The organism is Streptomyces sp. VTCC 41912, from assembly GCF_045799175.1.
Classification (GTDB): domain Bacteria; phylum Actinomycetota; class Actinomycetes; order Streptomycetales; family Streptomycetaceae; genus Streptomyces; species Streptomyces albulus_C.
The window spans coordinates 54493-111375 of sequence record NZ_JBJMAB010000008.1 but is presented as its reverse complement, the minus strand read 5'-3'; the positions used below and the strand labels follow the sequence as shown (position 1 = coordinate 111375).

Here is a 56883-nt window from a genome sequence, read left to right as displayed (position 1 = left end):
CTAAAAGCACCCGATGAAATCGCCGTGAATCAGCGAAGGAGCCCGCCCGGCCGCGGGGCCTGTCACTTCCGATACTGCTGCGCCACTGCCGTGAAGGCCGCCTTGGGTTCCCATTCCATGTCGGGGTAGGTCTGCCCGCGGCGCCCTTCGAGGAGTTTGACGATGCCCAGGCCGGCCCGGTCCAGGTCGTCCCGGGGGTCGCCATCCGGACGGTGCGGGTAGCCGGGCAAGGCGAACAAGAACACGAACGCGCTGTCCACGCCCTCGGTCTCGAAAACCTCCAACAGTTCGCTCAGATATGCAGCCTGGCCGGCCTCGTCACGCTCGTATATGCCGTTCAGCCGTACTGGGGCCTTGGTCTGCGGGTCGTACTCGACCACTTCCAGCACCCGCCCACCGCGGTCTCCCGCGCCGCGGTAGGCCGCGGTGCCGAACCCGGTGAGGGCGAGCGGCTTCGGACCTTGGGCCAGGGTGCGCACCGCGTCCCGGAACCGGTCGGCGACCTCGGCGGAGCGGATCAGCTCGAACGTCATCATGTCGAAGGGAGTCCAGTCGACCTGCTCGAACTGGATGGATGCGTAGGTGAGTTTGCCCTGGAAGCGCTCGCGGACCGTGGCCGCGGCGTCGCGGAGGAACGCGTTGATGCGCACGCCGAGCTCGCCCATCGCTTCGGCCCTCCGCTCGGGTTGGCTCATCAGTCGCGCGACCCGCTCCTCGGGGCTCTCTCCGGGCAGGAACCCGCGGTTCATCACGCTCAGCTCGACCCCTGCGACGAACACGACGGTGGCGCCCTGCTGCCGGAGCCGTTCCGCTCGCTCGGCGCAGTCGCGGAAGAGCGTGAGGATCTGCTCCGGATCCAGCTCCAGCGGATAGGGCGAGAACCAGATCTCCAGGCCGAGTTCGGCGGCGGCACCGGCGGCCAGCTCCAGTCGGTCCGGGTCACCGCCGATGATCTGGACCGCGTTGCAGTGCAGGTCGTCGCGGATGATGGCGAGCTCGCGCCGGACCACCGCGGGGTCGAAGTGCTCGCGGGATGTCTGGCCGTGCACGACGAATCCGGTGTCGTAGGTCATTCCTCTTGCGCGCATGGTGACGTCCTCTCCGTCGGTCTCGGTCGGGTCGACACTGACAGAAAAAGTGCGTGCACGCAAACTTTCTTACGCGCAACTTTGCGTGCGCGCAGCCCTGTGTGGAACGCTGATGCCGTGACGACACCACCACCCGGGCTGCGGGAGCGGAAGAAGCAGGCCACACGCGAGGCGCTACGCGAGGCGGCCCTGCGCCTGGCCGTGGAGCGCGGACCGGACCAGGTACGGGTCGAGGACATCGCCGAGGCGGCCGGAGTCTCGCCGCGCACCTACAACAACTACTTCGCCAGCCGCGAGCAGGCGATCGTCGCCGCTGTCACCGCGGACCGGGAGGCGCGGATCGCGGCAGCGGTCGCAGCCCGGCCCGCAGGAGTGCGCCTGGTCGACGCCGTCACCGAAGCAGTGGTCGAGCAGTACACGAACACCGGCGAGCGCGAACGCGAGGCGCTGCTGCTGATCACCACCCGGACCTCGCTGCGCGACGCATTCCTCGACGCCACCGCCGACATCGAGCCCCCTCTCGCGGCGGTGATCGCCGAACGCCTGGGTGACACCGGAGCGCACACGGCCCGCGTTCTCGCGGCAAGCGTGGCCGCGGCCGTTCGCATCGCGTTGGAAGACTGGCTCCGGCCGACGGGGAACGCAGAGGCCGCCGGGAGTTTCGGCGCCGGAGGACTGGTCGTGCCCTCCGGCTCGCTACCCGACCAGCTCCGCGCTGCACTGGCCCCGCTCGCGCCCGCGCTCGACGCCGCAGAGCGACACACCCAACCGTGAAGTCGACCCGGCTGGGGCATCCGCCGACCGAACAACAGCTCCGCAACACGCCGATGAAGCCGACCGTCATCATCATCGCCAGCCGGGTCCCACAGCGCTGTGCGGCGGTTTCGCCAAGAGGTGGCTATCCGAAGGGATTACCGCGGTATGCCGACCCGACGGGTGCGGATCGCCTTTCCGTGCTCGGCCTCGGGAAGCGTCGCACGCACTGCGTAGGTCAGGTCGAAGCGGCCGTCATCGGCATGCTCGCCCTCTCTGCCGAAGCAGTCGCGAAACTCCTTGCTGACGGTCCTGTCGTCCACCTTCAAGCCGTAGTCCCCTGCTAGCGAGTCCACCAAGTTGCGGACCATATGCTCGACCTGGTCCTTGGTCTTGACCGGCAGCGGATCGTTCTTCCCACCGTCGTTCATGCATCCTCCTGATGCGAGCAGAGCTATCAGTGCACAGCCGAGCGTCCCTGTGCGACGGGTCCGCCTGGGGTTCCGCAGAATCATGAGTGGACATCGCCTTCCGAAGGATCACGGCCAGCGATGATGCGCCCCTGATTGCGCAGGCTCTCGCTGTACTCGTGACCGTCGGCGGCGCGCCGGAGCCTGGACGCCGCGCTCTCGACCGCCACGATGGGGTTGACGACTGGCCTCAGCGCAGCGGGCTCGGCTGGAAATCTGGAAAGCGCCAACGGTTGACATCGACTCCGCCTCCGCCACCCGAGCGGTCGCGTTCCACGTGGCTGGCCTCAGGCCGCTGGACCATCACGCCACTTGGTTCCCACGACCGGGCCCCGAACACGGATTGCTCCCGGCCATGAACATGAACCGGCGGCCTGGCCAGACCCGGACAACGCGCGGCGTCAGGTGCCATCTGTCATGTCCGCTCCGTCCGACACTCGTTGTGGACACAGTGGATCGGGAACCCGCCCTGGCTGGTGTCGGACGAGCTGTGGGCCGGGCCGTCAGTCGTTCCTGACGGCAGAGGCGAGCCAACCCCCGCAGCAACACACAGATCCGCGATCCCTTCGCGAGGTCGCAAACCCCTTGTGGGTCCGGCAAGTTGGCAGAGAAAAGCTGAGGCGTTTGGCGGTGGCGCGATCCCAAGGAGACTTCGATCGTCTTCGTGGCGGCCGACACAGCGGTGTCGATGACCCCGGCCAGGCACCTTCCCCCCTCGGAGTGGCTACGGACTCCCGGGCAACTTCCAAGCGACCAGCCTGGCTCCCTTGCCTCCCCTCCCCTCCCCTCCCCTCCCTTGCTCTGCTCAGCTCGAACGCCGGTCTGGGCACGGCGGGGCCCTCAACTGGGGAGTCGAGGGCCGTCGATAACCACACAGTTGGACCAGTCGTCAGGGTTTGCGGCTCATACGAGGGAAAGTTCCAGCGAGTGGCACCTGGGCGGTCTCGGTGTCTCCTACGCTGCCCGATCGTTGGTGATTTCCAATCGAAAGGGCGGTAATGCGCGACGTGATTGAGGTCGGCGGGACGTCTGAGCGGCCTCCCGGGGTCGCGGTGGACCAGGCACCTTCGGGGGCCCGGTTCGTCGGTAGCGCTCCGACGTCCGTCGCCGTGTTCCTCGCCGAAACCTCGGGCGGCGGCGGGCGGCCCCCCACGCAGCTCGCCTCGTGGAAGGGGTTCGAGGCCGCGGCGAGGCTTGCGGACGGTGCCTCGGACGCGGAACAGACAACACGGCGGATCCTGGTGTCGAAGACCCTCTGGGCCGCGGTCCACGGTTGGTTCGCCAACGGGGGTGGCGAGTGCTACCTGGCGCCTGTCGTCGGCCCCGGCGGTCTCGCCGACACGCTCAAGCAGTTGGAGTCCCTCGACGAGGTCGCCATCGTGCTCGCTCCGGACCTGTGGAGCGGGACGACGGACCAGGGGGCCAGTCAGGAGGCGGCCGGCCTGATCGCGGACCACTGCCGGAAGATGGCCGACCGGGTCGCGGTCCTGCACCTTCCCAACGAGGCCCCGCCGGGTAACGTCGCAGCCACCCTGGGAGTCGAAAGCACCGAGGCACGTCGATACGCGACCGCCTACTACCCCTGGATCAACGTCCAGGACCCCGGCGACCCGAACGCCGCCCCGCTGACGGTGCCTGCGACCGGACACGCGGCGGGTGTGTGGGCGCGCGTGGACCAGGATCGAGGCGTCCACAAGGCCCCGGCCAACGAGGGCCTCCGAGGCGTGCTCGGCCTGACGCATGAACTCAGCGACACCGAGCACAGGGCCCTCAACGACCAGGGCGTGAACGCGATCCGGAACTTTCCCGGCTCGGGCCCGCTCATCTGGGGTGCCCGCACCCTCGCTGCCGCGGACGAGACCGCGGTCGAGAACAGCTACCTCAATGTGCGGCGGTCGGTGAACTCCCTCAGGCGGTCCATTCGCCGCAGCACGACCTGGGCGGCCTTCGAGCCCAACGACGAACGCCTTCAGACGTCGGTGAGGGCCATGGTCACCAGTTTCCTCACCGGGCTGTGGCGGCGAGGGGTTCTGGTCGGGCGGTCTGTCGAGGAGGCGTTCTACGTGGTCTGCGACGAGACCAACAACCCACCGGAGAGAGGCTCCCAGGGCAAGCTGCTCGTGCAGATCGGCGTCGCCCTCGTCCGCCCAGCGGAGTTCATCACCTTCCAGGTCGACCAGATCACCGAACGGAGCTCCTGAGACGCCCCACGGGCCAGATTCCCGGGACGCACGCCAAGTCCCGTGCGGTTCGCGGCCATGGTGCAGCAGGTCGGCTCGCAGACCCTGCGCGGCCCGCCCCTCGATGTCGGTGACCCGTGCGGGGTGTCCTGGGCGTCGCCGCCAGGTGGTCGCTGTGCCGTCCGAGTACCGCCAGGCCATCCGGTTCGGCGGGTTTCGATGCCGGTCGCTCCAGGCAGGACGGAATGGGTAGGAAACCGGATGCTGTGGCCGTCATAGGCCGGCACAGGGCCGGTCGTATGTCACAGGCCGTCCGCTTGAGCTGCGGGGCCGGGGCTGCTTGGGCCGGTCTTCTTCCAGGAACGAGGTAGAGAAATGCCGTACGTCGCCCAGGATCGACCGCGCATCGGCTGGATCGGCACCGGCCGCATGGGATTCCAACTCGCCGCCCGGCTGCTGGACGCGGGGCACGACGTAGCCGTCTACAACAGGACCCGCGCCAAGGCCGAGCCCCTGGTGGAACGGGGAGCCACGGTCGTCGACCAGCCGGTCGGTTTGGCGGACCGGGACGTCGTCTTCAGCATGGTCTCCGCCTCGCCCGACCTGGAGGCCGTCATCACGGGGCCGGGCGGTGTGCTGACCTCGCCCGATGTCGCACCAGGGGTGCTGGTGGACAGTTCCACGGTGTCCACGCAGACGTCCGCGCTGATGCGGAAAGAAGCCGCCAGGCGCAGGGCCGACTTCCTGGCCGCCCCGGTGAGTGGGAACCCGAAGGTGATCGCCGCGGGCAAGCTGACCGTTGCGGTCTCCGGCTCGCGCGAGGCGTTCGACCAGGTCGAGCCGTTGCTCGCCCTGCTGGGGCGCGGAGTGGCCTATGTCGGCGAGGGCGAAGTCGCCCGGCTCGTCAAGATCGCGCACAACGTCTTCCTCGGCGTCGTCACCCAGTCGCTCGCCGAGATCACCGTTCTCGCGGAGAAGGGCGGTGTCAGCCGTTCCGCCTTCCTGGAATTCCTCAACGAATCCGTGCTGGGTTCGCTCTACACCCGCTACAAGTCGCCCGCGTTGGTCAACCTGGACTTCACGCCGACGTTCACCATGCCGCTGTTGCGCAAGGACTTCGACCTGGGGCTTTCTGCCGCCCGCGAGCTGGAGGTCCCGATGCCGCTCGCCGCCGCCACCGCTCAGCTGATCGCGGGTGCCATCGGCGCGGGGCACGTCGAGGAGGACTTCGCCGCCCTGATCCTCGAACAGGCCAGGAACTCCGGCATCACCTTGGAGGCCCAGGGCATCCCCGTGGACGACGGCCTGTCACCGCACGCCTGACCGGCCCTGACCCGGCCGGATCGGAGGGGACGACGAGCGGCTTCGACGAGAACGCGCGGACCGGACGGCGACACGCTCGTACAACGGCGACGTTCCCGCTGCCTCGACCTCACCGAAGCGTCGGTACGTCTGAGCGGGTCTGCGGGCTCTGCCCACGGGTGCAGCGATTCGTGCGCTCGGCTTTGGCATCCCCACGATCCTCCTGAGGTCGTGAACCGCCGAGGCGGCTCCTCCTGCGGCCGGGCCGCCGGCGGCCGTGGCCGCGACCCGCCTGGACTCGCGCCCGCAACCGTCAACCGCATAGGCAGAGGTCGGTGGTTCGGATGGGGCGACAACCTGCCGTAGAGGACCTTGCCCGGTTGTTTCGGACGCGGCACGGTTTCGGGGAGGGCCAGTCAGGTGGAGCTGCCGCGGTCGGACCCGGGTGAGGCGGCGTCAACGTTGCGGATCAGGAGCGCGGCTTGGACGCGATTGTCGAGTTGAAGCTTGGCGAGCACGCGGCTGACGTGCATTTTGACCGTGGCTTCACTGGTGGACAGGGCGCGGGCGATGTCCGCGTTGGACATGCCCTGTCCCACGAGGTGCAGGACCTGCCGTTCGCGTGCGGTGAGTGAGTCCAGTCGTGCCCGTTCGTGGGCGGTCAGAGTCTGGTGCTGTCGAAGGAGCGTGTCGATGACGTGCCGGGTAACGGCGGGCGAGAGCGTGCTGTGGCCTTCGGCGACGTCGTGTACTGCGCGGATGATCTCCAGTGGCGGGGTGTCCTTGAGGAGGAAGCCGGCCGCTCCGGCGCGTAGTGCCTCGGTCACGTATTCGTCGAGTTGGAAGGTCGTGAGGATCACGACGGCCGGCGGCCGGGCCATGGCGCGTAGGGCACGGGTGGCGGTGATGCCGTCCACGTTCGGCATCCGAATGTCCACGAGGGCGATGTCGCAGGTGTGGGCGTGGGCCTGTTCGGTCGCCGCCTGGCCATCGGCGGCCTCGGCGACGACTTGGATGTCGGGGTCGCCCTCCAAGATGGTCCGCAGTCCATGGCGTACGAGCGGCTCGTCATCGACGATCATCACTTTGATCACGAGACGGCTCCTGAGGGTGGGCGTTGCGTCCTGGGTCAGGTGGGCAGGCGCGGTGGGGGATGGTGGCGTGGACGCGGAACGCGCCGTCGGCCTGTGTGGTGGTCTCGAAGGTGCCGCCCAGTACGCGGAGCCGCTCTGCCAGTCCCACCAGGCCGAATCCGGCTGAGGGCAGCCCGTCGCCGGGGCTCGCGGTGGGCGGACCGTTGGCGATCACGATCTGCACGGCGTCGTGGTGGTCGCGCACGTCGGCTGTCACGGTGGCGCCGGGCGCGTGTTTGAGCGCGTTGGTGAGTGCCTCCTGGACCACGCGGTAGATGGCCACCTGGGTGGCCGAGGGCAGTGTGTCCACTGCGCCGTGCAGCCGCAGGGTGATGTCCATACCGAGATGACGGCAGTCGGCGACGAGCGCGTCGAGGTCGGCGGCGGTCGGGGTCGGTTGCAGGGGAGCTGTTGCCGCGCTCTCGTTGCCGGTGAGGACGCCGAGGATGTCACGTAGTTCGGTCAGCGCCTGGGTGCCCGCGCGGCGGATGCGTTCCGCCTCCTGGCGAACCCAGTCGGCGCCGCCGTCGGCACGCATCTGCAGGGCTCCGGCGATCAGGACGACGTGGCTGACGCGGTGGGCGACCACGTCATGCAGTTCTCTTGCGATGCGGGTGCGCTCCTCCCCCCGCGCACGCTCCTCAAGGAGGGCTTCGTGGCGCTCGTGGGTCACTGCCTGCTGTCGCATGGTGGCGATGAGTTGATGCCGGGTGGCCACGTACAGGCCCATCAGCAGGGGCGTCGCCACGAAGGGCACCCCGTGGATGAGGTCCAGGCCGGTGCCACCCAGCTCGGAGGCGGCCGTCTGCGCGGCCAGGGCGACCAGTCCCAGCGTCAGGAGACGCAGCCACGACCGGTACATGCCACCGACGGTGTAGAGCATGACCACGACCGCGCCGGGGGCGTAACAGAGCACGTGCGAGGCGAGGGCCACGCCCGTCACCGACCGCGGGAAGCGGTGCCGCCACAGTACGAGCGCCCCTGTCGATCCCGCCGCGACAGCCGCCCAGTGGGGCTTGCCAGTCAACAGTCCGCTCGCCGGGAGTACCAGGGAATCCCCGATGCCGTACGCCACTGCGGCCAATGCCACGGCAGAGTCCACGGCGGACGGGCGCCACCGACGTCGCCGCGTTGCACCACTCGGAAATCGGAACGAAGCCACGAGAGTAAAGAAAAACCACCAAAACGTACCCATACATGGTAGCTCCGCGGTGTTTCAGCGTTTCTTCTCCCGACTGGGAGCCCCATCGGGCCTTCGCTGCGCTCATGGGCATGGCGGACAGCAGACTTTCGTCGGTCAGGGGCCCTGACGAAAGGCTGTCGCATTACCCCCTCCGTACGTGGTGCTGTTGCTTAACAGGTCCATAAGGTCCGCCCCGGCGGCGCAGCAGCGGAAGATCGCTCGACCCGGCGCGGTGCCGTCATCGACGGCGCGGGCGCGACGTGTCACCTGACGTTCGACCGGCCACCTCGGTGGACCTGGAGAAGGAGACCGGGGCCCTTGAAGGACCCGGCAGGAAGGGCTGTGATTGCCATGCTGCCCGTCATCGTCGCGACGCAGCACGACCGCACCGTCACCTGGTCGCGACACTCCCTCGGAGTCCGGCCCGCACGGTCCGCCCGCCATCTCGTCCGGCAGTGGCTGACCCGTCACGCGTGCGCTGAACACGTCATCCAGGCAGCCGAACTCGTCGTCGCCGAGTTGGTCGCCAACGCCGTCCAGCACGGCGGCTGCCCCACCGCACTGAGTCTGGACATCGACCACCCCACCCCCCGTACCGAAGGAGTGCTGCTCATTTGCGTGCATGACCGAGGCCCGGAGGAGCCTCAATGCACCGTGGTGAAAACCCAGTCGGCACCCGGGCTCCACGAGTACGGTCGTGGACTGGCGATCGTCGCCGCGTTGAGCCGAGCCTGGGGAGTGGTCCGACACCAAGACCGGCACAAGCACGTGTGGTGCGAACTGCCCGTCCCGCAGGGCCATGTCAGCGCCCCCGCCTGATCTGCCCCTGCCGCACAGGACGACGCCCCATCCCCCGGAATGCGCAGTCGACACATACCCGGAGTCGGTGTATCGGACCGTCATCGTGCCGGCGAAAGCGACTTTTACGTCCGTGTGAACGGGCAACTGCTTATCTGTGCACGAAACGGTGGTGATCGCCGAGGGAATCACCGCCGGCCGAGCCCCGCCCTTCGCCATCAAGGATGTGCCCGGCACACGGCACACGAGTCATGCAGCGAGCTCTCCGCGACCGCACCGCACTTGCTTGAGAGTGCGCCGCATCGTGCCGGCGCGGTGCTGTACCGGCGGCCCTGAGCGGCCCGTTGAAGACGAGGAGACGGCCTGGATGCCAGATCAGCAGTGGTCAGCCGGACACACGCCCAAGCTCCCCCACCACCACGTTGACGTCTTACGCGCTCCGGGCACACCCGCCGCGTCCGCCCCCCACGCAGCGCGCAGCCCCTCCCCTCGGATCCGTCGCGCCGCCGTGGCGTCCAAGACTCCCAGTCAGCGAGGTTGTTGATGTCCTTTCTCGATTCGCTCACCTCGGGCGTCGACAGCGCCGTCAACGGCGTTGTCGAGCCCCTGTCCACCGGCCTGTCCGAGATCGTCTTCGCGGAAGTCAACCTCTTCGGGGTTTCCTTTCCCTGGATCGTCGCCTGGCTCGTCGTCGCGGGCGCGGTCTTCACCGTCTGGTTCAAGGGCGTGCAGATACGGCGGGCCCGCCTGGCCGTCGACCTGGTACGCGGCAAGCACAGCAGGAACGACGCCCCGGGTGAGGTCACCCACTTCCAGGCACTGACCGCCGCCGTCTCCGGCACGGTCGGACTGGGCAACATCGCCGGCGTCGCCGTCGCGGTGACCATCGGTGGCCCCGGCGCAACCTTCTGGATGATCCTGTGCGGCCTACTGGGGATGGCCACGAAGTTCGTGGAGTGCACACTCGGCGTCAAGTACCGCGAGTGCCACGCGGACGGCACCGTCTCCGGCGGCCCGATGCACTACCTGCGCAAGGGCCTTGCCGAGCGTGGCATGGCGGGCCTGGGCAAGGTGTTGGCCGTTCTGGCCTCCGTGGCCCTGCTCTTCTTCGGCTTGTTCGGCGGCAACCTTTTCCAGGCCAACCAGAGCTTCGCTCAGCTGAGGTCGGTGACTGGTGGCGATGACGGCCTGTTGGGCTCCTCGACGGGTGCTCTGGCGTTCGGCCTGGTCTTGGCGGGGCTGACCGGGCTCGTGCTGTTCGGTGGCATCCGCTCGATCGCGAAGGTCACCAGCCGCCTCGTGCCCGTCATGGCCGGGATCTACCTCGCGGCCTGCACCGTCGTCATCCTGGTCAACGTCCAGGCCCTGCCCAGTGCCGTGGGCACCATCATCCACGGGGCGTTCGCCGCCGAAGGCGTGGCCGGCGGCGTCATCGGCGCGCTGATCATCGGGTTCCAACGGGCCGCATTCTCCAACGAGGCAGGTCTCGGTTCCGCGCCCATCGCCCACTCGGCCGTCAAAACCCGCCACCCCGTCACCGAAGGTCTGGTCGCCCTCCTGGAGCCGTTCATCGACACCGTCGTGGTGTGCACCATGACCGCGTTGACCATCGTCATCGCCTCCACCCCCAGTTGGAACCAAGCCCGCGCGACGGCAGCCGAGACCGGAACGGCTCCCGAAGGCGTGACCATCACCTCGGACGCCTTCGCCACCGTACTGCCGTGGTTTCCGTACCTCTTGGCCGTCGCGGTACTCCTGTTCGCCTTCTCCACGATCATCACGTGGGGCTATTACGGCCTCAAGGCGTGGACGTTCCTCGTCGGCCGCAGCCGCACCACCGAGACCCTCTACAAACTGCTGTTCATCGTGTTCGTCGCCGTCGGTCCCGTGCTCTCCCTCAGTGCCTTGATCAGCATGGCCGACGCGGTGCTCTTCCTCTTGGCGGTCATCAACATCACCGGCCTCTACCTGCTGGCCCCCGTCGTGAAGAAGGAACTCAACTCCTTCCTCGTCCTGATCCGCACCGGCACAGCGCACCGCCCCGCGGAGCCCTCCCCGGCCTCCGACATCTGACCCGGGAAGGTAGCGAGGTCCCACGCGACCACGCGATTCCGCCCCCGCACGAGCCACCCGGAGCGGGGCACCGCGGGCGCAAGGAAAACCATGAGAATTCTGTTCGCTCACAACGACAGCGTCTCGGCTCAAGCCGTCGCCAGCGAACTGCGTCGAAGTGCCATGGCCGTCGACTTCGCTCACCGCAGCGACGAGGCCGAACGGCTGAGCATCTGCAACGACTACGACGTCGTCATCATCGATCAGGACCTGCCGACGATCGGGGGCTACGAGTTGTGTCGCAGCGTCGCCGGACGACAAGTACCGCCGCAGATAATGCTGTTGACTGCCAACCAGGTGGAGGACAGGGTCCAAGGACTGCGCGCAGGCGCCGACGACTGCCTGTCCAAGCCGTTCGCCTCCATCGAACTCGTCGCCCGCATACGAGCGCTCAGCCGACGCCGCCGAACCGCGGCCCCCCTGATCCTGCGCCACGAAGGAATCACCCTGGACCAGGCACGCCGTGAGGTTCGCATCCACGAGCGACTGGTCACCCTGACTCCCAAGGAGTTCGCCGTGCTCCGACTCCTCATGGAAGCCAAGGGCCGGCCCATACCCCACGAGGACCTGCTGGCCGATATCTGGGACACCCACATGAACTCACGCACCAACACCGTCCGCACCACCGTCAGCAGGCTGCGCCACAAGCTCGGCTGCCCCGAAGTCATCTGCGTGGACAACGGCAAGGGATACCGCCTGGGCCAAGGCATGGCTCCAACCTCCGACACACCCCGCGTCCAGGACCGACATAGCCGCGGTGAGCCCGTGCCGCCCCGTGCCGCACCAGAGGCGCCCGCCCCGGCCGAGCGACCACGGCCTCAGCCGTGAGAACCGGACACGAGGAAAGGCCCTCGCACGTACTCCTCGTCGAGCGAGAAACGGCATTCAACAGTCCACCAGGCATCACGCCTGGGCTGACACACCCCGCCGCTTCCCACCGGACAGCGTTGACCACCCCGATCTTGAGGATGTCTGGACGGACGTCAACCGCGATTCTTCACAGTGGCCAACGCTCCGGCCCCTGCCTCCGCCAACCTCAGCGGCCGGCGCTCCCCAGGGCAGTTCCAGCGCACACACGGCGGTGGCCTCGAAGGTCCGGTGGAAAGCCCCGTCAGGGAAGGCGACCCCGCCCTGGCTGGGTCGCCCTGATGACGCTGCTGGCAGGTACCGTCGCCATCGTCGCGATCCTCGGGGCGACCGGCCGGATCCCGTACTGGGACGCGTTGCCGGACATCCGAAGCCCCGCCGTCAAGGCAGGCAGTCCGGGCGCACCTACCGCGGGCACGCTCACGCTGTTCCTCGTCGCCAGCCTGCTTGTGCTCCTCAGCGTCACCGGCCTGCTCGTCAACTCCAGCGGGCAGGCACGCGTTCTCACCAGGTGGGGCCGCTATCGGGGCACCGTGCGGCGTACCGGGCTGCTCTGGGTCAACCCGCTGCTGCGCTGGCCCAGGTCGGCAAACCACATGTCTGGGGAGGCAACGGGCCGAACAGCTTCGACTGCTCCGGGCTGGTGCAGCAGGCGTACCGGCGGGCCGGCATCCAGTTGCCGCGCGTGGCCGCCGACCAGTACGCCGCCACAACCCGGATCACCTCGGGTCAACTGCGCCGCGATGACCTGATCTTGTGGTCCAACAGCGGTCGGGCGTCAGGCATCAACCACGTCGCGATCTATCTGGGTGGCGGCACGTACGTCGAGACCCCGAAGCCGGGCGCGCACGTCCGGACGGCCCCGCTGCGCAGCGGCTACCGCCCCACGCACTTCGGCCGCCCGTAGTCACTGCTGAGGCTCGTTGCGCCGTCGACGGCCTGCCCGGTGGTGCTGTCCCGTGGTGCTGTCCCGTGGCAGTGGAGGAGGCGGGGCTGACTCGGCAGGGGCGTCCGCAGCGGCAGACGCTGCGGTTGCCGGCAGCCGCACGGTTCGAAGAGGGCGTTCCGCCACCTCTCGCCCGGGCGGAAGACTTCTCGGCATTCGACCAATCCGCGCGCCCGACGGTTCCGAATCCCGGGCATGAGTACGCGACGGAAGGTCCTCTCGCACGCGGCCCTTGGCGCCTTGAGCGGCCTGGTGGCCGGGTACGCGGCGCTTGCCGTCGCGGAGTTGGCCTCGGTCGCGGTACGTCCCGGAGCCGGCCCGGTCACCGCGGTGGGCGGTGCGGCCGTCGACCGGACACCCGCGGGCGTCAAGGACTGGGCGATCCGGAACTTCGGCACCAACGACAAACTCATCCTGCAACTCGGCATCGTGAGCGTGCTCGCGCTCTTCGCGATGGCGTTGGGGATGCTGGCGCCGCGGTCGCGGAAAGCGGCCTCGGCCGGCGTTCTCGTCTTCGGCGTCGTGGGCGCCCTGGCCGCAACGGGACGCCCCGATTCGACTGGAGTGACCGATGCGGTCCCCTCCGTCGTCGGAGCACTTGTGGCGGCGGTGGTGCTGTATCTGCTGGCGGGGCGGCTGACCGTGTCAGGCCGACCACGGTCCTCCCCGCCGTCGGCCTCCGGTGTGGATCGCAGGGGCTTCGTCGTCGGCGCGTTCGGGGTGGCTGCTGCGTCCACCGGCATGGGCTTCCTCGGGCTGCGGCTGAATGCGGTCGGCGCCAGTCAGGCGGCGGCGTCCCGGGCCACGGTCAAACTCCCGGCGCCCGCCTCTCCGGCCCCCGAACTGCCGCGTGGGGTGGACCTCAAGCTGCCGGGGCTGAGCCCTTTCACCACCGCCAACCGCGACTTCTACCGCGTGGACACCGCGCTGACCGTTCCCCGCGTGGATGTCCGCAGTTGGAAGCTGCGCCTGCACGGCATGGGCGTCAGCCGGCCGCTGACCCTCAGCTTCCAGGATCTCCTGGCCAGGCCGCTGCTCGAACGCGACATCACCCTGACGTGCGTGTCCAACGAGGTCGGCGGCCCCTATGTCGGGACCGCCCGTTGGCTCGGCGTCCGGCTCGCCGACCTGCTGCACGAGGCCGGTGTGCGCCCGCCGTCCCGGGGCGGCCCGGCCGACCAGCTCGTCGCGCGCTCCGTCGACGGCATGACGATCGGCACCCCGGTCGAGACGGTCCTGGACGGACGGGACGCCCTGCTGGCGGTGGGGATGAACGGCGAGCCGCTGCCCTTCGAGCACGGCTTCCCCGTCCGGATGCTCGTCCCCGGCCTGTTCGGCTACGTCTCGGCCTGCAAGTGGATCCAGGACATCGAGCTCACGACGTTCGGCGCGTACGACGCGTACTGGGTCAAGCGTGACTGGGCGGCCGAGGCGCCGATCAAGACCGAGTCCCGCATCGACACCCCCAAACCGTTCGCGCCCCTCAAGGCCGGATCGGTGGCCGTGGCGGGCGTGGCCTGGGCCCCACACAAAGGCATCGACCGCGTCGAGATCCGCGTCGACGGCGGTGACTGGCGCCAGGCCGAACTGGCCGCCGAGGGCCCGGTGGACACCTGGCGGCAGTGGTGGTGGCAGTGGGACGCGAAGCCCGGCACCCACACCCTCGAAGTACGCGCCACCGACCGCACCGGCTACACCCAGACCGACGCACGGGCCCGCCCCACCCCGGACGGCGCCTCCGGCTGGCACTCGGTGGTGGTCACCGTGACCTGACCACCGCCCACACCCAACAGACCGACCTCACAACGACATTGGGAGAACCCTGTGAACACCCTGCGTATCCGCCGTACCGTCCTCGCCGTGACCGCCGCCGCCGTGCTGCCGGTCGCACTGGCCGCCTGCTCCGGCGACAACGGCGCCGGGAGCAAGGACAAGGCGTCCGACACGTCCTCTGCCGCGGCCAAGCCGACCAAGGGCAGCGACACCGGCGGCGACATGAACACCATGGCCAAGCCCTTCGGCCCGGCCTGCTCGGCCGTCCCGAAGGACGGCAAGGGCAGCTTCGACGGCATGGCCAAGGACCCGGTCGCCACCGCCGCCTCCCACAACCCGGCCCTGTCCACCCTGGTCACCGCCGTCACGAAGGCCGGCCTGGTCGACACCCTCAACAGCGCCAAGAACATCACCGTCTTCGCACCGACCAACGACGCCTTCAACAAGATCCCCAAGGCCCAGCTGGACAAGGTCCTGGCTGACAAGGCGATGCTGACCAAGGTCCTCACCGGCCACGTCGTCGGCGAGAAGCTCGCCCCGGCCAAGCTCGCTGACGGCTCGTACGAGACGCTGGCGAAGAACAAGCTCACCACGTCCGGCTCCGGCGCGAACTACACGGTCGACGGCTCCGCCAAGGTCGTCTGCGGCAACGTGCAGACCGCCAACGCCACCGTCTACATCATCGACACCGTCCTGCTGCCCAAGAGCTGACCGGAGCCTGAGCACGGGTGCCCTGGTGCATGCCGGGGCGCCCGGGGGACGGCGGCCGCAGCAGGGGTGGGAGACAGCAACGTGCGGTTCACGGGGGTCGATGACGCCCCGCGGGTGCCGACCAGGCCGACGCCGTCGGTGACGTAGAGGAGCTGGCCGTTGGCGTGGGAGTGCCAGTGGGTGCGGGCGCCGGGGGTGCGCACCAGGCCGACAGCCAGGCGTGCGGGCTCCGCGGGGGCTTCGACGAGGTTGAGGTAGACATCGCCGGTGAAGCGCTCGGCCGGGGCCTTCGTGGTGGGGGGTGGGTGACGTGTTCCATGACTTTTCCTCGGTGGTTGTGGACGCGGGGCTCAGGCGTCGTCGTGGTTCAGGCCGGAACCCAGCGCTCGGGAGGCGTCGACCTGTGCCAGGAGTGTCTTGGCCTTGGTCTCGACGGCCTGGAGGCAGTCGTCGCCGGCGACGAACCGCAGCGGGGGCGCTTGCAGGTCGGCGACCTTGAGCAGGGCGTCGGCGAGCTTGGCGGGGTCGCCGCTCTGCCCACCGTTCATGGATTCCCAGACCTTCTCGGTCGCGGCGGTGCGCTCGGCGTAGTCGTCGATGGAGCCCTCGGCGTAGGTGGTGGAGGCGTCCACGAGGAGTTCGGTGCGGAACAAGCCCGGCTCGACGATGGTGGTGTGGATGTTGAAGGGTGCGACGTCGTGGTGCAGGGATCCCATGAAGCCCTCGACTCCGAACTTGGCGGCCGAGCAGGCGACGCAGAAGTCGACGCCGACCGCTCCGGCGAGGGAGGAGAGGGTGAGGACGTGCCCGGAGCGCTGGGCCCGCATGACGGGCAGCACGGCGCGGGTGACGAGCGCGACGGCGGCCTCCGAGTGAGCGCTCATGGGGCCACCGTGGAGCGGGATGCGCCCGACGATCCAGCGTCCTTCCTGAACAGGTTCCGTGGCGAGGCGCGTCAAGACTTCGCCAAGCAGTTGCGTGATCTCGCAACTATGCCGTTATGCTTCTGGAGGTTTGAAGAAGGCACCTCGTTCGGTGAGGCGTCTGCACGGACACAGGCCACTGACCCGACGACGTCGAGAGACGCCCAGGTTCAGGACAGGTCTCCCCGGCCTAAGGGGTGACCCCAAGTGGCTTCCCCCACAAGCGGAATACGCCGTGCAGTGCCAAAGCTCTGACGAGTTGGGGTGAACCGGTCATCGGGACCGGTCTGCTCCTTGCCGCGTCGTCCAGCGCCCACGTGCGCTCCGGCCGGGAGGAGGCGAGAGACATGGACTGCAGTTGCAGTAGTCCGGGCCACAGTAGGCCCGTCATCCGGATTCGCATGTCCTTCTCGACCTCCGGTACGCGGTAACCACCTCTCCCACGCGCACGCGCCGCCACGCCCCAGACACCCGTACGGCCTTCGCCGTCCCGGGTGTCCGGGCTGCGCGCTCGCAACGGGACGGCTCCCGCGCGCCCTCAACACCGCTCCCCAACGGGGGAATTGGGAGGCTCGCCATGACCAGCCTGATCAGCGACAAGACCATTCCCGCACCGCGCAGCGCAGTCCTCGACGACGCGCACGTGGGCGACATCCGCGGTGCGCTCGGCACCATCAAGCACGACGACACCGGCGAACGCCGGGGCCTGTCCGCCAAACTCAAGACGTTGCTGGCGATAGTCGGCCCCGGCCTGATCGTGATGGTCGGCGACAACGACGCCGGCGCCTTCGCCACGTACGGCCAGGCCGGACAGAACTACGGCACGCAGTTGCTGTGGACCCTGCTCCTGCTCGTCCCCGTCCTGTACGTCAACCAGGAGATGGTGCTGCGTCTCGGCGCGGTGACCGGAGTGGGGCACGCGCGCCTGATCCTGGAGCGGTTCGGGAAGTTCTGGGGCGCGTTCAGTGTCATCGACCTGTTCCTGCTCAACGCCCTGACGCTGGTCACCGAGTTCATCGGCATCACCATGGCCGCCGACTACCTGGGGCTGCCGAAGACGGCCTCGGTGATCCTGGCCGCGGCCGTCATCATCGCTTCCGCCTTCACCGGGTCCTTCCGCCGCTTCGAGCGGATCGCCGTCGCCCTGTGCGCCGCCTCGCTCCTCCTGGTCCCGCTCTACTTCCTGCTCCACCCCAAGACGTCGCAGATGGCCCACGACTTCGTGACCCCGGTCATCCCCGGCGGCAGCGGCGAGTTGGCCACCGTCATGTTGCTGATCATCGGGATCGTGGGCACCACCGTGGCGCCCTGGCAGCTGTTCTTCCAGCAGTCCTACGTGATCGACAAGCGCATCACCCCGCGCTTCATGAAGTACGAGAAGGTCGACCTGTGGATCGGCATCGCCGTCGTCGTCATCGGCGCCGCCGCCCTGATGGGCCTGGTCGCCGCCGCGTTCGCCGGGACGAAGGGCTTCGGCAACTTCACCGACACCGCGGGCCTGATCAACGGCATCGCGGCCAAGGCCGGCAAGGTCGCCGGTGTCCTCTTCGCGATCGCCCTGCTGGACGCCTCGATCATCGGCGCGTTCGCGGTGTCGCTGTCCACCGCGTACGCGATCGGTGACGTGTTCGGGATGAAGCACTCCCTGCACCGGGGCATCAAGGGCGCCAAGGGCTTCTACGCCGTCTACGCCGGCCTCGTCGCCGCCGCGGCCACCATCGTGCTCATCCCCGGCTCCCCGCTCGGTCTGCTCACCCAGGGCGTGCAGACCCTCGCCGGGGTCCTGCTGCCCTCCGCCTCCGTCTTCCTGCTGCTGCTCTGCAACGACAAGCAGGTCCTCGGACCGTGGGTGAACGGGCCCAAGACCAACGCCTTCACCGCGGCGGTCGTCGGCGTCCTGGTGTCACTGTCGATCATCCTCACCGCCTCGGTGCTCTTCCCCGACATCAGCGCGGCCGCCATCCTCGACATCATGGCCGGCTGCGGTGTCGCCGGAGTGCTGGCCGCCGGCTACGCCTTCACCCGCCGGCGCACCGCCACCAAGGAAGACCCCATCGACCGCACCGGCCGCGACTCGTGGCGGATGCCGCCGCTGGAGACGCTGACCCGCCCCGTCATGTCCACCGGCCGCAAGATCGGTATGGGAGCCCTGCGCACCTACCTGCTGGTCGCGGCGGTCCTGGTCGTCATCAAGATCGTCCAGGTTGCCCTCGGCAACTGACCCCCGCACGTCGACAACCGACCACTCCCGTGCCGGGGTGGCGGCGGGACCTCCCCGCCCGCCGCCACCCCACCGACCCCTCACGGAGAGGGGAGGGCACCCATGCGCCTTCTTCCGCACCTCACCAAGCTCACCGCACCGGCCCGGCGGCGCCACCACGCCACCGACGAACGTCCTGACCCGAGCCCCACCGGCCACATCTGCCCGCGGGTGCAGTTGGCCCTGAAGGACGGCACCGAGCGGGAGTACCTGCTCGACGGCCCCAGTACCTGCCCCCTTCCCCGCGACCCGCACGCCAGGTACGAACCGCGCGTGCACCTGGCCTACCTCCTCGCCCAGCAGGGCCACGACGCTCACTGGCTCGCCCGCTTCGCCGACCTGCCGCTGCCCGCGGCCGACCGCCTCACCGAGGCCGCCTCCTCCGCCACCCGAGCCGGACACGCTCCGTAGCTCCCGCGGGCGCCGAAGCCCGCACACCACCGCATCGTTCACTCGCCCCCGGCCATGCCTGTCCTACGCCGACAGCGCGCCGCCCCACGGAGGTGACTCCCGCATGTCCGTCTTCACCGCTGTCCACATCCACCGCCCCGCCCTGCGCCGCGGGAACACCCGCCGCGTCGTACGCGACTCGCTCTCCGCAGTGCTGCGGCGCATCGCGGACAGTCCTCTCGACAGCACCGTTGTCCGCGCACTGCCCCGTCCGGCGTCCGCGACCGGGGCGACCAGCCGGGAGCGACCCACTGGGTTGCACGCCCACTGGCACACCGTCACGGGCCCCGATGGCCGGCCCCGCCTCGAAGCCACCTGGCACTAGCGGCTCCGCGAACGCCGCACCCGTAGGGAACCCGCGCCTGCTTCCCTGCCCGGAGAGGCCATGGCACCGCTCCCCCATCCGGCCCGCTCCTGCGGGCAGGTGAGCGCTGCCCGCCGTGCCGTACCAGCACCCCGAGCCGGCGCCGCCTGCGGTGCCCGACGCCCCACGCACGACTGTCCTCAACACACCGAGCCGACAGGAAACGACATGACCTTGAGCCACCGCACGGCAGACCGCGTCCACCACGACCGAGCGAACCCGCCCGCACCACGAGCGCGGGACACGACCTGGCCCGTCGCGCGGTCACCGCACACCCCCGAGGCCACGGAGCCGCCCCAGGCTCCCGTGTACCGCGTGGACGGCCTCGTCGTCGACTGCGCGATCCGACGCGCCTCCATCGAAGGCCATCAACTCCCCCTCACCTGTATGGAGTTCGAGTTGATCGCCCATCTCGCCGCCTATCCCGACCGCATCCACACGCGGCGCCGGCTGATGGAACTGGTGTGGCAGCAGGCACCCATGGGCGACCTGAGCACCGTAGACGTCCACATCGCCCGCCTGCGCCGCAAGCTCGGCCCCGACCACCGGGCGCTGATCCGCACCGTGCATCGCAGCGGCTACGCGTTGGACCCGCAGCCGCTGTCCGGAAACCGCTCCGGGAACACCGCCTGACCCCCTCCCCCTCCCGCCGCTTCCCGACCGGACGTGACCCACGAGGTACCCATGCGATTCCTGCCCCGCACGCATACGAGGAAGAACGGACCGCCCACCCTCCCGGCCCCGACGCCCGCCACGATCCACATCCACTGCGACCACCAGGCGGCAGCCAAGATACGCGCGCTGTGCCTGCTGGCCCTCAGCAGACCCGGCACCCACCTCCAAGCCCTGCACGCCATCCGGCACGGCGCCACCGTCCACCTGCGGGCGACGGTCACCCTGGACGGTCCGGACACCGGCCCCCTGGACCACCTCGTCGACCAGCTCTCCCGCGTGCCGTACGTCCGCGATCTGCACTGGCACCTGTGCCGCACCCCGCTGCCCGACACCCACGCACACCAGCGGGGAAGGGGCACGGCCGATGCATGCTGTCCAGGAGCCTGACGTGGTGCTCCTCCCCGTCCGCACGGTGACATGGGTCGGCGTCCGGGCCGCCTCCTCGCCCCCGCCGGCGACGCCCTCACCGGCGAACAGCGTTTCGCCCGCCTGGGAGGGGACGGTGCTGGGCCGCTGGAGGGCTTGCACTGGCGCGCCGCAGCCCCTGCCGTACCGATCACGCGGGATGCGCCTAGTTTGGGAGCGTGGAGCGTGTCGTGCATCTGACCGGTCTTCTTCGCCGGCCACTGGTAGGCGGCAACGGCGAGGTGGTCGGCCGCCTGTCCGATCTCATCGTGCGGCTGCGCGGCCGGGACTATCCGCTGGTCACCGGCCTGGTGGCGCGGGTGGGCGGGCGCGAGGTCTTCCTGCCGGCGGAGCAGGTGGCGGACCTGGAGGGGCAGCGGATCACGCTGGTCAGTCCGCGGGTCGACCTGCGGCACTTCGAGCGGCGCGAGGGAGAGGTGCTGCTGCGCGCCGACGTGCTGGGTCATCGGGTGATCGACGTGGCCGACGTCGAACTGGTCCGGGCCTACGACATCGAACTGGCGCAACGGCCCGACGGTTGGGTGCTCACCTGTCTGGACACCCGCCGGCCGCCGCGCTTCCGGGGTGTGCTGGGCGGACGGGGCGGGTGGCCTGACTGGCGGGATTGGAAGTCCTTCGAGCCGCTGATCGGGCACGCACGGTCCGCTCGGGTGCGAGGGCCGTTCGCGCGCCTGGGACGGCTCAAGCCCGCGGACCTCGCTGACCTGTTGGAGGACGCCAACCGCCCGGAGTCGCACGAGATCCTCCAGACCGTGCACGCCGACCCGGAACTGGAAGCCGACGTGTTCGAGGAGTTGGAGCCGGACTCGCAGCTCCGGCTGCTGGGCGAACGGAACGACTCCGAGATCGCCCAGGTCATCGCCCGGATGCGCGCCGACGATGCCGCGGATGCCATCAACGAGCTGCCGCAGGGCCGCAGGCAGCCGGTCCTCGACGCGCTCCCGGCAGGGCAGCGCGCCAAGGTGCTCACCCTGATGGGGTTCAACCCCTCCAGCGCGGGCGGGCTGATGGCGCTCGACGTCCTCACCGCGACCGGCCGCACCACGGTGGCCGCGGCACTACGGGCAGCGGGCGAGGCGCGGACCCTGCAACCCGAGGCCCTGACCAGCATCTACCTCGTCGGGGAGGAGAAGCAGCTGCTCGGCGTCATCACCCTCGTGGAACTGCTCCAGGCCGATCCGAAGGTCCCGCTGGAAGGTGTCGTGGACCGCGACCCCGTGCGGGCCGGCCCCGACACCGACGTCGAGGACGTCGCCCTGCTCATGACCGACTACAACCTGCTCACGGTGCCGGTGGTCGACGACGAGGACCGCATCCTGGGCGTCATCACGGTCGATGACGTGCTGGACGCCGTCATCCCCGAGGACTGGCGCCGACGCGAACCCGCGCCGCGCCCGCCCCACCGCGCGGACGAGCCAGCCGCCGGCCCACCGACGCACGACGCACCGCCCCACTCATGACCGACCACGACCGGCCCCATGGCCCCCCGGAACCACCGGAACGGCCCGACCAGCCGAAGCCCCCGCCCCGCCCAGAGCCGCCGGGCCGACCGGAAGGGCCCGGCCGCCCGGAACCGTCGGCGCACCCCGGACCACGACGCCCCACTCCCCCCGGCCGGCCCGCCCACCCCGGCGTCCCGGAAACGTCACGCCCAGCGGCGCCGAAGCCCCCGCCAACGCCAACGCCGCCATCGCCATTACCGTCGCCGCCGGAGGGCCGCACCGAGCGCCCGGCGAAGAAGGCCGTCGCCCGCCCGGCGCCCCCGGTCCGCCCGCCGCGGACCAGTGCCGTACTCGACGAGGCCCATCTCGGCGACATCCAGGGCGCCTTTGGCCGCGTCCCGCGCGAACACGCCGAAGAACGACCGGGTTTCAAGGCCCGGCTGCTGACCCTGCTGGCGATCGTCGGCCCCGGCATCATCGTGATGGTCGGCGACAACGACGCCGGCGGCATCGCCACCTACGCCCAGGCCGGGCAGAACTACGGCTACTCCCTGTTGTGGGTCCTGCTCCTCCTCATCCCCGTCCTGATCGTCAATCAGGAGATGGTGGTACGGCTGGGCGCGGTCACAGGCGTGGGCCACGCCCGCCTGATCATCGAACGGTTCGGCCGCTTCTGGGGCTGGTTCAGCGTCGGCGACCTGTTCCTGCTGAACTTCCTGACGCTCGTGACGGAGTTCATCGGCATCTCACTGGCCGCCGGCCATCTCGGTGTCCCGGACTACGTCGTCGTGCCGATCGCCGCCGTCGTGCTGATCGCCGTGGCCGCCAGCGGCTCCTTCCGCCGCTGGGAGCGCGCCATGTTCGCCTTCATCGCGGCCAGCCTGCTGCTGATTCCGCTGACCTTGATGTCACATCCGCGGTGGGCCCGTGCCGCCCACGACTTCGTCGTGCCGAGCGTCCAAGGCGGCATCAGCGGCGAGGCGGTCCTGCTGATCATCGCGATCGTGGGCACCACCGTCGCCCCCTGGCAGCTGTTCTTCCAACAGTCCAACGTGATCGACAAACGCATCACCCCCCGCTTCATCGGCTACGAACGCGCCGACACCGTCATCGGCTCCCTCGTCGTCGTCCTCGGCGCCGCGGCCCTGATCATGACCGCCGACTTCGCCGCCCGGGGAACGAGCGCGCACGGCAACTTCACCGACGCCGCCGGAGTCGCCGAGGCCCTGGCCCGCCATGACGACATCCTCGGCACGCTGTTCGCCATCGTGCTGCTGGACGCGAGCATCATCGGCGCCGCAGCCGTGACCCTGGCCACCAGCTACGCCTTCGGCGACGTCTTCCACCTCCGCCACTCGCTGCACCGCGGCTTCCGCGAAGCCAAACCCTTCTACGCCTCCTACAGCCTGCTGGTCCTGGTGGCCGCCGCCATCGTCCTCCTCCCCGGCGCGCCACTGGGCCTGATCACCGAGGCCGTGCAAGCCCTGGCCGGGCTCCTGCTGCCCTCTGCCAGCGTCTTCCTGCTCCTGCTGTGCAACGACCCCGAAGTCCTCGGCCCCTGGGTCAACCGCCGCTGGCTGAACGTGCTCGCCACCGTCATCATCTCCGTCCTGCTCATGCTCTCCGGCACGCTGATGGCCACCACGCTCTTCCCCGCCATCGACGTCGCCCGGCTCATCGTCTGGCTCGCGATCGCCCTGGTCACAGCCCTGACCGGCGCCGCCATCGCACTACGGATCACCCGCCGGCGCACACCCGCACCCCCCGCGCCGGTGCTGCCACAGGCCGAGAAACTCGCCTGGCGCATGCCACCTCTGGCGCTGCTCAAGCCAGTGCGCTGGTCCACCGGCACCCGACTCGGGATGACCGCCCTGCGCGGGTACCTGATCCTCAGCGCCCTGCTCCTGCTCATCAAGGCGATCCAGCTCGGCGGCGCCTGACCACGGCTCCCGCACCGGGGTCAGCCGCCGGCGCCTCCGCACTCGCGAGCGGCCTCGACGAGCAGCCGCACGGCCTCCTCCGGCAGATCGAGGTGCCGGACGATCCACCGCACGTCACGGCCGTGGGTGGCCAGCACCCAGGCGGCGTAGAACCTGTTCGGATCAGGCGCGTCAGGGCCTTCCAGCCACCGTCGGATGCCGTCGACCGGGAAGCCCTCCAGCGTCTCGGCGCTGAACCACGCCTCGTCGCTCGGCCGCGGCCGTCGCGAACGCCGGCCCCGCCGACCGCGTCTGCGCAGTACGTGCCACGCCTCGCCGAACACCACCAACACGGCAGCGGCGGAGCCGAGCAGCACGCCGCTGATCACCGGGCGCTGCCGGGGAGTGGCGAGAACGAGCAGCAGCAGCTCGGCGCCGGCCACGACCAGAACCGCCACCATCGCGATGACCTCGGCATTCCACCGGCCAGGCACGATCCTCATGGCATCTCACCTTCCCCTCCCATCGTGGCTCCGGGATGCGTCCCGTGAGAAGAAGTGGCGCGGGCGGTGATGGCCGTGCTCTCGGCTGGGAGCGCGGCGCCCGTGAGGCGGCTTCTCGCTGATCAGCGCCCTGGTGGAAGTGCCTGGCGCTCACATGTTGATCATGTGCCCCGCCAGGCCGTGGATCGCTTCCTGGATCGCCTCGCCGAGGGTGGGGTGGCCGTGGACGTTGCGGGCCACCTCGTGGACGGTGAGGTCCCACTTCTGGGCGAGCGTCAGTTCCGGGAGGAGTTCGGTGGCTTCGGGGCCGATGAGGTGGGCGCCGATGATCTCGCCGTGGCGGGCGTCGCTGATGATCTTGACGAAGCCCGCGGTGTCGCCGATGCCGTGGGCCTTGGCGTTGGCGGTGAACGGGAACTTGGCCACCCGGACGTCGAAGCCCCGGTCGCGGGCCTGTTCCTCGGTCCAGCCGAAGCTGGCGATCTGCGGCTGGCAGAACGTCACCCGCGGGATCATCACGTAGTCCAGTTCCATGGTCTCCGCGCCGCCGATGGTCTCCGCCGCCACGATGCCCATCGCCTCGGCGGCGTGCGCCAGCATCAGCTTGGCGGTCACGTCCCCGATGGCGAAGAGGTGCGGCACGTTCGTCCGGCACCGGCCGTCGACGTCGATGGCGCCGCGCTCGGTCAGCCGCACGCCGGTGTTCTCCAACCCGAAGCCGGTGGTGCGGGGTTGGAATCCGATGGCCTGGAGGACCTGGTCGGTCTCCAGGGTCTGGCGCTGGCCGCCGGTGGTGACCGTGACGCGCACCCGCTCCCCGGAGTCGTCGATCCCCTCGACACGGGTGGACGGCAGGACGTTGATGCCCAACTTGCGGTAGCGCCGCGCGAGTTCGGCGGACACTTCGACGTCCTCCAGCGGGACGACGCGGTCCAGGAACTCGACGAGGGTGACCTCCACGCCGTAGTTGTGGAGGACGTAGGCGAACTCGACGCCGATGGCGCCCGCGCCGGCGATGACGATGCTCCGCGGCAGTTCGTCGGAGAGGATCTGCTCCTCGTAGGTCACCACCCGGCGGCTGAGCGAGGTGCCGGGCAGCAGTCGGGTCACCGAGCCGGTGGCGATGATCGCGTGGTCGAACGACAGGGTCTCGGTCCGGCCGTCGCCCAGGGTGACGTGCAGGGTGTGCGGGTCGATGAACGCGCCGACCCCCTCGAACTGCTCGATCTTGTTCTTCTTCATCAGGAAGTGCACGCCCTTGGCCCGGCCGTCGGCCACCTTGCGGCTGCGCAGGTACGCCTCCCGGTAGTCGAAGGTGACACTGCCCTCGACGTGCATCCCGAAGGTCTTCGCCTCCCGGTTCACGAGGTGGGCGATCTCGGCGTTGCGGAGCAGCGCCTTCGACGGGACGCAGCCGATGTTGAGGCAGACCCCGCCCCAGTACTTGGCCTCGACGATCGCCGTGCGCAGGCCGAGTTGGGCGGCCCGGATTGCCGCGACGTACCCACCCGGGCCGGCGCCCAGGACCACCACGTCGAAGTGCGGACTCATGCCCGCCGTCCGCGTCGTTCGCCATCGTGGGCGCGGGACGGGGACCGTCCGGTGATTCGCTCGCTCATGCTCGGCAGCCTAAGCGGGGGTGCCCGGGGCCGCAGCGCGCCGCGGTCCAGCCGGGGGCCGGCGGTGCGGTGCGACGCTGCGGCGGTGCAGGTGGGCGGTGGTCGCGGTCTCGTCGGCGGCCCGGCTGCCGGGCGGTTCGGCGACGGCGGGCGGACCTCGCCGGAGCTCCGCTGCGTTCAGGCCGTCTGCGGGGCCCCGACGAGTTGCTGTACCAGTTCGTGTTCGTCGGACTGCGAGAGGGACGTCTTCAGCACCGTTCCGCCCAAGGGCTGGAGGGCGGCGGCGAACTGGCCCTCGTCGAGCTTCGTGGCCATCACGACGACGGCGGCCTTGCCTGGTTCGAGCAGTTCGTGGGCGCGGTCGCGGAACCGCTTGTCGAGACCGGACTGGTTGAGCTTGCCCGCCAGTCCGCCCAGCGCGGCGCCCAGCAGCCCGATGGCCGGCATGAGGAACAGCATGCCCATGACCAGGCCCCACAGTGCTCCCGCGGTGGCCGAGGTCGCGATGGCGCGGCGTGGAATGTCGTCGTGCGTGTCGACGTGGGTGTGCCCGTCGGCGTCGGCGGAGACCACGGCCAGGCCGGTGAGGACGACGGCGTGCTTGCGTTCCAGCTCCAGGATGCGGCTCTCCGCCCGCTTGGCGTGCTCCGCGCTGTCGTACCCGATCATGATCAAGTCTGACATGGGTGCCTCCCTCGCCTCAGGAGGCCACCGGCTCACGCACGACCGGGACCCGCCTCGCGGTGTCGGCGCCTGGCGTGCGCGGTCAGATGTGAGTGCCTCCTCCTTCTTCAAGCTAGCCCCGGCCCACCACCGTGTGCACTTCATGCGCGCGGGGCCGGGCGCCGGCAGGCATCCGGCCGGACCGTGGGACCTGCGCCACGCTCCCCCAGGCAGGCACGGTCTGGGGGCCCGCCGGCACGCGGCGAGGGCCCGGCGACCGAAGTCGCCGGGCCCTCGCCGTGCCGCCGTGACGGGCGTCAGTTCGCCGTGTCGTGGCTGAGCTCGATGTCGCACTCGGCCTGTCCGGAGGCGGTCAGCCGCAGCGGGGCGGCGGCCGGCGGATAGCCGCTGGCGATCAGCGTGTACTCGCCGCTGTCGAGGTCGGTGAAGACGTACTCACCGTCGTGACCGCTGGTGGCGCTGCCGACGACGTTGCCCGCCGGGTCCAGCAGGGTCACCCGGGCGTCGTCGACCGAGTTGCCCTGGGCGGTCCGGACGGTGCCGCGGACCTGTGCGCCCAGCGTCAGCCGGACCTCGTACCAGTTGCGGGAACTGGCGGCGACCTCGACCTGGAGGGCCGACGGACGGTGGCGCTCCGCGCTGACCGCCAGGGTGTAGCTGCCGGGGGTCAGTTCGTCGAAGGCGAATCCGCCGTCCTGGCCGACGACACCGGAGGCCACGACCTCGCCGCGGACGTCGGTGGCCACGACCAGCGCACCGGGGACCGGGTCGTCGTTCTTCTCCTCGCGGACCTCGCCGGACAGGCCGGCCGCGCCGCTGAGCGTCAGGTCGAACGAGACCGCTTCGGCGCCCACCACGACGGTCAGGGCCTGCGGCTTGCGGGCGCCCGCCGAGCCGATCAGCACGTACGTGCCGGGCCCGGTGGTCGGCAGCGCGTAGCCGCCGTCCGCGTCGGTGGTGGTGCGGCCGAGTTGCCGCCCGCCGACGCTGATCAGGGTGACCGCGGCCTGGGGAACCGGCCGGCCGCCGCTGTCGCGGACGGTGCCGCTGATCAACGCGCCGGACGCGGCGTCCGGGACGCTCTCGGCGGCCACGGCGGCCGGGACGACCGCCTCCGGGGCCGGGACGGCGACCGGAGCGGCGTCCGCCGCGGCCGGCACCTCGCCGTTGGCCTCGGCCTCCGCCTGGGCCCGTGCCTGGAGGCCGGAGATCTGCCGCAGCGGCACCTCCTTGATGAACCACATCAGCACGAAGGCCAGCGCGACGACGACGGCACCCATCAGGAAGACGGTGTGCATGGAGTCGGCGAAACCGCGCTTGAACGGCTCGGCCAGTCGCGGGTCCAGGTGCTGGATGAACGAGGAGTCGCTCAGCACGCCCGAGGAGCCACCGCTGGTGGGGTGCTTGAGCATGTCCAGCACCGGCTTGCTGGCCGGGTCGTGCAGGACCGCGGGGTCCTTGAGCGCGCTCTGGAAGCGCGCGGTGGACGCGGCGCTCTTGAACGCGTCGCCGATCTTGTCGCCGACCGTGCTGAACAGCACCGACAGGAAGATCGCGGTACCGGCGGTGGCGCCCATCTGACGGAAGAACGTGGAGGAGGCGGTGGCCACGCCCATGTCCTGCGGCGGGACCGCGTTCTGCACGGCCAGCACCAGGGTCTGCATGCAGCCGCCCAGGCCGAGGCCGAAGACCAGCATGTAGACCATGGTTTCCCACAGCGGGGTGTCCCATTGGACCCGGTAGTGGAAGAGCAGCATGGCGGCGACCATCAGGGCGGTGCCGATGATCGGGAAGATCTTGTAGCGGCCGGTCTTGGCGGTGATCTGGCCGGACGCGATGGAGGCGATCATCATGCCCGCCATCAGCGGCAGCATCTGCAGGCCCGACATCGTGGGGCTGGCGCCCTTCACGATCTGGAGGTACTGCGGGATCATCAGCATCCCGCCGAACATGCCCATGCCGATCAGCACGGACAGCAGGCTGGTCTTGCTGAAGGTGCCGTTGCGGAACAGCCGCATCGGGATCAGTGCGTCGTCACCGATCCAGCGCTCCACGAAGATCCAGGCGATGATCCCGACCACGCCGATGACGTAGCAGGAGATCGACTCCGCCGAGCTCCAGCCCCACTCCCGGCCCTGCTCGGCGACGAGCAGCAGCGGGACGACGCCGACGGTGATGGTGAGCGCGCCCCACCAGTCGATGCGGCGGCTGCGGCGGGTGTGCGGGATGTTGAGGACCTTGGCCACGACGAACAGCGCGATGATGCCGATCGGCACGTTGACCAGGAAGACCCAGCGCCAGCCGGTGATGCCGAGCAGGCTGGTCTGGCCGGCCAGCGCGCCGCCGATCAGCGGACCGGCGACGCTGGAGGTGGCGAACGTACCGAGCATGTAGCCCTGGTACCGGGCGCGCTCCCGGGGCGGGACGATGTCACCGATGATCGCCAGTGCCAGCGACATCAGACCACCGGCGCCCAGGCCCTGGAGGGCGCGGAACCCGGCGAGTTCGGTCATCGAGGTGGAGAAGGTGCAGAGCACCGAGCCCACCACGAAGATGCTGATCGCGGCCAGGTAGTAGGGCTTGCGGCCGTGGAGGTCGGACAGCTTGCCGTACAGCGGGGTGGCGATCGTGGAGGTGATCAGGTAGGCCGTGGTCGCCCAGGCCTGCTCACTGAGTCCGTGCAGGTCGTCGGCGATGGTCCGGATGGAGGTGCTGACGATCGTCTGGTCGAGTGCGGCGAGGAACATCCCCAGCATCAGGCCGCTGAGGATGGTGAGGATCTGGCGGTGGCTGAGTCCCCCGGCCCCGGGTATCGCCTTGGCTTGCGCCCCTGGCGGAGAGGTGGCTGTGCTCATCTACGTATCTCTCCCTGCTCCACGGTGGCGCCCTGGTCTCCGTCTGGGCCCGGCCGTGCGTGTTGACGTTCTGCAAAGTCCTTGTTGAGCCGACCCATCAGCCGGATCAGGTCGGCCCGGTCCTGCGCCGACCAGGCTTCGAGGATCTCGGCCAACTCGGCGTCACGCTGACGCCGGTAGTCCTCGAAGCGGGCCCGCCCCGCCTCGGTGGCGGTCAGCAGCGAACCGCGCCGGTCCTCCGGATCCGGTCGGCGCGCGACCAGGCCGCGCTCGACCAGCGAGCGCACCTGTCGGCTGACGGTGGACAGGTCCAGGAAGGCGTCGGCGGCCAGATCGGTCGCCCGCTGGTCGCCTCCGCACACCAGCCTGGCCAGCAGTACCCGGTCGGCCGCCCCGGCGTCGTGCTTGACCCGTTGTTTCCAAGCTGCGATCAGCCGGGTGAATCGGACCATTTCCGTCCCGAGCCCCGCGGCTGCTTCGTCCAGGCTCGACGTGGCGGTGATCTCCGAGATCCCAGCCCCGTCGCAGGCATGGACCGTGCCGTTGCTCATCGTCGTGATCCCTCGCACTGAATGCGTGCATGCGTGACTCCGTGATCCAGCCGGTCCACTGGATACGTTGCTTGTATCCAGCAAGCATAGCGGGTGCGTGCGGGTGCCACCGACCACAGGGCGAATTCATGCGGCGCGTAGGAGCACCGAAGCGCCGACCGCGCGCCCCCGTCGCCACCACCCCGTGGCAAACCGCCACTACTGGGTAGGCATGCCGGAAATGCGCCATTTATTCGGCAATCAGGAAGGAGATGCCATGTCATCGAAGCGTCGTCGCAAGAAGAAGTCGCGCCGCAAGCACGCGGCCAACCACGGCAAACGCCCACAGTCCTGAACCACTCGGCACCCCGGCAGGGGCCGGACGGTCCGGGCGGTTGCCGGGCGACACCCCACCGGCAACCGCCCGAGTTCCCCGGACCCCCTCGCCCGACACACCCACCACTTGGCTTTCCAAAGTCATAGCTTGGAAAAACAAAGTTCCGCCGCTACGCTCCCCCTTCGAGATCAGGAACGGGGAAGACGGCGGCCACGCCCCTGCCCGCCCTCGACGTCCTGGCTGATCGTCGAGGAATGCGCCGGCGCCGGCAGCGCGCGGGCCGGAGACGGACGAAGACGAAGGAGACGAACATGCGCGTGGTGGTCCTCTGCGGCGGAGAGAGCGCCGAACGGGACGTCTCCCTGGCCTCCGGCCGGTCGGTGGCCAGGGCCCTCCTCGACCTGGGGCACGAGGTGACGCTGGTCGACCCGGCCGCCGCGGTGCCGGTCCTGGCCGGACCGCTGCATCCCGGCGACGTGGTCGACGCGTCGACGGTGGGGAAGGAGCCGCCGTCCCTCTCGGAGGCGCAGCAGTGGAGACGGCGGATGCACGCCGCCCTGACCGGGGGCCCGGTCCTGGACCTGCTCCGCGACGCGGATCTGCTGTTCCTGGCGATGCACGGCGGCTGGGGCGAGGACGGGCACGTCCAGGCGCTCTTGGAGATGGCCGGCCTGCGGTTCACGGGTGCGGGCAGTGCGGCGTGCGCGGCGGCCTGGCACAAGGGGCGGGCGCAGGCCGCGATGGGCGCGGCCGGCGTGCCGGTGATCGAGCGGGTGGTGTGGCGGCCCGGGGCGGCCGAGGTGCCGCCGGACGTCCGGCGCCTGGTTGCGGACGGCCCGGTGGTCGTCAAGCCGGTGGTGGGCGGTTCCAGCGTGTCGGTCCACCATGTGGCCGGCCCCTCGCAGTTGGCGGAGGTCGCGGCCGAGGCCCGCGCCGGCGGCGTGGAGCTCATGGCGGAACCGTTCCTCCCGGGGCGGGAATTCACCGTCGGCGTGGTCGGCGGCCAGGCGCTCCCCGTGGTGGAGATCGAGCTGACCACGGCGGTGTTCGACTACGCGGCCAAGTACCAGCCGGGCGCGGTCAACGAGGTGTGCCCGGCGCAGGCGCCGGGCGAACTCACCGCGCGGCTCCAGGAGTTGGCCCTGCGTGCGCACCGGACCCTGGGGTTCGGCGATGACGCGTACTCCCGCACCGACTTCCGCTGCGACGCCGAGGGCGAGCCGAGGTGCATCGAGGTGAACGCCCTCCCGGGCCTGACGGCGACGAGCCTGCTGCCGCGGGCGGCCGCGGGCGCCGGGTGGACCTACCCCGACCTGGTCCGGCGCATCATGGACCTCTCGCCCCGCTGAGTCCGCCCGTCCCGCCTGGTCGATGGGGGCCGCGGGCGTTCCGCCGCCGTCACGACGGGCGCCCAGGGCACCGCTCGGCTCACCGGCTGGCGTGCGGGGCAGAGGTGGCCCCGCACGCGGAGCGCCGCGTCGCCGTCGCCGCCGGACGGGGCGGTGTCGAGGGCGGGTGCGCGCCGTCGCGTGCGGGGCCGGTCGGCGACGTCAGTGGGCGATGCCGTCGATCAGTTCGCGGGCGCCCTGCCGCAGCAGCGCGACGGCGACGGAGGTGCCCAGCGTCTCGGGGGTCAGCGGACCGGCCCACTCGTGCGCGTTGAGGACGGTTTTGCCGTCGGGCGTGAAGACGCTGGCCCGCAGGGAGAGCTCCCCGCGCCGGTCGGTGGTGGCGAACCCGGCGATGGGGCTGTTGCAGTGGCCCTGGAGGACGTGCAGCAGCATCCGCTCGGCCATGGTCTCGCGGTGCGTGGCGGGGTCGCCGAGGCCGCTGACGGCGTCGATGGTGTTCGTGTCGTCCTCGCGGCACTGGAGCGCCAGGACGCCGGCGCCGATGGGCGGGCACATGGCGTCCACCGACAGGATCTCGGTGATCACGTCGGGGCGGCCGATCCGCTCCAACCCGGACACGGCGAGCAGCAGGGCGTCGGCCTCGCCGGCGGCCAGCTTCTCCATCCGGCGGTTGGCGTTGCCGCGCATCGGCACGCAGTCCAGGTGCGGGTGCGAGGCGGCGAGCTGGGCGATCCGGCGCACCGACGAGGTGCCGATCCGGGTCCCGGCGGGCAGTTCGTCGAGGGTGAGCCCGCCCGGGTGGATCAGCGCGTCCCGGACGTCGTCCCGCTTGAGGAAGGCCGCGAACGTCGTGCCGGCCGGCAGCGGCCGGTCACCGGGGATGTCCTTCACGCAGTGCACCGCGAGGTCCGCCTGGCCCGCCAGGAGGGCGGCGTCGACCTCCTTGGTGAACGCGCCCTTCCCCTCCACCTGCGACAGCGCCCCCATCCATCGGTCGCCGGTCGTCTTGACGGGGACGACCTCGGTGGTGATGCCGGGGTGCAGCGCGGCCAGTTCGGTACGGACGCGCTCCACCTGGGCCAGGGCCATCGGAGAGTCACGGGACACGATGCGAATCAGTTCTGGGGCGGACATGGCGCCGATGATAGACCGTCAAATTCGGACAGTTACCGACAGCGCGTCGGAGTTCGAGTGCGTCGCGTCACGCCGCTCGGCCCCCGTCCCGCTCCCACCAGGCACTCCCCCGCTCCGGCCCGCGCGGTACGGTCCGGGCATGTCCCGATCAAGCACACAGGGCGGAGCGGAGCATCGACCGCCCCCTCCCGCCGGCACCGCCTCCGTCGCCCCTGGGCCCGTGACCGCCGACGACCTCGCCCACGCCGTCCGGCTCGCGGTGGCGCTCCTGCGCACCGCGCCCGCCTCCGCCTGGGACGGCCGGGCGGCCGGCTCGTTGGCCTGGGACTGCTGGGAGACGGTCGAGCACCTGAGTGACGACTTGTTCGCCTATGCGGCCCAACTGGGGCCCAGCACACCGCCGTTGGATGGCGCGGTGCCCTTCGTCTGGCGGCGGAACCGTCCCGGCGGACCGGCCAACGCGGTGCACGCGGACCGCGCCGCCGGGCCCGCCGGGCTCCTGCAGACCCTGGAGGCGTGCGGCGCCCTGCTGGTCGCCATGGTGCGGACCACGCCCGCGGAGGTCCGCGCCCATCACGTCTTCGGGAACTCGGACCCGGAGGGGTTCGCGGCGATGGGGATCGTGGAGACGGTGGTGCACACCCATGACCTGGCGGTGGGACTCGGACTGGACTGGGATCCGCCGGCCGACGTGTGCGCGCGGGTGCTGGCCCGGCTGTTCCCCGACGTCACGGCCGGGGCGGATCCGTGGCCGACGCTGCTCTGGGCGACCGGACGCACCGCCCTCCCCGGACGTCCGCGCCGCACCGCCTGGCGCTGGGACGGCACCGTGCGGCCGTAGGGGCCGCAGCGGCCGGAGGGCGCGCGGTCAGTGCCGGGACCAGGGGTGTCGGAGCCGGATCCAGATGTCCCGGGCCCGGCGGCCGGCCTCGGTGCGGCTGTGGGCGACGAGCCGCTGGGCCTGCTCCTCGGTCTCGACCATCGGACCCGAGCCCCGCAGGGGCTTGCCGGCCGTCTCGTGGAGGAACAGCGTCGACACGAAGCCGATCACGCCGGCGGCCATCAGGTAGTACGCGGGGACCATGTGGCTCCCGGTGAGCTGCACCAGCCCCGAGGCGAACAGTGGCGTGGTGCCGCCGAACAGCGACACGGAGATGTTGAAGGAGATGGACAGCGCGCCGTACCGCAGCCGGGTCGGGAAGAGCGCCGGAAGGGTCGCGGCGGAGGTGCCGGCGAAGCACACCAGCAGCAGGCCGAGGATGAGGCAGCCGAGGGCGGGGAACAGGATGCCGCCGGCCCGGATCAGGAGCACCGCGGGAGCAGCGAGCGCGATCAGGGCGAGGCTGCCCGCCAGGAAGACGGGGCGGCGGCCCCACCGGTCGGAGGTGCGGCCGACGGTGGTGATGGTGAGCACCACGACGATCATGGTGCCGAGGACGAGGAGCTGGGCGGTGAGCGGGTCCTGGCCGAGGGTCTCGGTCATGAAGGTGGGCAGGTAGGACGTCACCATGTAGTTGGTGACGTTGTAGAGCAGCACCAGGCCCATGCAGATCAGCACCGCCTGCCAGTGCCTGGTGAAGATCTCCTTCAGTCGACCGTGGCCGGACTGCCGGGCGTCCTCCACCGGGTCGTCGCCACCCGTGGCGCGGGCCTCCTCCGCCGCTCGGTGGGCCTGCTCCGCCTCGCGCTGGAAGGCGGGGGTCTCCTCCAGTCGCAGCCGCATGTAGAGGCCGATGAGCCCGAGCGGTCCGGCCACGAGGAACGGCAGCCGCCAGCCCCAGGAGACCAGTCCGTCCTCGCCGAGCACTCCGGTGAGGACGGTGACCAGGCCCGATCCGAGCGAATAGCCGACGAAGGTGCCGAAGTCGAGCCAGCTGCCGAGGAAACCGCGCCGTTTGTCCGGGGCATATTCGGCGATATAAGTGGTGGCTCCGGCATATTCGCCGCCGGTGGAGAATCCCTGCACCAGACGGCAGATCAACAGCAGAATCGGCGCGGCGAAACCGACGGATTGATAACCCGGCAGGAATCCGACGGCGAAGGTGCTGATCGCCATCATGATCATGGTGGCGGCGAGAACCCGCTGACGGCCGATGCGGTCCCCGAGCGGGCCGAAAACCATGCCGCCGAGCGGTCGCACGAGGAATGCGGCGGCGAAGGTCGCGAACGACGAGACCACCTGGGCGCCGGGCGAACTGGCCGGGAAGAACACCTTCCCCAAGGTGCCCGCCAAATAGGCGTAGACACCGAAGTCGAACCACTCCATCGTATTGCCGAGGGCCGCGGCCGAGACCGCCCGGCGCACCGCCGGCCGGTCGGTGACCATCACGTCCCCGGCGCTCAGCGGCTGTTTCCGGCGGCGCAGCAGAATGCGCAGGAGACGGTCGGTGGCGGCACTGCCCTGGCCGCTCGCTTTTCGAACCGGGCGCCGACCCGGCGGATTGCGGCGGGCGGCGCTCATTTCACCCCGTCGGGGAGCGGAATTCGGTTCCTCATATTCGTCATTATTTCCCCGGGGGTTCCGCGGCGAGAGCAGCTCCGTCGCCGCCGCGTGTCGGGCGGCGCCCCGTGCCGCGTCCCTTCCGGACGGCCGGGAGCCCGGGCCGGCGGCAGGCCGACCCGGGCTCCCGGTACCCGGCTGGTGCGCGGACCGTGCCGCGCTCGCCTAGGCGTGCTTCGACGAGATGAGGTGGGCGAAGGCCACGACGTTGGACATGTAGTCCTTGACCTTGTGGTCGTACGAGCCACCGCAGGTGATCAGGCGGAGCTGGGCGTCCGGGGTGTCGGCGTAGACCTTGTCGTTGGGGAAGCTCGCCTTGCTGAAGGTCTCGACCGAGTCGATCTTGAAGGTGGCGACGATGCCGTCCTCGCGGGTGATCTCGACGGTGGCGCCGGGCCTGAGGGTCTCCAGTTGGAGGAAGACCGCCGGGCCGGTCTTGGTGTCCACGTGTCCCGCGACGATGGCGGCACCGCGCTCTCCCGGCGCCGCGCCGTCCTGGTACCAGCCGACGAGGTTCTTGTCGGCGGCCGGGGGCGGATTGAGCTGCCCGGTGGGGGCGAGGGTCAGCGAGGTGAAGGGCGCGTCGACGGCGATCTCCGGGATCGTCAGCCGCTTGGGGGCGGAGCGGGGCAGCGACAGGTCGGAGACCGGGGCGGTGGGCCCGTCGTGGGCGGCGGCCCCGGGACGGGACTGCGATTTGGCGTCCGCCGTGGTGTCGACGGAGTTGTAGACGAGGAAGGAACCCAGCAGAAATGCTCCCGCGGCCCAGACCAAGCCGCGTCCCACGGGGCGGGCGGCGGCTGCCTTGGGCGGATCGGGGTTCGGATTCGGCTGGGGAGACTGCTGGGCGGTCATGGGGGGCCTTTCGTGAGCGGGCGGGGCGCGGTGCGGAGGAGCCGCCGCGCGCGGCGGCGTCAGCGGGCCGGTCGGTCCGCACGGACCTGCGGAGCTGCGGTGACGTCCACGCAATCGCCGCGGCCACCGCCCGGCGAGGACGGTGGCCGCGACTGCACATCGACCTCCGGAGGTGGCAGCCCTATCAGGCTGCGGTGCCCGACGCGTTGCGGCGACGCAGCATGTAGGCACCGGCGCCCAGACCGCCGAGCATCAGGACGGAACCGGCGGCCAGGCCGCTGCCCGACATCGCCATGCCGCCGCCACCGGTGTGGACGCCGCCGTGCGGGCGACGGCCCCAGTGGTCGCCACCGCGACCGCCGTTGTCGCGGTCGCCCCAGCCACCGTGGTCCCGGTCGCCGCGGCCGCCACCGTTGTCGCGGTCACCGCGACCGCCGTGGTCACGGTCGCCACGGCCACCGTGGTCGCGGTCACCGCGGCCGCCACCGTTGTCGCGGTCGCCACGACCGCCGTGGTCACGGTCGCCACGGCCACCGTGGTCGTCGCCGTAGTTGCTGCTGGTGTCCCAGTCGCCGGTCACCGGCATGGCCAGCGCGCCACCACCGGTGTGCACGCCGCCGTGCGGGTGGCGGTGGTGACCGCCCCAGCCGCCGTGGTCGCGGTCGCCGTAGCCACCGTTGTCGCGGTCACCGCGGCCACCGTTGTCGCGGCCGCCACGACCGCCGTTGTCGCGGTCACCGCGACCGCCGTTGTCGCGGCCGCCACGGCCGCCGTTGTCGCGGTCGCCACGACCGCCGTGGTCCCGGTCGCCGCGACCGTGGTCGTCGCCGCTGACCGAGGTCCCGATGCCCGAGGTGAAGCCCTCGGCCAGACCCATGGCAGACGCGGCGGGTGCTGTGATCGTGAGCGCCGCCATGACGGCGGCGGAAGCGAACAGAGTGCGGGCAGTGCGCATGGAGTCATGTTCCTTTCGGCGCGACTGCGAAGGCTGACACTTCGTCGGCACATCGGATCGCAGTAGCGACGTGATCACCGTCAGCCGGATTCGAGCGCGGCACCACCGGAGAACGTCGCATTCGGGGGACAACGTCGGCTCTTCGGGTGGCGGAGGCGCACGTATTCACCCGTTGGACGGTGGGTGGCTCCGGCGTGTCGTCATCAAGTTGGGCTAGAGGGCCGCTAAAGGGGCCCGGGAAAGGCCCCCAGGGGCCCTCGGTGCAGCACTTGGCGCGGCGGAAGCCGGGCGCCGGGCGGAGCCGAACGCCGACCGCGGGTCCGAGCGCGCGCCAGGCGCCCGGCGCGTCCCAGGCACCCCCAGGCACGGCATCGCCGGTCCCGTACCGGAATGTGAGCCACCCTCCGGCCGGGCGGACCGGGCCGCGATGGAGGCGCCGACGCGAGGGGAGACGTGCGGACGGGCCGGCGCGCGGGCGCCGCCGGCCGAGGCTCGGGCGCGTCGCTCCTGACGTGACATCTGCTGATGTGGCATCAATTCTGTTCTTGATGCATGGAGTCAGGGAGCCGAGGCGCCACGGGGACCGTTGGAGCGGAACGGGGTCGCGAGGGAGTGAAGGGCGGCACATGGGCATCGGTGGGTCGGGGGAACCCGGTGGTGGGGAGGGCGGTCCGGACGGTCCGGCGATCCTGTTGGACGTCGGCGGGGTCCTGTCACCGGACCATCTGCCGGCGGCCGCGGCCGCGTGGGGCGACCGGCTCGGCATGCGGCAACCCGCCTTCCTGGCCGCCCTGTTCGCAGGCAACGACGACCAGGTACTGATCGGCCGGACCGGTCAGGAGGCTTGGTGGCGCGTGGTCCGGCGGCGACTGGGAAGCAGCCCGGCCCTCATGACGGAGATCCGGCGGGACCTGGCGGCCAGGCAGCGGTGGGACGCCGAGGTGGTGGCCGGGGTGCGGGCACTGCGCGGCCGGGCCCGGACCGTCCTGGTGAGCAATGCCTGGCCGGAGCTGCGCCCCGCGCTCGCCGCCGCCGGGGTGCTGGACGCCGTCGACGGCACCGTGCTGTCCTGCGAGGTCGGCTGCGCCAGGCCCGACCCCCGCATCTACCTGCTCGCACTGCGGCGGGCGGGCGTGGCGGACCTGGCGCGGGCCTTGTTCGTCGACGACACCGCGGCGCACGTGCACGCCGCCCAGGCGCTGGGCATGGCCGGTCACCTGCACGCGGACACCGGGGGCACGCTCGCGCGGATCGAGGAGTTCGTGGGGACGGCGGCAGGCGGCGGCTGAGCGGAGCCCGTCCGCTCAGCCGGTGCCGGCCCGCAGCGCCTCCTGGACGATGGCTTCCAGGCGGGCGTGATGGGCTCCGCGCCAGTAGACGCGACCGCACGCGGTGCACTGCGCGAAGACGTCGTAGGTGCGCTGGGTGCCGTGGTGGAGCTGCTCGTGGACCGCGTCCTTGTCGGCGGCGGCCAGGCGGCCGTTGCACGCGGTGCAGCGGGTCCACGGGGCGAGGGTGGGCGCGAACCTGCCCAGCACGTCCCGGAGTTGGTCGTCCGGACGGTCGCTGTAGACGTAGGCGCCCGCCCAGATCTCCCGGCGTTGGAGCAGCCCGCGGTCCCGGGAGAGCAGGACGCGTCGTTCTTCGGCGGAGCGCGCGGCCAGGGCCGCGTCGCCCGGGTCCTCGTTGGTGTACGCCGCGTCGACCCCGAGCAGGCGGAGTCGGCGGGCGAGGGTGCCGAGGTGCACGTCGAGCAGGAACCGCAGCGGTGCCCCGGGGACGCGCTGCGGACGCTCGACGGCACGGACCTCGATGTGCTCGCCCTGCTGCGGGACGTGCGAGACGGACACCTCCGCGCCGTCCGCGACCAGCCGTCCGACCTCGGTGAGCGGGACGCCCAGCGATTCGACGACGTGACCGAGGGTCGAGGCGCCGTCGGTCACGAAGGGCGTGCGACCGGCGCTGCGGGCCGCTCCGACGAAGAGGTGCAGTTCAGGGGCGAAGCTGAGGGCGATCTCGGGTCCGTTCACGTCGCTCAGCATGGCACCGGGCGGGCCGCGCCAACCAGTGGATTTGCCCGTCGAGCGGCCCGGAGCGGCGTCCGCCGGTGTCGCATCCGGCCCTGCGGCGCTACGTACGGACCGTAGCGGTCGGGCCCGCGGATTGTGCACCGCGGCACAGGACCCGTCCGGCCCCCGCCCCTAGCCTCACCTGCACGTCAGCAACATCAGCGACACCAACGAGGGGCGGCACCGGTGAACTGGCTCATCCACGACTACCGCGAGAAGGACCTCGCCGAAGTGGTCCACCTGATCGACTCCACGGCCGAGTTGGGACAGGAGTCCGTCTTCTCGCTCGCCGAGTGCATCAGCGCCCTGACCTCGCGGCAGCCCGCCGTGGTCGCCGTCCACCAGGGCACCCCCATCGGCGCGGCGCTCGCCTGCGTCGCGGGCGAACGGGGCTGGGTGATGCGGATCGCGATCTCCTCGGCCTGGCGCGGCCGGGGGCTGGCCAGCGCGCTGCTGGTCGAACTGGAGCGGCGCCTGATCGCCGCCCGGGTGAGCCGGATCGCGTACGTGCTCCCCGAGGAGGACCTGCTCGGGGAGGGCCTGCTGAACGCGGGGTACACCCGGCAGCCGGCGGTCGCGTACTTCGAGAAGGTCGAGCCGCACCACGGGCCGGCGGCCAGCCTCCTGGACGACCTGGGCGGCCGGTTCCTGCCCACCGACCTGTGGGCCAAGGTCGCCGGCATGGAGGCGGAGAAGGACCTGATCGAACGGCGGGTGGTGCTGCCCCTGGCGGAGCCGGAGCGGGCGGCCCGGCACGGGGTCCGGCCACCGCGGGCGATCGCCCTGTTCGGGCCGCCGGGCACCGGGAAGACCACCTTCGCCCGTGGGATCGCCGCCCGGCTGGGCTGGCCGTTCGTCGAGTTGCTGCCGTCCCGGTTGGCGGACGAGGGCAACCTGGCGGCGGCCCTGCGCAGCGCGTTCGCGAGGATCGCCGAACTGGAGCGGGTGCTGGTCTTCATCGACGAGGTCGAGGAGATCGCACCGGTGCGCAGCGAGCCGGCGCAGCCGGGCGGGCTGCACGGGGTCACCAACGAACTGCTCAAGCTGATCCCCGGCTTCCGGGAGCAGGACGAGCGGCTGCTGGTGTGCGCCACCAACTCCATCCGCTCGCTCGATCCGGCGTTCCTGCGCCCCGGGCGCTTCGACTACCTGATCCCGATCGGGACGCCCGACCCGGCCGCCCGGGCGGCGATCTGGTCCCGCTACACCGACGGGCGGCCCGACGTCGACATCGCGGCCCTGGTCGCGGCCAGTGAGCTGTTCACGCCGGCCGACATCGAGCACGCCGCCCGGGTCGCCGCCCAGGCGTCGTTCGAACGGGACCTGGAGGCGATCGGCGGCGGGTCCGCCGCCCCGGGCCGGCTCGGCGCGAGCACCGCGGACTACCTCGCCGCGATCGGCCAGTGCCGCCCGACGGTGACCCCCGCGATGATCGACGAGTTCAGCGCCGACATCACCGCCCACGCCCGCTGCTGAGGACCGCGGTCGCGGCGGCCCGCGCCAACCGCCGCGACCGCGCCCCTGCGAGGGGGCGAGCGTTCTCCACCGGACCGACGACGTCGTCGCACTGCGTCTGGAGGACGTCCCTCCGTGCCGGCTCCTCCGCTGGAACGACGAAGCGCCACCCCGTCCTGCCTACCGTGGGAAGTGCAGCCGGACCGCACGGTGCGGCGGCGCACCGAGTGTTGTGGCACGCCGACACGGATGCGAGTCGAGAGAGGCGGGACGGCCCATGCCGGAGAATCCGCAGGCCCCGCAGGACGGACGAACCCCTCGGGCCTCCGAGGACACGACAGACCCACCAGCCCCGCGCGGCTCCGACATATACACGTCCCCCGAAGCCCGGGCCTCCGCCCCTGCGCCCGCCCCCGGCGCGCCCCCTCTGGTCGACCTGCGCGCCTACGGCCAGGATTTCGTCACGAACCCGTACCCGTACTACGCCAAACTGCGGGCCCAGGGCCCCGTCCACCCGGTGCTCACCCCGTACGACCAGGCGGCGTGGCTGGTCGTCGGCCATGAGGCGGTCCGCACCGCGCTCGCCGATCCGCGCCTGGGCAAGGACTGGAGCAGCGCCAACCTGCCCCGCACGGACGGTGACGGGGTCCCGCTGTTCACCAACATGCTGGACGTCGATCCACCGCACCACACACGGCTCCGGAAACTCGTCGCGAAGGAGTTCACCAGCCGCCGCGTCGAGGCGCTCCGCCCCCGCGTGCAACGCATCACCGACGAGCTCCTGGACGCCATGCTGACGGCGTCCGACGACCGGGCCGACCTCATCGAGGCGCTGGCCTTCCCCCTGCCGATGACCGTCATCTGCGAACTGCTCGGCGTCCCCTCCATGGACCGCGACGCCTTCCGCGGCTGGTCCCACGAGCTCGTCTCGCCCACCAGCCCCGAAGCGGCGCAGCAGGCCGTCGAGGCGATGTCCGGCTACCTCACCACCCTGATCGCTTCGCTGCGCCGCGAAGCGGGCGACGGGCTGCTCGCCGACCTGATCCGGACCAGCGACGAGGACGGCGACCGGCTCTCCCCCGAGGAAGTGATCGGCACGGCCTTCCTGCTCCTGGTCGCCGGCCACGAGACCACCGTCAACCTGATCGCCAACGGCGTGCGCGCCCTACTGGAGCACCCCGCCCAACTGGCCGCCCTACGGGCCGACGACAGCCTTCTGGACAACGCCGTGGAGGAGATGCTGCGCTACGACGGCCCGGTGGAGACCGCCACCTGGCGTTGCGCTGCCGAACCGGTGGAACTCGGCGGCACGGTGATCCCCGCCGGCTCCGCCGTCCTGATCTCGCTGGCCTCGGCCTCGCGCGACCCCGAACGGTTCGCCGACGCCGACGACTTCGACCTCACCCGCGATCCGCGCGGCCACGCCGCGTTCGGCCACGGCATCCACTTCTGCCTCGGCGCACCGCTGGCCCGTTTGGAAGGGCGGATCGCCCTCCGCTCCCTCCTGGACCGCTGTCCCGGCCTCGCCCTGGACGACACAGCGGAACCGGCGACCTGGCGTCCGGGGCTCCTCATGCGCGGCACGGACCGGCTGCCCGTCCGCTGGGACCGCTGAGGCACCGGGGCGACCGGTCCCGCCCTCGCCCTGGACGGCTCCGCCCCCTGTGGGACAGTGACCCGATGAAGACCATCGGGTTGATCGGCGGGATGAGCTGGGAGTCCACGGCGGAGTACTACCGCCTGCTGAACGAGCTCACGCGGGAACGGCTGGGCGGGCTGCACTCGGCCGCGTGCGTGGTCTACTCCGTGGACTTCGCGGAGATCGAACGCCTCCAGGTCCAGGGGCGCTGGGACGAGGCCGGGGAGGTCCTGGCCGGGGCCGCCCGGGCCCTGGAGGCAGCGGGCGCGGAACTGCTGCTGATCTGCACCAACACCATGCCCAAGGTGGCCGACCAGGTGTCGTCCGCGGTCGCCGTGCCGCTGTTGCACCTGGCCGACACCACCGCGGAGGCCGTGCGCCGCACGGGACTTCGGCGCATCGGCCTGCTGGGCACCGCCTTCACCATGGAGCAGGACTTCTACCGCGGCCGCCTCGCGGACCACGGCCTGGAGGTGCTGGTCCCGGACGCCGCCGGGCGCGCGACCGTGCACCGCGTGATCTACGAGGAGCTCTGCGTGGGCGTCGTCAAGGACGGCTCCCGCAGCGCCTACCGCGCCGTCATCGACGAGTTGGTCGCCGCCGGAGCCGAGGGCGTCGTGCTCGGCTGCACCGAGATCGAACTGCTCGTCCGCCCGCAGGACAGCCCGGTGCCCGTCTTCCCGACGACCCGGCTCCACGCCGAGGCCGCCGTCGCCCACGCACTGGCCACACCTGCCGCGGCCTCGTAGACGCCTTTCGCTCCCGCCGCTCCCTGAGGTCGCGGACGCGGCCGGTGGCCTCCTGGGCCAAGCCGCCCTCGCCGTGGCCTCGTTCGACGCCGCGCGCCTCGGCGCAGCCCGGGCGCCTCGTGAGGGCGGGTACGCTGACACGGTGTCTCACACCGAGTTAGAGCGCCTGGCCAGGATCCGGATACAGCTGACCGGAGAAACCCTCGAACGCGCCCTGGCCGTGCTGAGCGGAGACACCACCGGGGCGGAGAGCCAGGCCCGGGCCGACAACGGGGCCGGGACTGCGGACGGGGCAGGAGTCGAATCCGGCGGCGCCGGGGCAGGATCCGGGGAGCCCCTGGCCGACCACGGGCGCGGCACTCCACCGAAGCTCCGTGCGGTGCCCTCGCCGGACTCCGGAGTCACGTCCGCGGCCGCCCCCCGCCCACGGGCAGAGCCCGCGAACCGGCCTCCGCGCCCACGCCGCCACCTGCGCGGCCTGTGACGACTCCGGTTCACGGAACGCGCGGTCCACGGTCGCGACGCATCAACCCATCACGTCAGGTCACCAGCCTCCTCGCCAGCAGCGGGGTGCGGGGCGCCTGGTGTCCCCCGCTGGCCAGCATGCGGACCTCGCCGCGGTCACTGATCTCCGCGCGCACGATCCCCGATTCGTCCTCGTAGATCGGATACCCGCCCGCTCCCGCCCGGTCGGTACGCCGGACGATCACCACGTCGTCCTCCACCGCGGGGGCCTGAAATACCAGCTCATAGAGTTCCGGGTAATCCATCGGGGCCTCCCGATACTGCTCTGCGGGTACTGCCACCCGAGGCGCCGCCCCGCGGCCGCTGCGCGCGCCGCATCGCCCCGGCCCTTCCATCCTCGCCCACGCCCGCGCGCCACGCCTCACCACCAGAACATTGAAGCCTCAACGGATCCTGGGGTGGAGGCGCGGGACGTCACACCACACTCCTACTCCCACCAGAAAAATCGGGATCAAGGTAAACCCGTGGGTTGATGTCTGGCGACGCGCCGAACGCCAGAATCAAAGCACGGCAAAAACCCCGAAGCAGTGAAACACCAATGAACGACCTCGCCCCCGACCCGCACCCGCACCCGCCCGCCAGCGCACGAACTCACGGAGCCACCATGTCGATTGCCCACTCCCCGCGCCGCCACCCGCGGCTGGCCCGCACCGCCGCTGCCGCCGCCTTATCCCTCTCCCTCCTGAGCATCCCCACCGCCGCCTCCGCCACCACCCTCACCTCCCCCGCCCCACTGCGGACGGCGGCCACGGACACACCGGACCTGGCCGCGACGTCACGACAGCCCCACCGCAGTCCGGTCCTCGACGACGAGGCCCTCAAGAAGTCCCTCCAGGCGTTCCACGACGCCGGCATGTACGGCGCCTACTCCGCGGTCCGGGACGGTTCCGACACCTGGCGAGGAGCGGTCGGCGTCGCCGACGTCGACACCGGGCGGCCCACGTCAGCGCAGATGGAGCACCGCATAGGCAGCATCACCAAGACCTTCACCGCGGTCGCCGTGCTCCAGGAGGTCGGCAAGGGGCGCATCGACCTCGACGCCCCGATCGGCCGCTACCTCCCCGACCTCGTGACGGGTGAGCGCGGCCAGACGATCACCGTCCGCATGTTGCTCAACCACACCAGCGGCATCGGCGAATACTCCGGAGCGGTCTTCAACACCGCGGACAGCTTCGAGGGCAACCGCTACCGCCAGTTCGCCCCGGAGAAGCTGGCCCGCCTGGGAATCGCGGCACCCCCGTTCGGCACGCCCGGCCAGGGCTTCCACTACTCCAACACCAATTACGTCCTGGCCGGCCTGCTGCTGCAAAAGGCCACCGGCCAATCCCCGGAGTCGTACGTCACCCGCCACGTCATCCACAAAGCCGGCCTACGGCACACCTATTTCCCGCAGTCGGCCACCCTCTCCGGCCCGCACGCGAAGATGTACGAGGCTGCCTACGGCGGTTTCAACCCGCCACGCGACTTCAGCGTCTACAACATGTCCTGGGCCGCCACGGCCGGCTCCCTCATATCGACCATGCCCGACCTCAATCGCTTCTACCGCGCCCTGCTCGGTGGCGAGTTGCTCGCCCCGGCAGAGCTGCGCCAGATGAAGACGACGGTGCCGATCGAGGGCTCCTTCATGCGTTACGGCCTCGGCCTCCTGCAAACGACCTCCGCCTGCGGAGACTTCTGGGGCCACAACGGACTGGTGCTCGGTGCGATGACCTGGTCCCTCTCCAGCCCGGACGGCCGCCGCCAGGTCTCGCTCGGCTTCAACCTCACCCGCTACCAGAAGCTCGACGCCAACAACCAGCCCGTCACCAGCCCGATCGACACCGCCATGAACGACTACATAGCCCAGGCCGCCTGCGGCACCGCCAAGAGCACCGCCCCAGGCGCCGCCTCCAAGCGCTCCCTCACGGCATCCGCGCCGAACGACCAGGTCCTCACCTCTCCACAGCACCCGACCCGGTAGATCCGCCCTCACCCCGAGCGCACGACCCCACTCCCCACTCCCCACTGTCGCATCCCAGGACCGCCCATGACCGATGCAGCAATCACCCCCTTGGAACGACTACTCGCCGAGCGCGCCTGCGAGCGGCTGATCACCGACTTCGTCCACCGTCTCGACCTCGGAAACCCCGGTTCCGTGGCCGAGCTCTTCACGCCCGACGGCATCTGGGAATGGCCGCACGGCAACCGTCGCATCGCAGGCCGCGCAGCCCTGAGCGCGTACTTCGGAACCCGGCCGCCCGATCGCCTGTCACGCCGCCTGATGACGAACATCCTGGTGACCGTCACCTCCCCCACGACGGCAACCGCCACGTCCTACCTCACCACCTACCGCATCGACGGCTTCAGCGCAGGCATGGTCCCGCCGCAACACCCCACCAACGTGGGCCATTACGAGGACACGTTCCGCAAGATCGACGACACCTGGCTCCTCGCCACCAGGTCCACCCACCTGGCCTTCGGCACCGACACCCGGCGCCTGGCATCCCCCAGCAGCAACTGAACGGAAGAACCTCCACGGAAGGGAGGGCGGAAAAAGCCCCGCTCCCGTGGCCTTGGCCACGGGAGCGGGGCGGGTCCGAGAAGCGCCAGCAGCTCGGATAGATACGGGCACTACCGTACGGGCGACCACTGACAACGCCACTCCGAGCCAACCTCCACCAGCCACACGACGAAGGAGCTCGCACACACACCACCAACCGCCCCGGCCAGCCCCGCGGCTCCCCTCCCCCACACCCGTCTCCGCGGACCGCAGCACCAGCAGGTCCCGGCCCGACACGGAAAACACCACCCGATCAGGCGAAAACCCTTCAACGACGGTGCACCACCGACGGATCGGCAGGTCGACGGACCGGCCGGCGGCCGGTCGGAGGGCCGGAGAGCCGGAGAGCCGGAGGGATTCTCCACCGCCATCGATTCATCCAAGGACCGGTCTCGCTCAAGGCCGTCCATCAGGATTCTTGGTGCACCGCACCGGCCTGCGGGTGCGCTGCAGCGTCGGCGCGAGCCACGAAGGTCGCCCCGGTTCGGTTCGGCTCGGCTCGGAGGCGCAATCCAGCGTGAGTTCGGCCAGGAATGAGTCGTCATGGACCAGAAGGGAGACAGGAACACGAGGCGGGGCGGGGGCGGGGGCGGGGCCCCAGGGGAGGCCGGCGGCAGCTGCGGACCGAATACCGGCCACAGCACACGCCCGTCCCCCCGCCGTGCGGCGCAGTCGAGCCGCGATTCACCGGCCCACATCGTCGACTCACCGCAGATCAGGCCGACGGCTTCGAAGGCCGGTTCGTATGACGCCCTGTTGACGGTTCGGGGGCGGGCGGACAGGGTGGGGGCGAACGCGGAGCGTGTGGGAATGGACACATGCAGGCAGGGAGGGGAGGGCGAGGTGCTGACGGTCTTTGCTGGTCAGCGAGTTGAGGTGGAGTCAGGTCGATCGGTGGAGAGCGCTCGGGGGCTCTATGACTGAAGCACGTGGGGATGCTCTGTCAGTGGCTGCCCCTAGCATGTCTCACATGTCCCCAACTCCTTCTGCCCATACGGTGACGCCCGTTCCTGCTTCCGAGGCCAACGACTCGATCCGGCGCTTCGTGCGCGCCCGGCACGGTCTGGCCTGGACGGCTCAGGACATGGCGGAGTATGCGGTGCTGCTGGAGATCTGGACGGTGGCGGTGCGCGCCGAGGTCACGGAGGTCGTCGAGGCCGCCTAGCCGAACACCCACGCACGGACGAGAGCACGTGCGCGCCGGCCCTGGCGCCCCGTCTTGAACGGGCCGCCGGGGCCACCCCGAGGGCCGCCCGGAATTCCGATCTTCTGCCGCGTCGAGCGTCCGCCTCCCCCACCCGGCGGCTCGCCGTTCAACAGCTCACGAAGCACGACGCCGGCCGTCCCCCCGAGCCCTTCCTCGCGCACCGCTCCGCCGCTCCCCCGGCAGGAACCTCCGCGTCCGATTCCCGCCAGAAACTGCGTTCTCGACCCGGCAGACTCGAAGAAACCGCAGGTAGAAGAATCCCAGGAATCGTCACGCCCAAGGACGCGCCATGACCCCCCGCACCCATTCCACGCCCCCGCCCATCGCCCCCGTCTCCCCTGCCCCTGCCCCTGCCCCTGCCCCTGCCCCTGCCCCGAACGCTGCCTCCGTCACGTACTTCACCACCGTCGACAGTCCGCTCGGCGAGCTGCTGCTCGTGGGTGTGGAGTCGCGCACGGTACCCGGCGGGGTCGCCCTCACCTCGCTCTCCCTACCCGGGCAACGCAACGCGCCCACCGTCGAGACCCACTGGCGTCGCGACGTCCGCCCGTTCACCGAGGCGATTCGGCAGCTCCGGGCCTACTTCGCCGGCCGGCTGACCCGCTTCGACCTGGAGTTCCAGACCACGGGCACGGAATTGCAAGAGCGCATCTGGCTCGCTATGGACGGCATCCCGTACGGCACGACCACCACGTACGGGCGGCTGGCCGAGGTGCTCAGCATCCCGCGCGGTGAGGTGCGGGCCCTGGGAGCCGCCGTCGGAGCGAACCCGCTGCTGCTCGTGCGCCCGTGCCATCGAGTGATCGGTGCGGACGGCACCATGCGTGGGTACGCGGGCGGTGTGGAACGCAAGATCGCGCTGCTGACCCACGAAGGCGCCCTTCAGCCGACGCTCGTCTGACCGCCGTGCGCAGCCCCCGGCCGACCTCCCTCGGCGACGCCCCCACCGCCTCCGCCCGCCTTGCGCCCTCCCCGCGCATCCCTCAGTACGAGACGGACGCGTACGGGCCGTTCGCCACGCCCGCCCCGCACACCGACGTCGAACTGGCCATGCTGCTGGCTCTCTTGGCCGCTCCGCCCACTCCGGGCGACGGCGACCGCGCACGTCGCCGCCGTCGTACCGCCCCCGCCACCCTCACCATCGGCCACAGCAGGGACGACGCGTCCGTCGCGTCCGCGACGGCGTTCGCGGAGGCGTGGCGGGCGGCCGGCGGGACCGTCCTCGCGCTGGTCGACTGGCCGGAGCGCGCCGCGTCCTGGCTACGTGCGGCCCGCCGCTTCACTGCCGGCGGACCGGACGCCTGGGTGGTCGCCGCCGCACCGCTGGGCTGGGCCCAGATGAGCCGTCGGCTCCGCCACAGCACCGCGTGGGATCCGTCCCGCACCTACGGGTTCGCGTCCGCCGGCGACTCCCGGCTGGTCGCGCTGGCCGGGCCGGACACCCTCCACGGTATGCGCGGCGCCACACCGGACGGCGGCACCTGGCTCATCGACCATCGCTGGGTCACCCGGCAACCTCCACGCCCCACACCTGGCCGCACCTGACCAGGCAGGCACTCCGATCGGTACCGCCCCTCCCCCGCGACCGACACCAGCACGGACCGGCGCCGGACAGATCACGCGGACCGGCCCCCGTCCCCTTCCCCCTGACAGCACGGCCAGGACGCTGCGCGCCCCGGCGCCACCCGCCTCGCATCCCTTTCCACTCACCGGGTTCCGTCCGTCGGGCCGGCCGGCCGACCGCCCCGGGGCGTTCCTTCATTCACCCCATGGCAGGCTGGAAGCAGGAACAGCGACAGCGCGCGAACAACGACCGCAGCAACATCAACAACTAGGGCAGCAACGACGACGGTCACCGGCGGTCATCACCTCGGGGCCGAGCCCGTCGGAGTTCTCCTCGCACCGCATCAAGGCAGTTCACAAGCTCATGAGCACCCCGCTTCCCGGCTTCGAGGACGTCGGGCCGCTCCAAGGGGCCGACGGGCCGGGCAGGAGCCACGGCCCCGCCCATGGCCCCGGGACGTCAGCGGGTCCGGAGGGCCGGGTCCGTCGGGAGCTGGCGCCCGGGGCGGTGCACGTCCCCGGTTGGCTGTCCCCCGCCGAACAACGAGAGCTGGTCACCGCCTGCCGGGAGTGGGCGCGCGGTCCGGTCCCCATCCGGCACACCAGGCTTCCGCGCGGTGGTGTGATGTCCGTCCAGACGGTGTGCATCGGCTGGCACTGGCAGCCGTACGCGTACCGGCGCACCGCCGACGACGTGAACGGTGCCCGGGTCGCCGAATTCCCGGACTGGATGGTCGCGTTGGGGCGGCGCGCGCTGGTCGACGCGTATCAGGACGCCGCTGCGGGAGATGTGTACACCCCGGACACCGCGCTGATCAACTTCTACGACGGCGAGGCCAAGCTCGGCATGCACCAGGACAAGGAGGAGCGCTCCAGTGCGCCGGTCGTCTCGCTCAGCATCGGTGACACCTGCGTCTTCCGCTTCGGCAACACGGAGACCCGCACCAAGCCGTACACCGACATCGAACTGGTCTCGGGCGACCTGTTCGTCTTCGGGGGGCCGTCGCGGTTCGTGTACCACGGCGTGCCCAGGGTCTACCCGGGCTCCGGGGACCCCGCCACGGGCATGTCCGCCGGGCGCCTCAACATCACCATGCGCGTCACCGGTCTCAGCTGATCCGCCCCCGCGTGCTCCCGAGGATGCAGACTGGACGCATGTGCCGCAGCATCAAAACGCTCCGTCCGCCCGCCACCCCTGAGGTCAGCGAGGAGGACATCCGCGCCGCGGCCTTGCAGTACGTTCGCAAGGTCTCCGGATTCCGCGCCCCGGCCGCGCACAACCGCGAGGTGTTCGAGCAGGCCGTCGACGCCGTCGCAGCGGCCACCCAGGACCTCCTCGGCGGACTCCAGGTACGGGGCTCCGCCTCTGCCAACCGTCAGTAGGGGGCATCGCATGAGACCGCCGGAGTCCCGCGCCGACGCCCCTCCGTGTCCGGGCCCCGCCCGCCTCACCACGCGATCGACGCCTGCACCGGAAGGTGATCGCTCGGGAACTGTCCGTCCACGGCGTACGTGTTGATCGAGGCGTATCGGGTCCGTACCGACGGCGAGGTCAGGATCCAGTCGATGCGGTCCCCGTCCGGGACCAGCGGCCGGTATCCGTGGAAGGTCGCGTACTGCGCGCTGCGCCCGTCGGCCGCGTCCCAACTGTCGACGAGCCGACCGCCGCCGGTCATGGCGTCGTACACGGGATTCTTGTGCGCCGCGACGTTGAAGTCACCGGTCACCACGCGCGGCAGGGCGGGATCCAGTGCGGCCAGGCGTTCCTTGATGAGTTCGGCGGAGCGCTCCCGTGCGTACTGCACGGCATGGTCAAGGTGGGTGTTCAGGAGGAAGAATTCTCGCTGATCCTCGTGATCCTGGTGATCCAGGTGATCCTGGGAGTATTCGATATCCCGGAATCGCACCCAGGTGGCCATGCGAATGACGGTGTTTCCCCAGGTCCTGGAACCGATCGCGTAGGGCGTGTCCGAAAGCCAGAAGTGGTCGTATTCCACGGGGGCCAGACGGCGCGCATCGTAGAAGACCGCGGCGAATTCGTCCTTGCTTCCGCCGGCCCGTCCGGTGCCCACCCAGCCGTAATGCGGTCCGAGATCCGCCGCGATGTCGCGCAACTGCCCGTACAGGCCCTCCTGGGTTCCGATCACGTGCGGGGCTTCCCGGCGTAGGAGTTTCCGCATCACGGGTCGGCGTTCGGCCCAGGAGTTCGGGCGGGTGTCCGACGCGTAGCGGAGATTGAACGTCATCACCCGCAGGGACCGGTTCTCGTCGTGCGGGGTGGCGGCGTACGCGGGCCGGTCCTCGTATGCCGCCGAACCCGCTTCCCGAGCCAACGCAGATGCCGCTGCCGTAACCGATGCGGCGCCAACCGCCGCCGTGGCGGCCGCGCCGCGCAGCACGGCCCGCCGGCTGAACGCGGCGCCGGCGACCCGCTCCCGGAGATGGCCTCCGGCGCCCGCAGCATCCGCTGGTTCCGTCGTTCCAGAAGCCCGATCGTCCACCGTTCGCTCCCGAGTCCGCCTGTCGTTGGCCGGCTTCCGGAGACCGATCACCGGTCGCCGACCGCGGGCTGCCGACCGTCAACTGCCTTCGTCGGCGGCCTGAATCGGCAGTATTCCTCGACCGCCTCGGGTCACCCACGCGACCCACGTTCCCGGAGTTTCCGAAGCCGGGGAAGTACCCCCGAAATGAACTGGCGCGGAACGCTGGGCGGAACGCTCGGCGGAACGCCCGTGCGTATTTCCGCGATATCGGGGCCGCTCCCACCAACCCGTGAATGTGCTGCTGCGGCTAGCGGTCGGCCGCGGGCCCCTGCCAGTCCTCGTGCCGGATACGGGCGAGGTCGCGCACGCCGCTGACCGTCCCCCATTCGTTCTTCCCCAGCCGCGACAGCGGGCGCAGTTTGTCGATCTCCGGGTGCCCTTCGACCAGAACGCCGTCCGAGACCACGGCGTGCAGCACCCGCCCGAACACCACGGTCCCGTCGCCGATCCGCACCGTGCTGTGCAGTTCGCACTCCAGGGCCACCGGGGCGGCGGCAACGCGCAAGGGCTTCACCCGGAGGCTGGGCTCGGATTCGATCGCGGCGGCCTCGAACTCGCTCACCCCATGCGGAAAGTCGGTGGCCGTGTCGTTGATCTGCTCGAAGAGTTCCTCCGGCGTGAAGTTGACCACGAATTGGCCGGTGGCCTCGATGTTCCGCAAGGTGTCCTTGCGGCCCACGGAACTGAACAGCACCACGGGCGGCCGCACGCTGGCGATGCTGAAGAAGGAATGCGGGGCAAGATTCGCACAGCCGCTATACGGGTCGATTGTTGACACCCAAGCGATCGGCCGCGGCACAACCGTGGCGGTCAACAGCTTGTAGAACTCGTTCGGAGCCATCTCTGCAGGATCGAAGTCAACGCGCATGGTGATCAGTATCCCTCCGTGCGGCCGCGGATTCTACGGAGGATCCGCGGCATCGCCCAACCGTGGGGTTCGTCGGAAAGTGCCCGGTATCGGAGTCACCGAGCACCAGGAGCCGACACCGTGCCAGCCGCCACCCTCACCACCGCCTGGGAGGACTTCGAAGTCCCCGCACACGCCCGCGGCGGACAGGTCACCCTGAACCTCTACGACCACTTGGCGTCGTACCTACCGAAGCGACCCGGCGCCTACCTCCGCATCTCCTCCGACCGCTTCGGCTTGGAGGCGGGCGTCGACCGCCAGCTCGAGGACGCCGAAGACAGCCGAACCCGCCTCGGCTGGGGCCCGTTCGCCAAGATCTACCGGGAGAACGACACCTCCGCGTTCAAGAAGCGCAAGATCACCAAGCCCGACGGCACCATCGACTGGGTCGTCCTGCGGCCCGAGTTCCGTCAGCTCCTCGCCGACCTCGCCCTGGGCGTGATCGACGGCGTCATCCTCTACGACCTCGACCGCCTCGTCCGCCAGCCACGGGACCTCGAAGACCTCATCGACATCGTCGAGTACGTCAAGCGTCCGGTGACCGGAGCCACCGGCGGTCGGATGAACCTAATCAACGACAGCGACCGCCACATGGCCCGCATGATGTGCGTGATGGCGCTCAAGTCCTCCGAGGACACCGCGCGCCGCGTCGCCCGCCAGCACCTCTCCGCGGCACAGAACGGTCAGGTCCAGGGGCGAATCGCCTATGGATGGGTGCGTAAGGGAGAGCACAAGGGACAGTTGGTTCCCGATGAGGCCGACCTCGTCACCCGCATCTTCCAGGACTTCCTGGCCGGCGAATCCGCGTACAGCCTAGCCAAGACGTTCAACTCCGAGGGGGTCCAGCCACCTGCGGCGAAGACCTGGTCCTCCACGATGGTCGCCAAGATGCTCCGCAACCCGCGCTACGCAGGCATGGTCTCCTACGCAGGTCGGCACCGGGTCAACGCGGTCACAGCAGGGGATGGTTGGACCCTGGTGCTGTTCGACGAACAAGGGCGACCGCTGCTGGGGTCATGGGAACCCATCATCAGTCCCAAGATCTGGTCCCAGGTCCAGTTCGAACTGCAGCGCCGACGACAGAAGGCTGGCATCAAACCGGGAGAGTCGGGTGCAACGCCGGTCGTCAGGTACTTCCTCTCCGGAATCCTGCGCTGCAACAAGTGCCACCGCGGTCTCGTCGGACACCGCTACAAGCAACGCAGGACCGGAAAAATCATCCGCAACTACGAATGCCCACCATCCGACCGGGGCGGATGCGGAGGAACCGCCATCTCTGCTCCAACTGCCGACCTGGCAGTCGAGGAAGCCATGACCGCCTTTCTCCACAAACAACTGGACTGTGCAAAGACCGAACTGAACCAATCCGCGGCCAACGTCGCGGATCTGCAGGCGCAACTAGACCAGGCACTCTCGCGGAAGAGCGACCTGATTCGCCGGTGGTCCGAGGGGGCGCTTCAGAAGATCGACGTGGCCGAAGAGGACTACTTCACGATGCTGGCCGCCCTGAACCGCAAAATCTCGATGCGCCGGGAAGCCCTTGAGGCGGCGGAAAGCACACCCGTGTCCACGGTGCCACCGGAGGAACTCCTCAAGAACTGGACGTCGGGCACCCTCCGTCAGCGGCGTGCCATCGTCAAGCGCTATCTGCACTGCATTGTGGTGCAACCGCCAGCACACCGCTCCAAGTTCAACAGCCCCCAGGCTGTGAAGGAGCGCCTGGCTCCTCACTGGAAGACCGCAGTGGAGCTGGCAGCATAGAGGTGAGGCGTCCCCAGTTTCCTGGGGACGCCTCACTCTCAACGAATCATGTTCGCAAGCATTCCGCGCACGCGTAGCGCCTCATCCTCAGCGATCCTCGGGCTGTCTTGAAGAAAAACCTCAATCCAAGCACCCCTTCGACTTGCTTCTGGGTCAGCAGTCCATTCGTTTTTCCCGGCGTCCCCAACTTCGGCGCTGTCGCGCTGCATACCTGCTCCCTGAGAATCCCAATGATCAACACGAGCCTTATAGAGGAATGCGCTCCACCGACGGATTCGACGCCCACTCACCGACTCGCAGCCGTCGACGCTAGAGGGAAATTCCGGCCGACCCAAGCGGATCATTACGCTGACGGGGAGCTGGGCGCCCAGCGTGGCCAACGTCCCGCCAGCCGGTACCGACACGCCACATCGGGCTCACCCACTACGGCCGACTCCGCAAGCACCAGGTTCCGACATACTCCTCAGCCTGCCCGGCAAAAGCTCACTGTGGGCCAAGTCCTGGACCTACTCGCCCTCACGTAGGTCTCGCCGTGCCTCACCGAACATCGAACGGTTCAGCGAGCACTCCATCCATGAACTCGGCATCCTCCGGACGTCTACGACGCCCGCCTGGATGTCGACTTCACCGTGTTCGACGACGAGGCGGCGGCGTGCCGATGAAGCCGGCAGCGATCCTCGGAGCGTGAAGTGACCAGCCCAACTCGTCCTCGTACTCCTGGCGCAGCGTGCCGTATTGACTACCTTCATGCGGAATAACCAGGGGCCCCCGTTGATTGGTCATCTTGCAGAGATCACGGGAGGGGAACGCTGGTGGCCGAGCTCATGTTGTTCCGGCGCGACGCGGATGGGCACGACGTCGAGTTGCCCGGCTCGACTGTGGCGCTGGAGGTGGAGTTGCAGCGGCGAGTCGAGGCCGGCTTGGAGCAGATGCTCGGCATCCGGTTCCTGGCGTCGGAGTACCCGACCGGTCCGTGGCACCGGGGCCGGATCGACACCCTGGGGCTGGACGAGAACGGCAGCCCAGTGGTGATCGAGTACAAGAAGGGCTCCGACAGCGGCGTGCTGTCGCAGGCCGTCTCCTACCTGTCGTGGTTGGAGTCGGCACACCACGAGGTCGAAGCGCTCGTCCGGAAGGTGTTGGGCCCGAAGGCAGCCGAGTCCATCGACTGGAGCCGTCCAAGGATGGTCTGCATCGCGGCCAGCTTCTCCCATCACGACCGCGTGGCCGTGCAGCGGCTGCCCGAGCGGATCGACTTGGTCCGCTACCGCGTCTTCGAGGGGGACCTGCTGAGCCTGCTGCTCGTGGACTCCTCGCCCGGTTCGTCGCGCGCTCCTTCGTCTCGGCGAAACAGAGAGCGGGACGCAGTGGCCGACAACACGCCGACGGCTCCGGTGGTTCCCGCATCGTCGGGGCCAAGCCTCGTCCCGGACTGCCTGCGGGACCTGTACGCGGAGCTGGACGACGCTCTCACTGCGTGGGGCGAGATCGAGGTGGCGCCCCTCCGCCACTACATCGCCTATCGGCGGCTGGTGAACGTGGCATCGGTGATCTTCCGCCCGAAGCACGAGGCGATCCTGGTGTACCTCAGACTCGATCCAGGGACCGTCACCCTGGAGGAGGGCTTCACCCGGGACATGCGCGGCATCGGGCATCTTGGGACTGGCGATCTGGAGGTGCGTCTCGCCTCAGCGGCCGACTTGGAGAAGGCGGCGCCGTTGATCCGGCGAGCGTTCGAGGCGGCCTGACGCAAGTGAAAGGGCGGCTGGGGCATCGGTTTCTCGATGCCCCAGCCGCCCTTTGGCGTCTGCGGTCCTTTGGCCCTGGGCTCTCTGCTCTCATGATCACTCTGCCGGTCCGGCCAGGACGAAGTCGTCCTGCGTCAGCTCCGCGCGGAGCCGCTGCTCGGCCACGTCTGCGTAGTGCGAGGACAATTCGACACCCACGAACCGACGTCCCTCGCGGAGGGCCGCGATCCCCGTGGAGCCGCTGCCGGTGAAGGGGTCGAGGACGGTGCCGCCCTCAGGACAGATCTGCACGAGCTGCTGCATGATCTCGACCGGCTTCTGGGTGATGTGCACCCGGTCCTTGCGCGGCTGGGAGGCGATGAAGTGGCCGGGCAGGTACAGGTCCCGGTCCTTGGCCAGGCTGCCCTTGACGCCCCAGGTGATGAACTCGGCCGACTGCTTGAACCCGCCCTTGCGAGGCCGGCTGGCGGGCTTGATCCACGGGATCGTGCCGCTCCAGGTCCAGCCCGCCATCTGCAGGGCGTCGGACGTGGTCGGTTCCTGGCGCCAGTCCGAGAAGACGATGGCGACCGAGTGCTCGGTGGAGGCCCTGTACGCCTCGGTGAGCAGGGCGGTCAGCCAGCTTCGATAGCTCCTCTGATCGCGATTCTCTCCGGGGAAGTTCTGCAGGTCGTGCGCACTGTTGCTGGTGACGTACTTGGCTCGCGCGGTGCGGCTGGTGCGGTCCGAGCTGGTGCGCCCGCCGGAGTTGTACGGCGGGTCGGTGATGACGGCGTTGACGCTCTCGTCCGGGAGGTTCTTCAGCACGGTCAGGGCGTCGCCTCGGTGCAGCGTGTAGCTCATGTGCGGGGCCTCTTTCAGGGCGCGGTGAGACTGGGCCCGCTCCGGACGGCGCTCAACAGCGGTCGTTTCGAGCGGGGTTGTGCCGGAGGCTAACCGTGATTTCCGGCCGCACCTAACGAACCGTGTCGTGCTCCGGGCCCGGGGTCGAGGGCCGTTTGGTGCGGCCGGAATCTCGGTCTACCGTCTCGCCTTGTCAGCGGGAAGGAGCGCAGTCCCACCCTCGTTGACCTGCGCTT

Annotated in this window: 51 protein-coding genes and 1 riboswitch; of the genes, 32 read left to right on the top strand and 19 right to left on the bottom strand. The window is 70.3% G+C overall.

The window, feature by feature from the left end; translation table 11 throughout:
* Positions 1-62: 62 nt before the first annotated feature.
* Entirely contained in the window at positions 63-1073 is a 1011-nt protein-coding gene (locus ACJ6WD_RS14580; RefSeq protein WP_331246289.1) for a hypothetical protein, read from the bottom strand.
* A gap of 132 nt (positions 1074-1205) precedes the next feature.
* Between ACJ6WD_RS14580 and ACJ6WD_RS14575 the strand changes: the two genes are divergently transcribed.
* Complete coding sequence (locus ACJ6WD_RS14575; protein WP_233656133.1) at positions 1206-1862, top strand: TetR/AcrR family transcriptional regulator; 657 nt, start codon at positions 1206-1208, stop codon at positions 1860-1862.
* Between the two features lie 137 nt (positions 1863-1999).
* Here the strand turns inward: ACJ6WD_RS14575 and ACJ6WD_RS14570 are convergent, their stop codons facing one another.
* Positions 2000-2272: a hypothetical protein gene (locus tag ACJ6WD_RS14570; protein ID WP_407615911.1), complete on the bottom strand. Its 273-nt coding sequence runs from the start codon at positions 2270-2272 to the stop codon at positions 2000-2002.
* A 1280-nt stretch (positions 2273-3552) separates the two neighbouring features.
* Between ACJ6WD_RS14570 and ACJ6WD_RS14565 the strand changes: the two genes are divergently transcribed.
* On the top strand, positions 3553-4512 hold the full coding sequence (locus ACJ6WD_RS14565) for a phage tail sheath family protein (protein ID WP_407615910.1): 960 nt from the start codon (positions 3553-3555) through the stop codon (positions 4510-4512).
* A gap of 354 nt (positions 4513-4866) precedes the next feature.
* Positions 4867-5814, top strand: a complete 948-nt coding sequence (locus ACJ6WD_RS14560) for an NAD(P)-dependent oxidoreductase (RefSeq protein ID WP_407615909.1) — start codon at positions 4867-4869, stop codon at positions 5812-5814.
* Between the two features lie 395 nt (positions 5815-6209).
* Here the strand turns inward: ACJ6WD_RS14560 and ACJ6WD_RS14555 are convergent, their stop codons facing one another.
* Together ACJ6WD_RS14555 and ACJ6WD_RS14550 are read right to left on the bottom strand one after the other, a co-directional pair.
* Positions 6210-6887 (bottom strand): response regulator, encoded by a 678-nt coding sequence (locus tag ACJ6WD_RS14555; RefSeq protein WP_407615908.1) that lies wholly within the window; start codon positions 6885-6887, stop codon positions 6210-6212.
* Complete coding sequence (locus ACJ6WD_RS14550) at positions 6862-8016, bottom strand: sensor histidine kinase (protein ID WP_407615907.1); 1155 nt, start codon at positions 8014-8016, stop codon at positions 6862-6864. The genes ACJ6WD_RS14555 and ACJ6WD_RS14550 overlap by 26 nt, the downstream gene beginning before the upstream one ends.
* A 444-nt stretch (positions 8017-8460) precedes the next feature.
* Between ACJ6WD_RS14550 and ACJ6WD_RS14545 the strand changes: the two genes are divergently transcribed.
* The 6 genes from ACJ6WD_RS14545 (at position 8461) to ACJ6WD_RS14520 (ending at position 15316) form a co-directional block, all read left to right on the top strand.
* Positions 8461-8928, top strand: a complete 468-nt coding sequence (locus tag ACJ6WD_RS14545; protein ID WP_233656267.1) for an ATP-binding protein — start codon at positions 8461-8463, stop codon at positions 8926-8928.
* 522 nt (positions 8929-9450) lie between these two features.
* Positions 9451-10980 carry an alanine/glycine:cation symporter family protein gene (locus ACJ6WD_RS14540; RefSeq protein WP_376441370.1) on the top strand — a complete coding sequence of 510 codons (1530 nt, stop codon included), beginning with the start codon at positions 9451-9453 and terminating at the stop codon, positions 10978-10980.
* Between the two features lie 90 nt (positions 10981-11070).
* A complete protein-coding gene (locus tag ACJ6WD_RS14535) occupies positions 11071-11847 on the top strand; it encodes a response regulator transcription factor (protein WP_331246108.1) in 777 nt (258 codons plus the stop codon).
* The gene (locus ACJ6WD_RS14530) at positions 11777-12793 is read left to right on the top strand and encodes a C40 family peptidase (RefSeq protein ID WP_407615906.1); all 1017 of its coding nucleotides are present in this window, start codon (positions 11777-11779) and stop codon (positions 12791-12793) included. The genes ACJ6WD_RS14535 and ACJ6WD_RS14530 overlap by 71 nt, the downstream gene beginning before the upstream one ends.
* Positions 12794-13027: 234 nt before the next feature.
* The gene (locus tag ACJ6WD_RS14525; RefSeq protein ID WP_407615905.1) at positions 13028-14605 is read left to right on the top strand and encodes a molybdopterin-dependent oxidoreductase; all 1578 of its coding nucleotides are present in this window, start codon (positions 13028-13030) and stop codon (positions 14603-14605) included.
* A gap of 51 nt (positions 14606-14656) precedes the next feature.
* Positions 14657-15316: a fasciclin domain-containing protein gene (locus ACJ6WD_RS14520; RefSeq protein ID WP_407615904.1), complete on the top strand. Its 660-nt coding sequence runs from the start codon at positions 14657-14659 to the stop codon at positions 15314-15316.
* 350 nt (positions 15317-15666) lie between these two features.
* Here the strand turns inward: ACJ6WD_RS14520 and ACJ6WD_RS14515 are convergent, their stop codons facing one another.
* Positions 15667-16200 (bottom strand): SDR family NAD(P)-dependent oxidoreductase, encoded by a 534-nt coding sequence (locus ACJ6WD_RS14515; protein ID WP_407615903.1) that lies wholly within the window; start codon positions 16198-16200, stop codon positions 15667-15669.
* Between the two features lie 136 nt (positions 16201-16336).
* A riboswitch (M-box (ykoK) riboswitch) is annotated at positions 16337-16510 on the top strand.
* Between the two features lie 306 nt (positions 16511-16816).
* Between ACJ6WD_RS14515 and ACJ6WD_RS14510 the strand changes: the two genes are divergently transcribed.
* The 7 genes from ACJ6WD_RS14510 (at position 16817) to ACJ6WD_RS14480 (ending at position 23796) form a co-directional block, all read left to right on the top strand.
* Positions 16817-18460 carry an NRAMP family divalent metal transporter gene (locus tag ACJ6WD_RS14510; RefSeq protein WP_233656149.1) on the top strand — a complete coding sequence of 548 codons (1644 nt, stop codon included), beginning with the start codon at positions 16817-16819 and terminating at the stop codon, positions 18458-18460.
* Positions 18461-18562: 102 nt separating this feature from the next.
* Complete coding sequence (locus tag ACJ6WD_RS14505) at positions 18563-18910, top strand: hypothetical protein (RefSeq protein WP_233656150.1); 348 nt, start codon at positions 18563-18565, stop codon at positions 18908-18910.
* 103 nt (positions 18911-19013) lie between these two features.
* On the top strand, positions 19014-19274 hold the full coding sequence (locus ACJ6WD_RS14500) for a hypothetical protein (protein ID WP_331246102.1): 261 nt from the start codon (positions 19014-19016) through the stop codon (positions 19272-19274).
* A gap of 207 nt (positions 19275-19481) precedes the next feature.
* Positions 19482-19946 (top strand): winged helix-turn-helix domain-containing protein, encoded by a 465-nt coding sequence (locus tag ACJ6WD_RS14495; protein ID WP_407615902.1) that lies wholly within the window; start codon positions 19482-19484, stop codon positions 19944-19946.
* Positions 19947-19997: 51 nt separating this feature from the next.
* Positions 19998-20375, top strand: coding sequence for a hypothetical protein (locus tag ACJ6WD_RS14490; protein WP_376441390.1), 378 nt, complete (start codon positions 19998-20000; stop codon positions 20373-20375).
* A 197-nt stretch (positions 20376-20572) separates the two neighbouring features.
* The gene (locus ACJ6WD_RS14485) at positions 20573-21874 is read left to right on the top strand and encodes a magnesium transporter MgtE N-terminal domain-containing protein (protein ID WP_376554684.1); all 1302 of its coding nucleotides are present in this window, start codon (positions 20573-20575) and stop codon (positions 21872-21874) included.
* A gap of 464 nt (positions 21875-22338) precedes the next feature.
* Complete coding sequence (locus tag ACJ6WD_RS14480) at positions 22339-23796, top strand: NRAMP family divalent metal transporter (protein ID WP_331246098.1); 1458 nt, start codon at positions 22339-22341, stop codon at positions 23794-23796.
* A 20-nt stretch (positions 23797-23816) separates the two neighbouring features.
* Here the strand turns inward: ACJ6WD_RS14480 and ACJ6WD_RS14475 are convergent, their stop codons facing one another.
* The 5 genes from ACJ6WD_RS14475 to ACJ6WD_RS14455 form a co-directional block, all read right to left on the bottom strand.
* Positions 23817-24278 carry a hypothetical protein gene (locus ACJ6WD_RS14475; RefSeq protein WP_407615901.1) on the bottom strand — a complete coding sequence of 154 codons (462 nt, stop codon included), beginning with the start codon at positions 24276-24278 and terminating at the stop codon, positions 23817-23819.
* 150 nt (positions 24279-24428) lie between these two features.
* Positions 24429-25829 carry a dihydrolipoyl dehydrogenase gene (lpdA, locus tag ACJ6WD_RS14470; protein ID WP_331246097.1) on the bottom strand — a complete coding sequence of 467 codons (1401 nt, stop codon included), beginning with the start codon at positions 25827-25829 and terminating at the stop codon, positions 24429-24431.
* A 245-nt stretch (positions 25830-26074) separates the two neighbouring features.
* The gene (locus ACJ6WD_RS14465) at positions 26075-26581 is read right to left on the bottom strand and encodes a DUF1269 domain-containing protein (RefSeq protein ID WP_407615900.1); all 507 of its coding nucleotides are present in this window, start codon (positions 26579-26581) and stop codon (positions 26075-26077) included.
* A 296-nt stretch (positions 26582-26877) separates the two neighbouring features.
* Entirely contained in the window at positions 26878-29436 is a 2559-nt protein-coding gene (locus ACJ6WD_RS14460) for an MFS transporter (protein ID WP_407615899.1), read from the bottom strand.
* The gene (locus tag ACJ6WD_RS14455; protein ID WP_016576462.1) at positions 29433-29987 is read right to left on the bottom strand and encodes a MarR family winged helix-turn-helix transcriptional regulator; all 555 of its coding nucleotides are present in this window, start codon (positions 29985-29987) and stop codon (positions 29433-29435) included. Before ACJ6WD_RS14455 ends, ACJ6WD_RS14460 begins: the two co-directional genes overlap by 4 nt.
* A gap of 256 nt (positions 29988-30243) precedes the next feature.
* Here ACJ6WD_RS14455 and ACJ6WD_RS14450 point away from each other — a divergent pair, with 256 nt between their 5' ends.
* Positions 30244-30321 (top strand): 50S ribosomal protein bL37, encoded by a 78-nt coding sequence (locus ACJ6WD_RS14450; RefSeq protein ID WP_373287922.1) that lies wholly within the window; start codon positions 30244-30246, stop codon positions 30319-30321.
* Between the two features lie 293 nt (positions 30322-30614).
* Positions 30615-31652 (top strand): D-alanine--D-alanine ligase, encoded by a 1038-nt coding sequence (locus ACJ6WD_RS14445; RefSeq protein WP_376443386.1) that lies wholly within the window; start codon positions 30615-30617, stop codon positions 31650-31652.
* A gap of 201 nt (positions 31653-31853) precedes the next feature.
* Here ACJ6WD_RS14445 and hemC read toward each other — a convergent pair whose 3' ends face one another.
* Positions 31854-32789, bottom strand: a complete 936-nt coding sequence (gene hemC / locus ACJ6WD_RS14440; RefSeq protein WP_233656161.1) for a hydroxymethylbilane synthase — start codon at positions 32787-32789, stop codon at positions 31854-31856.
* Between the two features lie 220 nt (positions 32790-33009).
* Here hemC and ACJ6WD_RS14435 point away from each other — a divergent pair, with 220 nt between their 5' ends.
* On the top strand, positions 33010-33630 hold the full coding sequence (locus ACJ6WD_RS14435) for a hypothetical protein (RefSeq protein WP_376443383.1): 621 nt from the start codon (positions 33010-33012) through the stop codon (positions 33628-33630).
* A 27-nt stretch (positions 33631-33657) separates the two neighbouring features.
* On the opposite strand, the gene proP is transcribed toward ACJ6WD_RS14435, so the two are convergent.
* The 3 genes from proP to ACJ6WD_RS14420 form a co-directional block, all read right to left on the bottom strand.
* The gene (gene proP, locus ACJ6WD_RS14430; RefSeq protein WP_376443380.1) at positions 33658-35250 is read right to left on the bottom strand and encodes a glycine betaine/L-proline transporter ProP; all 1593 of its coding nucleotides are present in this window, start codon (positions 35248-35250) and stop codon (positions 33658-33660) included.
* A 204-nt stretch (positions 35251-35454) separates the two neighbouring features.
* Positions 35455-36144 carry a class F sortase gene (locus ACJ6WD_RS14425; protein WP_233656164.1) on the bottom strand — a complete coding sequence of 230 codons (690 nt, stop codon included), beginning with the start codon at positions 36142-36144 and terminating at the stop codon, positions 35455-35457.
* Between the two features lie 184 nt (positions 36145-36328).
* Positions 36329-37099 (bottom strand): hypothetical protein, encoded by a 771-nt coding sequence (locus ACJ6WD_RS14420; protein ID WP_233656165.1) that lies wholly within the window; start codon positions 37097-37099, stop codon positions 36329-36331.
* A gap of 626 nt (positions 37100-37725) precedes the next feature.
* Here ACJ6WD_RS14420 and ACJ6WD_RS14415 point away from each other — a divergent pair.
* Positions 37726-38388, top strand: coding sequence for an HAD-IA family hydrolase (locus ACJ6WD_RS14415; RefSeq protein ID WP_407615898.1), 663 nt, complete (start codon positions 37726-37728; stop codon positions 38386-38388).
* 15 nt (positions 38389-38403) lie between these two features.
* Here the strand turns inward: ACJ6WD_RS14415 and ACJ6WD_RS14410 are convergent, their stop codons facing one another.
* The gene (locus ACJ6WD_RS14410) at positions 38404-39129 is read right to left on the bottom strand and encodes a Mut7-C RNAse domain-containing protein (RefSeq protein ID WP_044373200.1); all 726 of its coding nucleotides are present in this window, start codon (positions 39127-39129) and stop codon (positions 38404-38406) included.
* 225 nt (positions 39130-39354) lie between these two features.
* Here ACJ6WD_RS14410 and ACJ6WD_RS14405 point away from each other — a divergent pair, with 225 nt between their 5' ends.
* The 3 genes from ACJ6WD_RS14405 (at position 39355) to ACJ6WD_RS14395 (ending at position 43011) form a co-directional block, all read left to right on the top strand.
* Positions 39355-40644, top strand: coding sequence for an ATP-binding protein (locus tag ACJ6WD_RS14405; protein ID WP_044372260.1), 1290 nt, complete (start codon positions 39355-39357; stop codon positions 40642-40644).
* 256 nt (positions 40645-40900) lie between these two features.
* Positions 40901-42238, top strand: a complete 1338-nt coding sequence (locus ACJ6WD_RS14400) for a cytochrome P450 (protein ID WP_407615897.1) — start codon at positions 40901-40903, stop codon at positions 42236-42238.
* Between the two features lie 65 nt (positions 42239-42303).
* Positions 42304-43011, top strand: coding sequence for an aspartate/glutamate racemase family protein (locus ACJ6WD_RS14395; RefSeq protein WP_407615896.1), 708 nt, complete (start codon positions 42304-42306; stop codon positions 43009-43011).
* Positions 43012-43550: 539 nt separating this feature from the next.
* On the opposite strand, the gene ACJ6WD_RS14390 is transcribed toward ACJ6WD_RS14395, so the two are convergent.
* Positions 43551-43781, bottom strand: coding sequence for a DUF6296 family protein (locus ACJ6WD_RS14390; RefSeq protein WP_016577015.1), 231 nt, complete (start codon positions 43779-43781; stop codon positions 43551-43553).
* A 359-nt stretch (positions 43782-44140) separates the two neighbouring features.
* On the opposite strand from ACJ6WD_RS14390, the gene ACJ6WD_RS14385 reads away from it, so the two are divergent.
* The 7 genes from ACJ6WD_RS14385 (at position 44141) to ACJ6WD_RS14355 (ending at position 50228) form a co-directional block, all read left to right on the top strand.
* Positions 44141-45496 carry a serine hydrolase domain-containing protein gene (locus tag ACJ6WD_RS14385; RefSeq protein WP_407615895.1) on the top strand — a complete coding sequence of 452 codons (1356 nt, stop codon included), beginning with the start codon at positions 44141-44143 and terminating at the stop codon, positions 45494-45496.
* 66 nt (positions 45497-45562) lie between these two features.
* A complete protein-coding gene (locus ACJ6WD_RS14380; RefSeq protein WP_407615894.1) occupies positions 45563-46036 on the top strand; it encodes a nuclear transport factor 2 family protein in 474 nt (157 codons plus the stop codon).
* A gap of 1009 nt (positions 46037-47045) precedes the next feature.
* Positions 47046-47240: a hypothetical protein gene (locus tag ACJ6WD_RS14375; RefSeq protein ID WP_100606552.1), complete on the top strand. Its 195-nt coding sequence runs from the start codon at positions 47046-47048 to the stop codon at positions 47238-47240.
* Positions 47241-47571: 331 nt separating this feature from the next.
* The gene (locus ACJ6WD_RS14370; RefSeq protein WP_407615893.1) at positions 47572-48183 is read left to right on the top strand and encodes a methylated-DNA--[protein]-cysteine S-methyltransferase; all 612 of its coding nucleotides are present in this window, start codon (positions 47572-47574) and stop codon (positions 48181-48183) included.
* Positions 48184-48188: 5 nt separating this feature from the next.
* Positions 48189-48827: a hypothetical protein gene (locus ACJ6WD_RS14365; protein ID WP_331246087.1), complete on the top strand. Its 639-nt coding sequence runs from the start codon at positions 48189-48191 to the stop codon at positions 48825-48827.
* Between the two features lie 382 nt (positions 48828-49209).
* The gene (locus ACJ6WD_RS14360; RefSeq protein ID WP_331246086.1) at positions 49210-49962 is read left to right on the top strand and encodes an alpha-ketoglutarate-dependent dioxygenase AlkB; all 753 of its coding nucleotides are present in this window, start codon (positions 49210-49212) and stop codon (positions 49960-49962) included.
* 38 nt (positions 49963-50000) lie between these two features.
* The gene (locus tag ACJ6WD_RS14355; protein ID WP_331246085.1) at positions 50001-50228 is read left to right on the top strand and encodes a DUF2277 domain-containing protein; all 228 of its coding nucleotides are present in this window, start codon (positions 50001-50003) and stop codon (positions 50226-50228) included.
* A 65-nt stretch (positions 50229-50293) separates the two neighbouring features.
* Here ACJ6WD_RS14355 and ACJ6WD_RS14350 read toward each other — a convergent pair whose 3' ends face one another.
* Together ACJ6WD_RS14350 and ACJ6WD_RS14345 are read right to left on the bottom strand one after the other, a co-directional pair.
* A complete protein-coding gene (locus ACJ6WD_RS14350; protein ID WP_407615991.1) occupies positions 50294-51244 on the bottom strand; it encodes an endonuclease/exonuclease/phosphatase family protein in 951 nt (316 codons plus the stop codon).
* Between the two features lie 391 nt (positions 51245-51635).
* Positions 51636-52256 carry a flavin reductase family protein gene (locus ACJ6WD_RS14345; RefSeq protein ID WP_376559082.1) on the bottom strand — a complete coding sequence of 207 codons (621 nt, stop codon included), beginning with the start codon at positions 52254-52256 and terminating at the stop codon, positions 51636-51638.
* A 120-nt stretch (positions 52257-52376) separates the two neighbouring features.
* Here ACJ6WD_RS14345 and ACJ6WD_RS14340 point away from each other — a divergent pair, with 120 nt between their 5' ends.
* Both ACJ6WD_RS14340 and ACJ6WD_RS14335 read left to right on the top strand, forming a co-directional pair.
* The gene (locus ACJ6WD_RS14340) at positions 52377-54056 is read left to right on the top strand and encodes a recombinase family protein (RefSeq protein ID WP_407615892.1); all 1680 of its coding nucleotides are present in this window, start codon (positions 52377-52379) and stop codon (positions 54054-54056) included.
* A gap of 812 nt (positions 54057-54868) precedes the next feature.
* Positions 54869-55804, top strand: coding sequence for a DUF5655 domain-containing protein (locus tag ACJ6WD_RS14335; RefSeq protein WP_407615891.1), 936 nt, complete (start codon positions 54869-54871; stop codon positions 55802-55804).
* 96 nt (positions 55805-55900) lie between these two features.
* On the opposite strand, the gene ACJ6WD_RS14330 is transcribed toward ACJ6WD_RS14335, so the two are convergent.
* Positions 55901-56647 (bottom strand): DNA-methyltransferase, encoded by a 747-nt coding sequence (locus tag ACJ6WD_RS14330; RefSeq protein WP_376558392.1) that lies wholly within the window; start codon positions 56645-56647, stop codon positions 55901-55903.
* Positions 56648-56883: the final 236 nt, after the last annotated feature.

Coding starts and splice junctions, on each gene's coding strand:
- proP (WP_376443380.1), bottom strand. CDS start 35,250: ATGAGCGCCGCCCGCCGCAATCCGCCGGGTCGGCGCCCGGTTCGAAAA.
- ACJ6WD_RS14560 (WP_407615909.1), top strand. CDS start 4,867: ATGCCGTACGTCGCCCAGGATCGACCGCGCATCGGCTGGATCGGCACC.
- ACJ6WD_RS14510 (WP_233656149.1), top strand. CDS start 16,817: ATGACCAGCCTGATCAGCGACAAGACCATTCCCGCACCGCGCAGCGCA.
- ACJ6WD_RS14465 (WP_407615900.1), bottom strand. CDS start 26,581: ATGTCAGACTTGATCATGATCGGGTACGACAGCGCGGAGCACGCCAAG.
- ACJ6WD_RS14370 (WP_407615893.1), top strand. CDS start 47,572: ATGACCCCCCGCACCCATTCCACGCCCCCGCCCATCGCCCCCGTCTCC.
- ACJ6WD_RS14380 (WP_407615894.1), top strand. CDS start 45,563: ATGACCGATGCAGCAATCACCCCCTTGGAACGACTACTCGCCGAGCGC.
- ACJ6WD_RS14540 (WP_376441370.1), top strand. CDS start 9,451: ATGTCCTTTCTCGATTCGCTCACCTCGGGCGTCGACAGCGCCGTCAAC.
- ACJ6WD_RS14495 (WP_407615902.1), top strand. CDS start 19,482: ATGACCTTGAGCCACCGCACGGCAGACCGCGTCCACCACGACCGAGCG.
- ACJ6WD_RS14445 (WP_376443386.1), top strand. CDS start 30,615: ATGCGCGTGGTGGTCCTCTGCGGCGGAGAGAGCGCCGAACGGGACGTC.
- ACJ6WD_RS14515 (WP_407615903.1), bottom strand. CDS start 16,200: ATGAGCGCTCACTCGGAGGCCGCCGTCGCGCTCGTCACCCGCGCCGTG.
- ACJ6WD_RS14450 (WP_373287922.1), top strand. CDS start 30,244: ATGTCATCGAAGCGTCGTCGCAAGAAGAAGTCGCGCCGCAAGCACGCG.
- ACJ6WD_RS14375 (WP_100606552.1), top strand. CDS start 47,046: ATGTCCCCAACTCCTTCTGCCCATACGGTGACGCCCGTTCCTGCTTCC.
- ACJ6WD_RS14580 (WP_331246289.1), bottom strand. CDS start 1,073: ATGACCTACGACACCGGATTCGTCGTGCACGGCCAGACATCCCGCGAG.
- ACJ6WD_RS14570 (WP_407615911.1), bottom strand. CDS start 2,272: ATGAACGACGGTGGGAAGAACGATCCGCTGCCGGTCAAGACCAAGGAC.
- ACJ6WD_RS14490 (WP_376441390.1), top strand. CDS start 19,998: ATGCGATTCCTGCCCCGCACGCATACGAGGAAGAACGGACCGCCCACC.
- hemC (WP_233656161.1), bottom strand. CDS start 32,789: ATGTCCGCCCCAGAACTGATTCGCATCGTGTCCCGTGACTCTCCGATG.
- ACJ6WD_RS14505 (WP_233656150.1), top strand. CDS start 18,563: ATGCGCCTTCTTCCGCACCTCACCAAGCTCACCGCACCGGCCCGGCGG.
- ACJ6WD_RS14360 (WP_331246086.1), top strand. CDS start 49,210: ATGAGCACCCCGCTTCCCGGCTTCGAGGACGTCGGGCCGCTCCAAGGG.
- ACJ6WD_RS14355 (WP_331246085.1), top strand. CDS start 50,001: ATGTGCCGCAGCATCAAAACGCTCCGTCCGCCCGCCACCCCTGAGGTC.
- ACJ6WD_RS14525 (WP_407615905.1), top strand. CDS start 13,028: ATGAGTACGCGACGGAAGGTCCTCTCGCACGCGGCCCTTGGCGCCTTG.
- ACJ6WD_RS14455 (WP_016576462.1), bottom strand. CDS start 29,987: ATGAGCAACGGCACGGTCCATGCCTGCGACGGGGCTGGGATCTCGGAG.
- ACJ6WD_RS14415 (WP_407615898.1), top strand. CDS start 37,726: ATGGGCATCGGTGGGTCGGGGGAACCCGGTGGTGGGGAGGGCGGTCCG.
- ACJ6WD_RS14425 (WP_233656164.1), bottom strand. CDS start 36,144: ATGACCGCCCAGCAGTCTCCCCAGCCGAATCCGAACCCCGATCCGCCC.
- ACJ6WD_RS14395 (WP_407615896.1), top strand. CDS start 42,304: ATGAAGACCATCGGGTTGATCGGCGGGATGAGCTGGGAGTCCACGGCG.
- ACJ6WD_RS14345 (WP_376559082.1), bottom strand. CDS start 52,256: ATGCGCGTTGACTTCGATCCTGCAGAGATGGCTCCGAACGAGTTCTAC.
- ACJ6WD_RS14480 (WP_331246098.1), top strand. CDS start 22,339: ATGGTCGGCGACAACGACGCCGGCGGCATCGCCACCTACGCCCAGGCC.
- ACJ6WD_RS14500 (WP_331246102.1), top strand. CDS start 19,014: ATGTCCGTCTTCACCGCTGTCCACATCCACCGCCCCGCCCTGCGCCGC.
- ACJ6WD_RS14545 (WP_233656267.1), top strand. CDS start 8,461: ATGCTGCCCGTCATCGTCGCGACGCAGCACGACCGCACCGTCACCTGG.
- ACJ6WD_RS14535 (WP_331246108.1), top strand. CDS start 11,071: ATGAGAATTCTGTTCGCTCACAACGACAGCGTCTCGGCTCAAGCCGTC.
- ACJ6WD_RS14400 (WP_407615897.1), top strand. CDS start 40,901: ATGCCGGAGAATCCGCAGGCCCCGCAGGACGGACGAACCCCTCGGGCC.
- ACJ6WD_RS14385 (WP_407615895.1), top strand. CDS start 44,141: ATGTCGATTGCCCACTCCCCGCGCCGCCACCCGCGGCTGGCCCGCACC.
- ACJ6WD_RS14420 (WP_233656165.1), bottom strand. CDS start 37,099: ATGCGCACTGCCCGCACTCTGTTCGCTTCCGCCGCCGTCATGGCGGCG.
- ACJ6WD_RS14475 (WP_407615901.1), bottom strand. CDS start 24,278: ATGAGGATCGTGCCTGGCCGGTGGAATGCCGAGGTCATCGCGATGGTG.
- ACJ6WD_RS14460 (WP_407615899.1), bottom strand. CDS start 29,436: ATGAGCACAGCCACCTCTCCGCCAGGGGCGCAAGCCAAGGCGATACCC.
- ACJ6WD_RS14390 (WP_016577015.1), bottom strand. CDS start 43,781: ATGGATTACCCGGAACTCTATGAGCTGGTATTTCAGGCCCCCGCGGTG.
- ACJ6WD_RS14330 (WP_376558392.1), bottom strand. CDS start 56,647: ATGAGCTACACGCTGCACCGAGGCGACGCCCTGACCGTGCTGAAGAAC.
- lpdA (WP_331246097.1), bottom strand. CDS start 25,829: ATGAGTCCGCACTTCGACGTGGTGGTCCTGGGCGCCGGCCCGGGTGGG.